The sequence below is a fragment of the Malacoplasma muris genome (assembly GCF_046774425.1).
Lineage (GTDB): Bacteria > Bacillota_I > Bacilli_A > Mycoplasmatales > Mycoplasmoidaceae > Malacoplasma > Malacoplasma muris.
The window spans coordinates 57,672-115,342 of record NZ_CP177248.1; the positions used below are offsets into that span (position 1 = coordinate 57,672).

The 57,671-nt window shown below is 24.7% G+C and carries 44 protein-coding genes and 1 pseudogene (2 of these 45 cut by a window edge); 42 read left to right on the forward strand and 3 right to left on the reverse strand.

Features of this window, described 5'->3' with window-relative positions:
- The 8 genes from cypl to ACLFO7_RS00285 form a co-directional block, all read left to right on the forward strand.
- Positions 1-849, forward strand: partial view of an ABC transporter thiamine pyrophosphate-binding lipoprotein p37/Cypl gene (gene cypl, locus ACLFO7_RS00250; RefSeq protein ID WP_412032346.1) — the 3' portion only. It extends 282 nt beyond the left edge of the window; 849 of the gene's 1,131 nt are visible here — the last part of the coding sequence; its start codon lies beyond the left edge, outside the window; its stop codon occupies positions 847-849.
- A 9-nt stretch (positions 850-858) separates the two neighbouring features.
- Positions 859-1,593, forward strand: coding sequence for an ATP-binding cassette domain-containing protein (locus ACLFO7_RS00255; protein ID WP_412032347.1), 735 nt, complete (start codon positions 859-861; stop codon positions 1,591-1,593).
- Positions 1,586-3,283 carry a hypothetical protein gene (locus ACLFO7_RS00260; RefSeq protein ID WP_412032348.1) on the forward strand — a complete coding sequence of 566 codons (1,698 nt, stop codon included), beginning with the start codon at positions 1,586-1,588 and terminating at the stop codon, positions 3,281-3,283. Before ACLFO7_RS00255 ends, ACLFO7_RS00260 begins: the two co-directional genes overlap by 8 nt.
- On the forward strand, positions 3,283-3,582 hold the full coding sequence (locus ACLFO7_RS00265; protein ID WP_412032349.1) for an MTH1187 family thiamine-binding protein: 300 nt from the start codon (positions 3,283-3,285) through the stop codon (positions 3,580-3,582). Before ACLFO7_RS00260 ends, ACLFO7_RS00265 begins: the two co-directional genes overlap by 1 nt.
- A 132-nt stretch (positions 3,583-3,714) precedes the next feature.
- On the forward strand, positions 3,715-6,036 hold the full coding sequence (locus ACLFO7_RS00270) for an ABC transporter permease subunit (protein ID WP_412032350.1): 2,322 nt from the start codon (positions 3,715-3,717) through the stop codon (positions 6,034-6,036).
- 34 nt (positions 6,037-6,070) lie between these two features.
- Positions 6,071-8,068 (forward strand): hypothetical protein, encoded by a 1,998-nt coding sequence (locus tag ACLFO7_RS00275; RefSeq protein ID WP_412032351.1) that lies wholly within the window; start codon positions 6,071-6,073, stop codon positions 8,066-8,068.
- Positions 8,069-8,181: 113 nt separating this feature from the next.
- Positions 8,182-10,368 carry an ABC transporter permease subunit gene (locus tag ACLFO7_RS00280; RefSeq protein ID WP_412032702.1) on the forward strand — a complete coding sequence of 729 codons (2,187 nt, stop codon included), beginning with the start codon at positions 8,182-8,184 and terminating at the stop codon, positions 10,366-10,368.
- 2 nt (positions 10,369-10,370) lie between these two features.
- Positions 10,371-11,816, forward strand: coding sequence for an ABC transporter ATP-binding protein (locus ACLFO7_RS00285; RefSeq protein ID WP_412032352.1), 1,446 nt, complete (start codon positions 10,371-10,373; stop codon positions 11,814-11,816).
- 352 nt (positions 11,817-12,168) lie between these two features.
- Here the strand turns inward: ACLFO7_RS00285 and ACLFO7_RS00290 are convergent, their stop codons facing one another.
- A complete protein-coding gene (locus ACLFO7_RS00290) occupies positions 12,169-12,729 on the reverse strand; it encodes a TIR domain-containing protein (RefSeq protein WP_412032353.1) in 561 nt (186 codons plus the stop codon).
- A 182-nt stretch (positions 12,730-12,911) separates the two neighbouring features.
- On the opposite strand from ACLFO7_RS00290, the gene ACLFO7_RS00295 reads away from it, so the two are divergent.
- Complete coding sequence (locus tag ACLFO7_RS00295; protein ID WP_412032354.1) at positions 12,912-16,352, forward strand: hypothetical protein; 3,441 nt, start codon at positions 12,912-12,914, stop codon at positions 16,350-16,352.
- A gap of 111 nt (positions 16,353-16,463) precedes the next feature.
- Here ACLFO7_RS00295 and ACLFO7_RS00300 read toward each other — a convergent pair whose 3' ends face one another.
- On the reverse strand, positions 16,464-17,441 hold the full coding sequence (locus ACLFO7_RS00300) for an IS30 family transposase (RefSeq protein WP_412032355.1): 978 nt from the start codon (positions 17,439-17,441) through the stop codon (positions 16,464-16,466).
- Between the two features lie 309 nt (positions 17,442-17,750).
- On the opposite strand from ACLFO7_RS00300, the gene rplK reads away from it, so the two are divergent.
- The 15 genes and pseudogenes from rplK to ACLFO7_RS00375 all read left to right on the forward strand — a co-directional run bounded on the left by rplK (position 17,751) and on the right by ACLFO7_RS00375 (position 34,779).
- Positions 17,751-18,215: a 50S ribosomal protein L11 gene (gene rplK / locus ACLFO7_RS00305; protein ID WP_412032356.1), complete on the forward strand. Its 465-nt coding sequence runs from the start codon at positions 17,751-17,753 to the stop codon at positions 18,213-18,215.
- Positions 18,216-18,217: 2 nt separating this feature from the next.
- Positions 18,218-18,895, forward strand: a pseudogene (gene rplA / locus ACLFO7_RS00310) (50S ribosomal protein L1); the annotation flags it as partial.
- 800 nt (positions 18,896-19,695) lie between these two features.
- Positions 19,696-20,577 carry an energy-coupling factor transporter ATPase gene (locus ACLFO7_RS00315; protein ID WP_412032357.1) on the forward strand — a complete coding sequence of 294 codons (882 nt, stop codon included), beginning with the start codon at positions 19,696-19,698 and terminating at the stop codon, positions 20,575-20,577.
- Entirely contained in the window at positions 20,565-21,713 is a 1,149-nt protein-coding gene (locus ACLFO7_RS00320) for an ATP-binding cassette domain-containing protein (RefSeq protein ID WP_412032358.1), read from the forward strand. The genes ACLFO7_RS00315 and ACLFO7_RS00320 overlap by 13 nt, the downstream gene beginning before the upstream one ends.
- A gap of 2 nt (positions 21,714-21,715) precedes the next feature.
- A complete protein-coding gene (locus ACLFO7_RS00325; RefSeq protein WP_412032359.1) occupies positions 21,716-22,918 on the forward strand; it encodes an energy-coupling factor transporter transmembrane component T family protein in 1,203 nt (400 codons plus the stop codon).
- Between the two features lie 2 nt (positions 22,919-22,920).
- Positions 22,921-23,649, forward strand: coding sequence for a tRNA pseudouridine(38-40) synthase TruA (gene truA / locus ACLFO7_RS00330; RefSeq protein ID WP_412032360.1), 729 nt, complete (start codon positions 22,921-22,923; stop codon positions 23,647-23,649).
- Between the two features lie 10 nt (positions 23,650-23,659).
- Positions 23,660-24,157: a YbaK/EbsC family protein gene (locus ACLFO7_RS00335; RefSeq protein ID WP_412032361.1), complete on the forward strand. Its 498-nt coding sequence runs from the start codon at positions 23,660-23,662 to the stop codon at positions 24,155-24,157.
- Between the two features lie 188 nt (positions 24,158-24,345).
- Entirely contained in the window at positions 24,346-24,984 is a 639-nt protein-coding gene (locus ACLFO7_RS00340) for a hypothetical protein (RefSeq protein WP_412032362.1), read from the forward strand.
- Positions 24,977-26,569 carry an Eco57I restriction-modification methylase domain-containing protein gene (locus ACLFO7_RS00345; RefSeq protein ID WP_412032363.1) on the forward strand — a complete coding sequence of 531 codons (1,593 nt, stop codon included), beginning with the start codon at positions 24,977-24,979 and terminating at the stop codon, positions 26,567-26,569. Before ACLFO7_RS00340 ends, ACLFO7_RS00345 begins: the two co-directional genes overlap by 8 nt.
- Before the next feature lie 3 nt (positions 26,570-26,572).
- Positions 26,573-29,128, forward strand: coding sequence for a DEAD/DEAH box helicase family protein (locus ACLFO7_RS00350; RefSeq protein WP_412032364.1), 2,556 nt, complete (start codon positions 26,573-26,575; stop codon positions 29,126-29,128).
- 184 nt (positions 29,129-29,312) lie between these two features.
- A complete protein-coding gene (gene rpsL, locus ACLFO7_RS00355; RefSeq protein ID WP_412032365.1) occupies positions 29,313-29,741 on the forward strand; it encodes a 30S ribosomal protein S12 in 429 nt (142 codons plus the stop codon).
- A gap of 14 nt (positions 29,742-29,755) precedes the next feature.
- Entirely contained in the window at positions 29,756-30,223 is a 468-nt protein-coding gene (gene rpsG / locus ACLFO7_RS00360; protein ID WP_412032366.1) for a 30S ribosomal protein S7, read from the forward strand.
- 20 nt (positions 30,224-30,243) lie between these two features.
- Positions 30,244-32,316: an elongation factor G gene (gene fusA, locus ACLFO7_RS00365; protein ID WP_412032367.1), complete on the forward strand. Its 2,073-nt coding sequence runs from the start codon at positions 30,244-30,246 to the stop codon at positions 32,314-32,316.
- A gap of 73 nt (positions 32,317-32,389) precedes the next feature.
- Positions 32,390-33,574 (forward strand): elongation factor Tu, encoded by a 1,185-nt coding sequence (gene tuf / locus ACLFO7_RS00370; protein ID WP_412032368.1) that lies wholly within the window; start codon positions 32,390-32,392, stop codon positions 33,572-33,574.
- Positions 33,575-33,744: 170 nt separating this feature from the next.
- Positions 33,745-34,779 (forward strand): hypothetical protein, encoded by a 1,035-nt coding sequence (locus ACLFO7_RS00375; RefSeq protein WP_412032369.1) that lies wholly within the window; start codon positions 33,745-33,747, stop codon positions 34,777-34,779.
- Positions 34,780-34,794: 15 nt separating this feature from the next.
- On the opposite strand, the gene rnhC is transcribed toward ACLFO7_RS00375, so the two are convergent.
- A complete protein-coding gene (gene rnhC / locus ACLFO7_RS00380; RefSeq protein ID WP_412032370.1) occupies positions 34,795-35,667 on the reverse strand; it encodes a ribonuclease HIII in 873 nt (290 codons plus the stop codon).
- Between the two features lie 63 nt (positions 35,668-35,730).
- On the opposite strand from rnhC, the gene ACLFO7_RS00385 reads away from it, so the two are divergent.
- From ACLFO7_RS00385 to uvrA, 18 genes are all read left to right on the forward strand, one after another.
- Complete coding sequence (locus tag ACLFO7_RS00385; protein ID WP_412032371.1) at positions 35,731-36,081, forward strand: DivIVA domain-containing protein; 351 nt, start codon at positions 35,731-35,733, stop codon at positions 36,079-36,081.
- 6 nt (positions 36,082-36,087) lie between these two features.
- The gene (locus ACLFO7_RS00390; RefSeq protein WP_412032372.1) at positions 36,088-36,441 is read left to right on the forward strand and encodes a holo-ACP synthase; all 354 of its coding nucleotides are present in this window, start codon (positions 36,088-36,090) and stop codon (positions 36,439-36,441) included.
- A 154-nt stretch (positions 36,442-36,595) separates the two neighbouring features.
- Positions 36,596-36,865, forward strand: a complete 270-nt coding sequence (locus tag ACLFO7_RS00395; RefSeq protein ID WP_412032373.1) for a hypothetical protein — start codon at positions 36,596-36,598, stop codon at positions 36,863-36,865.
- 172 nt (positions 36,866-37,037) lie between these two features.
- The gene (locus ACLFO7_RS00400; protein ID WP_412032374.1) at positions 37,038-38,015 is read left to right on the forward strand and encodes an IS30 family transposase; all 978 of its coding nucleotides are present in this window, start codon (positions 37,038-37,040) and stop codon (positions 38,013-38,015) included.
- 289 nt (positions 38,016-38,304) lie between these two features.
- Positions 38,305-40,719 (forward strand): MG321/MPN456 family lipoprotein, encoded by a 2,415-nt coding sequence (locus ACLFO7_RS00405; protein ID WP_412032375.1) that lies wholly within the window; start codon positions 38,305-38,307, stop codon positions 40,717-40,719.
- Between the two features lie 346 nt (positions 40,720-41,065).
- Positions 41,066-43,480: an MG321/MPN456 family lipoprotein gene (locus ACLFO7_RS00410; RefSeq protein ID WP_412032376.1), complete on the forward strand. Its 2,415-nt coding sequence runs from the start codon at positions 41,066-41,068 to the stop codon at positions 43,478-43,480.
- Between the two features lie 323 nt (positions 43,481-43,803).
- A complete protein-coding gene (locus ACLFO7_RS00415; RefSeq protein ID WP_412032377.1) occupies positions 43,804-45,054 on the forward strand; it encodes an ABC transporter permease in 1,251 nt (416 codons plus the stop codon).
- A gap of 7 nt (positions 45,055-45,061) precedes the next feature.
- Positions 45,062-46,210: an ABC transporter permease gene (locus tag ACLFO7_RS00420; RefSeq protein WP_412032378.1), complete on the forward strand. Its 1,149-nt coding sequence runs from the start codon at positions 45,062-45,064 to the stop codon at positions 46,208-46,210.
- Between the two features lie 119 nt (positions 46,211-46,329).
- Positions 46,330-47,532, forward strand: coding sequence for an ABC transporter ATP-binding protein (locus ACLFO7_RS00425; RefSeq protein ID WP_412032703.1), 1,203 nt, complete (start codon positions 46,330-46,332; stop codon positions 47,530-47,532).
- A gap of 9 nt (positions 47,533-47,541) precedes the next feature.
- Entirely contained in the window at positions 47,542-50,013 is a 2,472-nt protein-coding gene (locus ACLFO7_RS00430; RefSeq protein WP_412032379.1) for an ATP-binding cassette domain-containing protein, read from the forward strand.
- A gap of 10 nt (positions 50,014-50,023) precedes the next feature.
- On the forward strand, positions 50,024-50,518 hold the full coding sequence (locus tag ACLFO7_RS00435; RefSeq protein WP_412032380.1) for a hypothetical protein: 495 nt from the start codon (positions 50,024-50,026) through the stop codon (positions 50,516-50,518).
- Positions 50,519-50,706: 188 nt separating this feature from the next.
- Positions 50,707-51,159, forward strand: a complete 453-nt coding sequence (gene rplM / locus ACLFO7_RS00440) for a 50S ribosomal protein L13 (protein ID WP_412032381.1) — start codon at positions 50,707-50,709, stop codon at positions 51,157-51,159.
- Positions 51,160-51,161: 2 nt separating this feature from the next.
- Entirely contained in the window at positions 51,162-51,554 is a 393-nt protein-coding gene (rpsI, locus tag ACLFO7_RS00445; protein ID WP_412032382.1) for a 30S ribosomal protein S9, read from the forward strand.
- Between the two features lie 121 nt (positions 51,555-51,675).
- A complete protein-coding gene (gene hisS / locus ACLFO7_RS00450; RefSeq protein ID WP_412032383.1) occupies positions 51,676-52,935 on the forward strand; it encodes a histidine--tRNA ligase in 1,260 nt (419 codons plus the stop codon).
- Between the two features lie 13 nt (positions 52,936-52,948).
- A complete protein-coding gene (gene aspS, locus ACLFO7_RS00455; RefSeq protein WP_412032384.1) occupies positions 52,949-54,682 on the forward strand; it encodes an aspartate--tRNA ligase in 1,734 nt (577 codons plus the stop codon).
- A gap of 269 nt (positions 54,683-54,951) precedes the next feature.
- Entirely contained in the window at positions 54,952-55,308 is a 357-nt protein-coding gene (locus tag ACLFO7_RS00460; RefSeq protein ID WP_412032385.1) for a hypothetical protein, read from the forward strand.
- Between the two features lie 5 nt (positions 55,309-55,313).
- Positions 55,314-55,670: a hypothetical protein gene (locus ACLFO7_RS00465; RefSeq protein ID WP_412032386.1), complete on the forward strand. Its 357-nt coding sequence runs from the start codon at positions 55,314-55,316 to the stop codon at positions 55,668-55,670.
- Positions 55,660-57,671, forward strand: the 5' portion of a protein-coding gene (gene uvrA / locus ACLFO7_RS00470) for an excinuclease ABC subunit UvrA (protein WP_412032387.1). It continues 826 nt past the right edge of the window; the window shows 2,012 of its 2,838 coding nt (coding positions 1-2,012); it begins with the start codon at positions 55,660-55,662; the stop codon falls past the right edge of the window. Before ACLFO7_RS00465 ends, uvrA begins: the two co-directional genes overlap by 11 nt.

Here is a 57,671-nt window from a genome sequence, read left to right on the forward strand (position 1 = left end):
CAAACATTAATGAATAATAATTTTTATAGTGATTCCAATCCTTTAATACAAACACTAACAACCCCTTTTGTTTTTGATACTGATATGAATAAAAGGTATTTGGATGGTAGTTTAAATGATCCATTGAGAATTATTGCAAAGGATATGCAAGCAGTAAGTTTTGGAGCTAATTATGAACATCCACATAGTACTTGAACTGATTTGGATTATCAATGAAATGGTATTAGATATGATAAGTTCTATTCTAAAAATAGTGAATTGGTTAATGGTTATAGAGGAATGATTTTATTATCAGGTAAAAAAGAAATAATTGAAACTGCAAAGGATTATTGGGATAAAAAAGATTGAAATAATTTTAGAAATCTGGGCATAATTTTTGGAAATAAAGAATCAATTGGAAATTATAAACTTCAAGAACTTCTTATAAAGCAACATTTTTCTTTAGAAAATACTTGAACATTAGCATCTGATGAGTTAAAAAACCCTGATAAATATAATTATGATGAATATGGAACTGAATTAATTGGAAAAAATGAGAAATTTATAATAAGTTTTACAGATGAAGCATCATTTGCATGAACTCATAGAAATAAAAACACTACAGGATATACACCAATAGAAAATTCTGTAATAGAAATATTGACTGTTACCAATCCAAGCATATATGATATTGGCACTTTTTCAAAATATATTGATGATGAATTAATGAATTTAATGTCGCAAGCTATTATAAAAACTTATGAAAATAATGATAATTTATATGGTGAGGGTCTTGGATATAATGGATATAAATTAATTAATGATTTTAATTCTGAAGTTCTAGATTATTATAAAAATACATTTAACTAAGGGTACAAAATGATAGTATTAAAAGATATTTCTGTTAAAAACATTGGACAGAAAGAAAATATTTTAACAAACATAAATCTTAATTTTTATCCAAATCAATTTGTTGCAATTATTGGTAAATCAGGTGTAGGTAAAACAACACTTTTAAATACACTATGTTTAAATGTTGTTATAACACATGGTTGTATAGAATATAAGACATTTTTATTTGACAAAAATACTAGAAAAAAATTAAAAAACTATAGAAAAAAAATTGGTATTATAAGTCAAAATTCAACATTAATAAATGAAATAAGTGTATTTGATAATTTAAAGATATATTTAAGTAATGAAAATAATTTGTTTTATAAACTATTTAACATTATTACTAAAGAACAAAAATCTAAAATTTTTAATGTTTTAGAACAATTGAATATTTTAGATAAGGTATTTTATAAGCCACTTGATTTAAGTGGTGGTGAATCCCAAAGAGTTGAAATAGCTAAAATATTATTAAAAAAACCAGAAATTATTTTAGCTGATGAGCCGACATCAAATCTTGATATTAATAATTCATTACTCACTATAAAATTATTGAAAGAGGTTGCAACAAAAGAAAATTCAATTGTTTTAATTAATCTTCATGACACAAAATTATTAAATGATAATTTTGATAGAGTTATTGGTATAAAAAATAGATCAATTATGTTAAATAAAGAACCAAAAAAAATTACAAAAAAAGATTTAAGAGATTTATATGAATAATAATGTTAAATCTAATTTCTTCTTTTCATATCATATTAATGAAAAAAGATGAAAAAATACTCAATTGACATGAAAAACAAAATTATTAATTACCATATTATTTTTATCTATTATTTGTGTATCTATGGTAATGGTTGGATTTCAGTATTCTCCATATGGAACAGAAATTTTTATAAAAAACTTAAAAGAACTATTTTCTTTTAATAGCGCAATAGATTTATACCCAAACAATAATTTATGAAATTTGTCATTTGAATTTTTGTGAAAATCAATTCAAGGTGTAATTGTTGGTACAACTATTGGGTTTGTGTTGGCAATAATAAGTTCTTATTTTGTTAACTATCACTTTGTAAGGACAAAAATTGCAAATGAAATTATTAAAATAATTTTAGCAATATTAAGAGCTTTACCAACCATTGTTTTCATTTATTTCTTTAAATTAAATTTTGGTGGAAGGGGATCAAATGTTGCTTTGTACTTGTTGTATGCTTGATTTAGTTGATTGTGACTTCATAAATATATGATTGAAATTTATGATTCATTAAATTATTATCCATATTATGTTCTTAGAAATCAAGGTTGCAATAGAATTATTTCTTATTTAAAAACTATATTTTTTCAAATAAATAATAGATTTATATCTTTGTATTTATACTCTCTTGAATCAAATATGAGATGGGTTTCATTACTGGGAGTTTTAGGTTTTATTGGAATTGGGCAATTAATAAGTTATGCACAAAGTCAAAATTTTAGCAACATGGGAATACCTGTTTTTGTTATAACTATATTCATGTTATTTTTAGAGGCAACAATATTTTTAATAAATAGATTTTTATTAATTCACAAAAGTTTCACATTTAATAAAAATAAAAAAATAAAATTCTATTTTAACTATAAGGTATTTATAAAATGATTTTTACTTTTATTGATAATTATTTTGTTTCTTGTCTCTATTATAACAATGTCAATTAATCAATATGCTGATTTAAATAATTCATTTATTAGTGGATTATTTAGTCCAAATTGAAGTATATTATCTTCAAAAAATAATTTATTTCTTGACATATTAATGTTATTTTTTCAATCAATATCAATAATGTTTATTGCTATTTTTATCTCTTTAATATTGATTTTTATTAGTGCATTTAAATTATTTAAATATTATTCTATATTTGGAATTTCTATCACTACAATTATTAGATCATTTCCAATGGTAGCTTTGTTTTTTATATTAAATCCACTTTATTCAAGTCCTATTAGCAGTATATGTGTCATCTTGGCAATTGGTAGTGCAACAATTATTTCTAAAAATATAGGTGAATTAATAAATAAAATTGACAATAGAATTATTAATTATTATGTTATGCAAGGATATTCAAAAATATCTATATTTTTTAAATATGTTTTATTTTATATTCATTTAGAATTTTGATCTATAGTTTTATTTGAATTTGAATCTAAATTTAGAGATCTTATAACTTATGGTAGTTATGGAGCGTCATCTATTGGAGCAAGTATTGATAATTATCAATCAAAAGGTAATTATATAAATATGGCACCATTTATTTGAATTTCATTTTTTATAACATTATTTATGATCATTATTAATTATTTAATTAAATTTTTTTTAATAGAAAAAAGAACAATAAACATTAATTATTTTATAAAAATATTATTATGGAGAAAGTAATGAAAATTAATACAACAATTGGGCTACAAATTATCCCAATTAGCGAAATGAAAAGTGATTTAAAGTACTCAATTATAGATAAAATAATTAAGTATTTAAAAAGATCAAAAAACGTTAATGTTCATGTAGGACCATTAGAAACCACAATTGAAGGTGAGTATAATGTTTGTATGAATATCTTATATAATGCAATAAAAATTGCTGCAAGTAATGATTTTACAATATTTGCAAATTTAAAAATAATTTATAATCCTAAAAGCATATTGACTATTGATGAAAAAATAATTAATTATAAATAAAATTTTGAAATTAAGGAACTAGCAACTTGGTTCCTTTTTTTATTAATAAATATTTTTTTCATTTTTCAAATATAATATAGGTTAATATAATTTAATAATAATTTATTACTTACAAATTTAATGGGTAAAAATATGAAACAAAAAATTAAAAAAAATTCATTTTTTGATGCAGCATTTTTTAAATTTACTTTTTCTGCATTATTAAAAAAAGTGTCAATATATTTAGCTATTTCTGCATATTTTTTATTAATATTAATATTTACAACAATTACTCCATTATTATCTAATTCTAATCCTATTACCATTATTTCAAATCCAATAATGGCTTTATTTTTAGTTTTTTCTATGGCTATAATTGGTTGTTTTGTGTCTATTGAAATATTTAGAACTTCCATAGATGATGGAACCGAGCTTTTAGTTATAAGTAAACCACTATCCAGAACTGAGATAATTTCAGTTAAATGTATTATTTTTGTTATTTGTATTGTAATTATTTCATTGATAGGTGCTTTATTAAGTACAGCTTCTTTTTTTAGTACAAATTCATATTATGTAGATAATATTAATATTATTCTTGGTGTATTTGTTGGTTCTTTAGTTTGTGGATTATTATTTGGATCTCTTGCAACAATTTTATCTATTTATTTAAGAAAAGTTGTTTCAATGTTATTAACAATAGCAATAGCTTTTTTGCTAATGGTATATTCTTTACTATCAACATTTGTTGTTGATAATCCTGTAAAAATCATGGAGAATCAGCCAGATACAATTGTTCCATTATCTGTTATTAATTATGATAATAAAGATTTAAATGAAAATAATAATAAAAACAAGCTTTCAGTTGTTCAAGGTGTTGTTCCTATAATTGGAGGATTAGACACAACAAAAACAGCTGAGTCAATATGAAATTATTCTAAATCTAGATCGAATTATGCAATAGCTGGTACATTTGATTTTGGAGCTCAATTAGGGAGTATTTTTTCATTAACAACTCCTCCCAAAGATTCTTTGCAAGCACTTGCTAATTTATCTTCTTTTAATACTCCTATTGATATTACTTTTTCAGACTATAACTTACTTGATGACAATATTCAACAAGGATTATTTTTGAGATTTCCTATTGCAGATATAAATGTTGATAATATTACAACAATACCTAATCAAAATGATAAAGATATTTTAAAAAATGTTCTAGCTAATTATAATAATTCAAGTAGAAAAGTATCAAAATTCATTGGTATTAAAAATGAATCATCTTCATTAAGAGTGCCAAATAGTAGAGTGTGAGGCAGCAGTATTGATTATAGTTATGGGGATTTTATAAATGCTAATACTAATAGTGAACTATGAGAAAATGCATGAAATAAAACTGTTAGTAAAATTGAAAATAACCAAACAATAACTAAAACAATTGGTGAAATTGTTAATGAAAGAGTAAAAAAAGAAAAGCAATGATACAATGAAGCTAGAGAATGAAAGTCAAATCCAAATAATTCAAACATTTATCCATCTTGATTACCAACATATTTAACAAAGAACGAAGAAAAAGATGCATATCTGACATCTTTATCAAAAAGAGAATCAATAACTTCTCCTGCAAGAATTTTTTTAGAGGAATATGCTAATTCATTTAATTTAAAAAGTTATAATGTTAATAACTTTATTAGAGAGATTAATTCAATAATTTTGTCAGCATTTTATAAATATACAAAATTAAGTGTTTTTGATCCTACTGTTTCAAACTCTAGAAATGAAATGGATATTTTAAATATCATCGATTTAATGAGTGATATTGATAATGATGTTATAGTAGATAATTTGTATCCTGGTTTTGATTCTATTGATCCTAATGTAAATAGAGAATTGTATTTGGTTAAACAAGCTTTGAAGCAAATTTATAATGAAAATACTGGTAAAGAACTAACAGGTAAAACTAAATTTAGTGAAATACAAGCAATGATTTCAAATAACAATGAATTAAATCAATTTTTTGTTGAAAAGTCAAAAACTAGAAATGAATATAGAGCAATACTAGAGTTGCTTGGTATATATTTTCCAGAAATGTTAAATAAAAATGAAGTTAATTTAATTAATTATTTTACTTCAAGTGCAGATGATAGCAATAAACCAATTCTTAGAGTAAATATTGATGCATTTCAAAATCTTGTAAAAGCTACAGATAGAATTAGATTTCAATACTATGTTGGAAATAATCCAAATGGAGTAAATGATGTTAAAACATTAGAAGAGTTCGATGAATGAAATAAAGATAATTGAATATTTTCTTTTTATTCATCTACCTCTTTAACACCAGCATATTATGTGCAAGATTTTTCACAGATACATGCATATAATTTGATTAATAGAGATATATTAATTCCAGTTTGAATTTTTGTTTCTTTAATAATGTTTTCTATTGGAATGATGTTGTATTCTAAAAGAGATTTTGCTTAGTATTAATATTTAGATTTTATTTATAAGGAGTTTTATGAAGGTGGAATTAAATTCAAGAAGAAATAATTCATTTGTTGACTTATCCTTTTTTAAGTATACTTTTAAAACTTCTTTGAAAAGATTAAGTATATATATTGTCTCTATTGCATATTTGTTATTATTAACAATTGTTATAAATGTTGTTCCTCCTTTGGCAAAGCAACAACCAATATGAATTTTATGAAGTCCTATTGTTACATCTTTTTTTGTTTTTGGTAATTCAACAGTTGTTGCAATGATAATTATAGAAATATTTAGGACCCCAATTGAAGATGGAACTGAAATAATTACAATGAGTAAACCACTTTCAAGATGAGAAATAACAATTGTTAAAATGGTTATTTTTCTAATATATGTTGTTATAATTTCAATACTTGCTAGTGCACTTGCATCATTTGTATATCTTAATAAAGAATCTTCATTACATGATAGTACAATAATTGTTTTAGGTGTATTTGTTGGTAATATTATTACCTCTATAATATTTGGTGGAATTTCAATAATTTTATCAATATATTGTAGAAAAATTACTTCATTATTAATTATTATATCTTTATCGTTTACTATAACTTTATTAAATGTTTTTGCTACACTATCAACTATTAATCCAATAAAGATTTTAAGAAAACAAGATGTAAAAATTGAATTTGTAGATTTAATTAGTAATAGTGCAAGCAACAACAACAATGAGACTCTTAATATTAAAAATGGAGCAGTAGTTGTTGCAAATAATGGCAGTATACTAAACAACCAAAAATCTTCATTAGTCTATTCAGAAGTTCAACAAGTTTCAAATTGAGATATCTGAAGTTATTGTAATTTATCAGGACAGCTGTCATCTATGTATCTTTTAAACTCGTCAGCAAATTTTTCTCAAAAAATGTTTGATATGGCATCAAATATCTCAGATTGAAATACATTTACATTTGAGAAGTATAATATATCATCTGAAAAAAAACATGTTTTTTATTATGGTGTTCCAAATGAGTTTTCTCAAATATTAGATAATAAAAATTCACTAGTATTTCATGAATATCTTTTATATTTAAAACGAAACAATATTTTTAATTTTATATCAAAACCAAGACATACTTCATTAATACCTATAAATTATAATAGAAATCAAAACAAAAAAATATCTCCTGATTTGTTTAATAATTTATGAAATAAATATTATGATTCAATTAAAAAAGAATTATTTTTAAATTATGAAAAATATAATAATAGTCAACAAACAAATAAAGAATATAGTTTATCAGATATTCCAAATCCTTTATCAATACTAATAAGTAAACTGGCAATTGATTATAAATTGTCTGCAAATAATTATGATAATTTTCATAATTATGTATTAGAAGTTATGTGATCAGCAATAGCTGAGTTTATGAATTTAAAAAATATTGACATTTTTAGCATCATTGATTTTTTTAATGTTGATGATAACATTCCAAATGTTATATCAAATGATCAAGTAGTAAGAGTAAGAAATATTTATCCACAATATGATGAACTTGCTCCAAAAATAAAAGAATGAATTAACAATACTTTAAAAATTAATGTTGATTCATCAACAGATTTTAAAGAAATTCAAAATGCTGTTAAATCAAATACACAATTAAAACAATTCTTTTTGGAAAAGTTGAATAATAGAGAAAAATATATTGCTATTTTAAAATCTTTAAATTACAATGTTATTCAAGAAATTAATCCAATTAATTTTAATTTAATTAGTGAATCATATTCTGGTTTTGGATATATTCCAAATAATTTTTCTAACTATGATTCAAATAATATTGATTATGAAAATGATTATTACAGATTTGAATTTACTTCTCCTGTTGCACTTCGAGAAAAAAGTCTTTTTAATAACTTTGAATTAATGAAATTAAAATCTTTATATGATAGTAAGATATTGTTTCCAGTTTGAATTTCATTGGGAATTATTCTTTTTACAATAGGATTATGTTTATATAGTAGAAAAGATTATGTATAACAATTTAAATGATATAGCAAATTGCTTTATTGTGTTTCGCTATATCATTTTTATTAATTTAAATCTTATCTTGGTAAGATAAATATAATATTTAGTTTTATTATATTTTTGTATTAAAATACTATCTATACATATTCAGAGGAAATATTATGAGTACAAAACAAATAAATAATAATAAGTCCATTTTTGATATTGCATTTTTTAAATTTTCTTTTAGTATAGTTTCAAAAAAAATATCAATATATTTATCAACGCTTTTATATTTTTTGCTTGTTATTTCTTGTACAACAATAGTACCAGCAATTGCTCAAATAGATCCTATTCAATTATTTACTATGCAAACAACAGCAATGTTTTTAATGTTATGTGTTGCAATAGTTGCTAGCTTTATAGCAATAGAAATATTTAGGACATCCATAGATGATGGGACTGAATTATTAACTGTTAGTAAACCTATCTCTAGAAAAGAAATAGTTTTTGCGAAATTGGTAATTTTCTTAATATATATAATAATTATTTCAATTATATCAACAGGATTATCTAGTTTTATGTTTCTTGTTGGATATGGTAGTAAAGAAGATAATTTAAAAATTTTGCTTGGAATATTAGTTGCAACATTGATAAATGGAATTATTTTTGGTTCAATTGCTACAATACTTTCATTATTTTTTAAAAAAATTATTTCATTACTTATTACACTATCAATAGCTTTTATATTGATTGTGTACTCATTATTGGGTAGTTTTGTTGTTAAATCTCCTATAACATTAATGCAACAAAATGATGTTTCAATAACTCCATTTTCATTGGTGGAAGTTAATAAAAATAAAAAAGTTAATGTTCTTCAAGGGATGTCAATTCCTGTTACATCAGTTGGTAATAAAGAAATTATTTCAGATGGACAAGTTATAAAAAATAAGCCTTCAGATATTTGAAATAAATATAAAAATGAATCATCTTACAATAAATTTGCTATTTCTGATTTTGGTTATCAATTATCTAGTATATATACACTAGGAAGATATAATGCTAATGCTGTTGATGCATTAAAAAGAATGTCAATATTTAATTCTCCAGTTGATTTTCAGTTTACTGATTATGATATAAATAGTATTAAAGATACAAATGATTATTTTGCAAAAATAAATATTGGAATAAGTGATAAATTACCAACAACTTATTTTCCTGAATTAAAAACAGCAGGATTAGTTATGAACAAAAATGGTTCATCAAAAATTAATAATGAAACTCTTACTAAATATAATACTAAGGTGACAAATACTGATTATCAAATTAGTCAAATAAATGTAAACAAAAATGAAGAATTAAGTTGAGATTACATTTGATCTAAAAAACTTTATAATGTTTCAGTTGATTTTGATAATTCTAATCCTGTTGAAAACCAACAAATGACTATGAATAATTATATTGATAGCTATGTAAATTATGTTAGAAATAAGAAATCAACAACAGGTAAATTAAGTCCTGCAGATTTTAAAGATCTTGCTTCAATTTTTATGAAAGAATATTTTGAAGAAGAAGTTAAAATAAAATCATCAGATGACATTATTAGTGATCTTAATTCAATATTATATTCAGGGTTTTATAAATTAGCATTTAATCAATCTAATTCAGAAAAATCAAATATTAAGATAGTTAGTTTATCAAGTATTATTGATTTTTATAAAGATATTGATCCAGAATTAACTTTTGGAGAAATTTATAAAACATATGGAGATGATCCAAATGATCCAATTAATCAACCATTTTATACTCAAGGTGGAAAGTTATTTACAATAAAAGGATTAATTGATCTATTCTTATATGGAGAAAATTCTTCACAAAAATCTTCAGCAAATACTAAATGAAGTGAAGTTACAAATAGAATAGACACACATTATAAAGATACTTTAAAAGTTGAAATTGAAAATAATGCAAAAGAAAGAAATCAAAATAGAACAATACTTAGTTTATTAGGTGTTAAATTAGATGGATATATAGACAATACAAATTCAGATATTTCAAGATATTTGAATCCTAGTCAAGAGTATAAAAACAATTTTATTAATATTTCAAATAATGGTACATATTTTACTTTTATTGAAAATGGAAAAGTGTATGCAAATACTCAATATAGACCATCAGTAACATTAACACCAACTAATTTATTGTTGAATTTTCAAAAAGCAAAAGTTATTTATACATTAGACAGTAATATTGTTATTATTGTATGAACCATGATTTCTTTAATAATATTTGCTGCAACAATGATATTGTATTCTAGAAGGGATTTTGCATAGTTATGAAGAAAAAAAATGTTCCTAAGATAATAAATTTTGATGAAAATCCATTGTCTTTAAATTTTAAAGAAGATGATGTTAAAAAAAAGAAGTCTAAAAAAAGAAAGAAAACACCTTCTAAAAAAAGGGTTTTAAATTTGCAAAAAGAAAATGTTAAAAAAGAAAATAATAAGAAAAAAGTTGATAATTTAATTGAATATCATGATTTATCTAAAAGAGTAGAAGTAGATAAATTATCTTTTAACAAAGTTGATTATTGTACAATGTCTCCTATTCTTGTTGAGGAAAAACAAAAAGATCTACCTATTAAAAAAGATAAAAAAGTTAAACCTATACAAAAGTTAGAAGAAAAGAAAGAAGTTAATAAAAAGCAGCCTGTAATTGAAGAAGAAAGTTATATAGAACCTGAAGTTATTGAAGAAATAACTAGTGTTAAAGAACCATTAAATCAAAATACTTATGATGGTGATGAAAATAATATTTTATTAGAAGTTGTAAATTTAAGAAAACAATATAATAGAAAAGCAAAACCTGCTATTGATAAATTAAATTTTCAAGTTTTAAGAGGTCAATTTCATGCTTTTATAGGTGCTAATGGGGCAGGTAAAACAACTACAATTAAATCAATTGTTGGTGCATATGCAAATTTTGAAGGACAAGTTAAAATTTCTGGATTAGATAATAGAGAAAAAATGTCTAAAGCAAGACTTGGATATATTCCAGAAATTGCGAGATTCCCTTCTAGAATTTCAGCTTTTAATTATTTAAAAAGTATGGCAATGTTAAATAGATTAACATCAAAAGAAGCAGAAAATTTTGCAAAAGATATATTGATTGAATTTAAAATGTATGATTTAAAAGATGTATCACCAAATAAATTTTCTAGTGGTCAAAAAAAGAAAATATTATTAGGACAAGCATTATCAAATGATCCAGATATTTTAATAATGGATGAACCTGCAGCTAATCTTGATCCAAAAGCAAGAATTGATTTCTTTAATATATTAAAAGGTTTGCAAAGAAGAGGAAAATCAATTTTCATTTCAAGTCATATTTTAAGTGAGTTGGATTTATATGCAGATTCACTAACAATATTAGATGGTGGAAAAATAGCTTACACAGGAATAAGACATGATGAATCACATCATGGTAACAAATATGCTTATAGAATACATTTGCTTAAAGAAAATGACTTTGGTAAATATAATATGAGTAAAATTACTTTTGAGCAAAATGTAGATGAACCTAAACAATATATTGTTTCATCAAATGATAAAAATGCAATAGATGATCTTTTAGCATATTTATTTAAAAATAATAAAACTAATAAAGTTGAACTTTATAGACTATCAATTGAAGATATGTATAAAAAATATGTAATATTTGGCTCAGTTCATACAGGTTATAAACTTAATGTAAATTCAACATTAGAAGAAAACACTAAATAAAATGTATAACTTATAATTTTTTGCTTGAAATTGAATCATATCAACATAAGAGAATAATTTATATCCATAAATCATTTATTGATTGTGGATATTTTTTATTTTAATTTAAATGCATTTTTATAATTTATTGTTTAATAAAAACTTTTATTATAATGTTTTACTAAACTTTTATGTTTATAAATATAAAATATGCATATTTTATAATGTTTATTAAATGTTTGTAAAATAATAAGTTATTCTAATATTTATATTGATAGTTGTTAATTAAAGTGAAAATAAAATGAAGTGATACAAGTTAATTATGTGTTCACTTCATTTATAAAAGACAATATTGTAACTGTCTACAATGTATTTATTTTTTTAGAATTATATTTGCTTGATTTGATGTTGCTATAAATTCATCAATAATATATTTAGACATTTGGCCATATGCAAATCCAACATTTAGTATTTTTTCAATATTATTAATATCAATCTCTAATTTATTTCAAGTTGTTTCTAGTATGCTAGCATCTCTATTTATAATATTTTTTTGTATTATTTTTGGCAATATACTTCTTGGTATTTGTGTTCCATATTTTTCATAAACTTCAGGAAGATATATGACTACAATTCCACATTTTTTTAATAAAGTTGATTCATGCATTGCTGCTCTCAATTCTCAATCAACTGTTTTTCTTTTACCAGTATCAAGACCAACTAAACACACTACAACACTAGCATCTTTTAAAATATGCTTTTTAACAGAGTCAATAAAAAATTCATCTTGTGTTTGTTTAATTTTATAAAATTCATTTTCATTTGAATTAACACATTCAAATAATGTGTTATTTCTATTTGCGTTTCATCTAATCAATTGTTCTTTATATTTAATATCACTATTTTCATAGCAACTAATATATACTTTTTTCATATTGTATGTCCTCAAAGATAGTACCTATTAAATATTATTATATTTTGTTTGGGTTTGCAATTAGGATAAATAATGTTTATTTTGATAAAATCATTATTCAACATAAAAATACAATTAAAAATACTTTATGTTTTGTGGTTTAATTATTATATTGAATTATTGCAAATATTTGAGGACAATTTATGATTAATAGTAATATCTTTTGAATAAAGGTAAAAAACTCTTCAACTCTCAAAGCTATTTTTAATAGTTCTATTTTAGGACAATTAAGAAAAGAATCTATATATGAATATGGAAAAGCTAATTCATATGTATTTAATGACTACTTTGATGATAAAAAGAGTTTTTGAGTTCATGCTAAAACAGATGATGATGTAATAGAATTAGTAGAAATATTATCTGAAGAATTTTCTACTCCAATTTTAGCTTATTGAAACAATAAATATATTGCCTTCAATTCTATTGGTAAAAGAATATTAATAGAAGATGAATTTGCTAATGATTATTGTTTGGTAGCTTCAATTTTAGAAGAAGCTTCAGGTTATTCTTTTAATGCTGAAGAATATTTTGATCTTTATAATGATAACTGTGAAGAAGAAGAAGTTTCTAATTTGAGTCAAGAAGAACAATGTGAAAACAAAAGTCTAGATAATAAATCACATGATTTGAATCTTTCTAAAGATACACAGAATATAAGTAATCAAATAAAAAATGTTGATCACTGCTGTGATTTAGATTCAAAAGAACTTATTAAAGAGAACTACAATAAGAATAATAATGTTGCTAGTGAAGTAGAAAATTTATCTACATTTTTTGATGATATATCAAACAATGAATTAAATTCTTTTGATTTAGAAAAAAATATTTTAGATAATAAAGATGATTTAATTTTAGATGAGACTTTTTTAAATGATGATTTATTTAAAGGATGCAATTTAAATGGTTGTAATTCACAAAGTTGCTCATCATGTTTTTCGCAAATGGAAAAATCAATGAATGATAACAATGAGCTTTTAAATAATATTGAAGATATTAAAGTTGATAGTGTATTAATTGAAGATTTATTAAAAGAAAATCAAAAACTTGACAATGAAGATTCAAATTCAATAGAAGAAAAGTATGAATTTGAATATAACCTAAATAATAATATGCTAGATGAAACAAACCTTGATTTAGATTATTTAAATAATTTCAATTCATTAAATGAAATTAATGATGATTTTAATTATGATAAATTTTTTAATGAATTATTTAATAATTCAAATGAAACTAATAATTCTTTAAATGATAATTTTGAAAATAATGAAATTGATCAAAATTCTATAAATAGTTTGCAAGAATCATTTGAACAACTATTTAGTGAAGAGATAAATAATGAAAATGATAGTGATAATTCATTGGATGATGATTCTGAAATTGATGAAATTGATGAAATTGATGAAAATCCTATAAATAGTTTGCAAGAATCATTTGAACAACTATTTAGTGAAGAGATAAATAATGAAAATAATAGTGATAATTCATTGGGTGATGATTCTGAAAATGATGAAGTTTATTTAGAATCTATTAATTCTTTACAAGAAGCACTTGAAGAAATAATAAATAATGAAGTTATAGATAAGATAGATAGCGATGTAATAAAAGATGATTCTGATAAAGAAAACATTTCTATATCATCTGATTTAATTGGAGATTCTTTTGAAAAAAGAATAAATGATGAAATGGAAAATTGTTCTACTTATATTGATTTAGAAAATAACTTAAATCAATTTGACTTTAGTAGTGATTCAATTGATTCTGCAGATGATGTAGAATTTATTGAAAATATTGATAATTATTTAGAAGAAAATGAAAAGAAATTAAATGAAATAAATCTTGATTTTGACATTAATAGTGAATTAAAAAATGAAAAATTTGAAATTGATGAAGAAAAATCTAAAGAAGAAAAATGTTCTTTAGATAATTTAAATTTTGAATTTAATGAATCTCAAATAAATATTGATTCTAATTTAGCAATTGATTTAGAGGAATTGGAAGATGAATCTAATGAAAAATTACATGAAGAAGAGATTACACTAAGTAATAAGATCTTTGAATTTGATAAACAAGACAATGTTGATTATAGTAATGTAGTTGAAGATAAAATTAGTCATCTTGACAAAATTGATGTTAATTCTTTTAAAGAAAATGATATTAATATACCTTCAAATCAATTAGGAGAAGATAATTATGATAATGATGATTTTTCTCTTGAAGGTAATCAAAATAATTATTATGATGATTTATTTGAAAAAATAGATAAAGATGATGAAGAAAATAATGAAATGATTGATTATAATTTAAAAAAGATTCAAGAAATTCTAGATGATTATTCAAATTTAATAGAGGAAAAAGAAGAACAAAATATTGATGAATTAGATAATAGCAAAGATTTTATTGATGAGTACTTAAATAATTCTGGAATTGATGATAATGAGTTTAAAGAATCTTTTTTTGAATCAATAACTAAAGAAAACACTTTTAACGAATCTCCGATAGAAAAAGTTGATAATGATTCATTAAATGATTTTGCACCTTCAGTTAATATATTAGAAGCAAATTCTTTTTTTGAAGAAGCTAATGAGACAATAGATTTTGATAAATTAGTTAATAATTCAGAATCAGAGTTTAATAAAGAAGAAAATATTCTACCTATAGATTGAGTTTCTGATTCAGATAATGATTTTGCTGAAGAAAGTGTTACAACTGATGATGTAGATAACCAATACACAATAACTAATGAATTTAATGATGTTTCAAACTTATTTAATGAAATTGATGACTTGCATGATGATTCATTAGATAAGCATTTAAGTGATGACAGTGAATTCAATCACATAAATGATTATGACAAAATTAATAATTTATATTCTCACCATTTAGAAAATTACTCTGAATATAGACCAACATATGATTATTCTTCAAACAATAGAGCAACATCAAAAATTGTTAATGATAAATTAACTTTAGATGATGTTCAAGAAAATGATCATTTGGAAAATGTTTCAATAAACGAAATAAATGATTCAATAGAAGAAATATCAAATGAATTAGTTAATGAAATAAATAGTATTGATAATAATGTTAATGAAAATCTTGATAATGTATTCAATATTAATAGTGAAAATATTGATGAACAAAATAATGATGAATTAGAATTATCTGAATTTAGTAATTTTGAAAGTATACCAGTTATTGAAACAACAGATAGTGTTATATTAAATGAATCATATGATGAACATACCAACAATTATGATGATAATATAGCACCAAATATTTATGAAAATATTTATACAGACTTAATTCCAGATGAAAATTTAGAGTATGAAGAAACACCATCATCTCAAAGTCATGTTTCTATTGAGTTGCCATCAAGAGATTTTAAAGAATTACATGAAAAAAATAAAAAATTATCAGAGGATTTATCGGTATTTTTAGATGAACTTAAAAGAGAAAAAGAAATTATTTCTAATAGAGAAGAAATCATTATAAATAGAGAAAAAAAATTAAAACAAATTCTTAATGCTGACTATTCAGCTGAAGCTGACATTTCAATGTCTGATAGAAATTGAAAAAAAGCATAATATATAGATATCAATAGTTGTGCCAACTATTGATACCCTGAATGAAATATGAAGTGCAACATCATAATAGCACAACTTATAATTCATAGCCAATAAAATGGTTATGATTTTTTATTTCCTTTCTATACAATGTTTATTTATTTCATAACTTGATTTAAAACCAAACATTTTTCTTGGCATGAGGTTTATCCTATTTTGTAGTCTAACTACATCATCATTTGTTAATAAATCAAAGTCTGTTCCTTTTTTATAAAATCTTCTAATAATACCATTAGCATTTTCATTGCTTCCTCTTTGAAATGAAGCATATGGTTCGCAATAATAAATTTTGCAATTTAATCAATAGGCAAGGATTCCTATTTTATTAAACTCAATTCCATTATCTATTGTGATTGTTTTTACTTTTAAATTATTTTGTTCAACTAGTTTTTTAATTGTTGAATTTATTGTAAAAGAATTTTTATTTTTGACTTTAACAATATATGTCATTCTTGTAACTCTTTCTACTAAAGTTAACAAATTACTATATCCAGCTTTTCTTTTTCCAATAATTAAAATCTGCTTCAAAATGTCCATATTCTTCTCTTTTTCTATTTTGGAAGGTCTAGCTCAAAAAGGAAATACATATTTTTCATCAAATTTAGAAAACATACCTTTATGTCTTTTTCTACCTTTTACATATCCTTTTCTAAGTCTATCTGACCTTTTTAATTTTCATCTATTGGATTTTATTCAATTAAAAACCTGTCTAGAACTTGGTGTTTTGACACAAGGATAATTTTTTTTAATATAATGACAAGTGGCTTCAACTCCATGATCTATTTTTCTAAATTTATCTAAAAATAGATCTGTAAAGCTTTTGTATCTATCAAGATAAAAAGCATGAGAATTTCATTTTCTATTTAAATATTTTTTATGAGCATTATTAGAATTATATATTCCACAAAATTCATTTCTTTTTAATTCTCTTGATATTGTAGATCTATGTCTATTCAATTCTTTTGCAATTGAATTTAAAGATCTTCTTTCTTGGTAGAACATAAATTCAATTAATGCTCTTTCTTTTTCTGATAAATGGTTGTATAACATAGTGGGTGTCTCGCTGTTGTGAAAAACTAAGGGCACCTTTTTCTTTTGTCCTATTTTATGTAAACAAAAAAATGAAGTGCACATATATTTTACAATATGTGTTGCACTTCATATTTCAATCGAGCTATCAATAGTTGTGCTAACTATTGATATTTTTTTACATAATCATTTATATTAATAATTAATAAAATGCATAATATGATTTTTATTATATAATAGTATGGTATATGTTTGTATATATAAAAGCATGTGGGAAGAGATAAACTCTGTTAAACCACGTAGAGAACATATTAATTAATATGAAAGGAAGTGTTGCTTGTGGCTTTTAAAGATCCAAAAATAACAAGAATAGCTAAAATTGAATTAATTGGTGGTCAAGCTAAACCTGGTCCAGCATTAGCATCAATTGGTATCAATATGGCTGAATTTACAAAACAATTTAATGAAGCAACTAAGGAAAAAAATGGAGATATTATTCCTTGTGTTATTGTTGCTTATAAAGACAAATCATTTAAATTTGAAATTAAAACTACTCCAACAGCAGCTTTGTTAAAGAAAGCAGCAAATATTAAAAGTGGTGCTAAAAATCCTAAAACTGAATGTGTTGCTACTATCTCAAAAGATAAAGCTCTTGAGATTGCAAGATATAAATTAAAAGATTTGAATGCAAATGATGAAGAAGCAGCTTTAAGAATGGTTGCTGGTACTGCAAAACAAATGGGAATTAAAATCGAAGGTGTTGATTATTACAAACCAAAAAAGGAAGGTAATTAATTATGGCTAAGAACAATAATGTAAAAGCTATTAAAAAACCTAAATTTTCATTTGATAAAACAAAATTTTATTCTATTGAAGAAGCTGTAAAACTTGCTAAACAAAGTTCTCAAACTAAATTTGTTTCTTCTATTGATGTAGCAATAAAATTAAATTTAGATACATCGAAAGCTGATCAACAATTAAGAGGTACTCTTGCATTACCACACTTTTTTGGTAAGAAAAAAAGAATTTTAGTTTTAGATGTTGGTTTAACAGATAAAGATGCATCTAAATTAGGTGTTGATTTTGCTGGGGAAAAAGAAAAAATTGAAGAAATTTCTAAAGGATGATTAGATTTTGATTTAATTATTACTACTCCAAAAATTATGCCTCAATTAAGTAAGTTAGGTAAAATTTTAGGAACTAGAGGATTAATGCCTAATCCAAAAATAGGTAATGTTACTACTAATTTAGAAAAAACAATTGCTGAATTTAAAAAAGGTGTAAACCAATATAGAACAGATTCATATGGTAATGTTCATATGACTATTGGTAAGGCAAATGCTGATGATTCAAAAATTATTGAAAATATTAATTTTCTATTGGATTTTTTAAATTCAAAAAGACCTGCAAGTGTTAAAGGAATATATATTCAAAATGTTTCAATTTCTTCAACAATGGGTCCTGGAATTAAAATTTTAATTAATAAAGCATCATCTGATAAAAAAATAAAAACAGGTTCTAAGAAAGTTAAAGTTACTACTTCAACTGAAAAAGAAAGTAAACCAATTTACTATAAACCAGTATATGTTTACCAAAAGAAAAAAGTAGAAAGCAAAAATCCTTCTACACCACCAAAAGTAAATTATACTAATACAACTAAAAAAGAAAAACCAGTAGTTAAAAATAATAAAAAAACAACTACTGTTAAAAAACCAATTGTTAATAAACCAGTTTCAAATAACAAAGTAAATAGTAAAGTAGTTAAAAAACCTGTAAATAAAAAACCAGTTGTTACTAAAAATGATAACAAAATTAAACCAGTTTCTAAACCAACACCAAAACCTGTTGTAAATAAAAAACCAGTAGCTGTTAAATCAAATACTAGTAAACCAAAAGTAGTTTTTAAATCAACATCAAAACCAACTGCAAAAAAGGGAGTTGTAAATAAAAAACCAGTAGCTGTAAAATCAAATACTAGTAAACCAAAATCAGTTGTTAAACTAGTTCCAAAACAAGTTGTAAAAAAAGAAGCAAATAATAATAAAGTTGCTAGTTCAAAGTTTGGTTCTAACACAAATACAAAAAAAGTTGTGAATAAAACAAATGTAAAACCTACTTCTAAGTCAGTTAAACCTACACAAAAAAAAGGTAAGTAGTTTTATTAAAACTCAAGTTATTAATACTTGAGTTTTTATTATATTTGTTATCAATTCTAAAAAATATGTAAAATATATTAAAAATAGATTTATATAAAATACTTCTTAACGAGGTTATCATGGGTAGATCAAAAAAAACTGAAATAGTTAAAACAGAAAGTAGTAAAAATGTGTCTAAGTCAAAAACCATTGCTGTTGAGTTAAGAAACATTAATTTTAGTTATGATGATTGCACAAAAACTTTGAATGATGTGAGTTTTAAGATATATGAAAATGAATATGTTTGTGTAATAGGACACAATGGTAGTGGAAAATCTACAATATCAAAAATATTAGTTGGGCTTTTACAACCAATTAGTGGAGATATAGAAATTTTTGGTGTTCCAATAACTTATGAAACAGTAAAGTATTTAAGAAATAATGTAGGTATTATTTTTCAAAATCCTGATAGTCAATTTATTGGATTAACAACTGAAGATGATATAGCATTTGGATTAGAAAATAAAAAAATAGATCCTAATGCTATGAAAGAAATCATTGATAATGTTGCTTCAATTATTGAAATTCAAGATTTACTAAAAAAGGATTCACTTGCACTATCTGGTGGTCAAAAACAACGTGTTGCTATAGCATCTGTTTTAGCAACAAATCCAAAAATTATGATTTTTGATGAATCTACTTCAATGTTAGATCCTAGAGGAAAAAAAGAATTGAAAGATATGATTTTAAAATTAAGAAATGAAGCAAAAAAAACAATAATCTCTATTACTCATGATATGGATGAAGTTTTAAATGCTGATAAAGTAATAATTTTAGAAAAAGGTCAAGTGAAATTAATTGGAAAGCCAAGTGAAGTTTTTGTTGATGAAAAAAAATTACAAAATATGGCATTAGATTTTCCATTTGCTTTAAAATTATCTAAAATGCTAAAAGAAACAAATACAATAAAAAACTTAACAATTGATATTGATAATTTAGTGGAGCAAATATGCAAAAAGTAAATCCTATTAATAAAGATTTAGAATTAAAAAATAATGACATTGTTTTAATAAATAATTTGCATTGTGTTTTTAATGAAGGTCAAGAAAATCAAGTAAATGCATTAAATGGTGTTGATTTATCTTTTGAAAAAAATAAGATTCATTTTATTATTGGCAATTCAGGATCTGGTAAATCAACTTTAGTCTATCATTTTAATGGTTTAATAAAAAGTAAAAAGGGTGATTTAAACATTAATAATTTTTTAATTTTAGGAAATAAAAGAAAAATAAAAAATCCTAAAAAATTAAGAAGAATTGTTAGTATGGTTTTTCAATTCCCAGAATATCAATTATTTAAAGATACAATTTTAAAAGACATTTCTTTTGGTCCAAAAGTTTTAGGAATACCTAAAATTAAAGCTGAAAAATATAATTTAGAAATTATAAAAGAATATATTAAGAATGAACATGAATTTAAAAATAAAATAATTCATTATTTTAATATAAACGATTTTGATAAATTTCTTGATGATTTAAATTTAAAAATTAAATATAATAAAAAAACAAAATTAACAAAAATAAAGATTATTTATAATAAAAAAAGTTATTCAACAAATATAAGCATAAATTATAAAACAACTGATGATATATCATATGATGATTCATTAAAATATCTTGAAGAGATGGGATTAGATGAATCATATTTGGAAAGAAATCCATTTGGCTTATCTGGAGGGCAAAAAAGAAGAGTTGCTATTGCTGGAATTTTAGCTATAGAACCAAATATTCTTATATTTGATGAACCTACAGCTGGATTGGATCCTATGGGTGAGCAAGAAATGATGGAAACAATTTTAAGAGCTAAAAATAAGGGACAAACAATTGTTGTTATTACACATACAATGGATCATGTTTTGCAAATAGGAGATAATGTTATTGTTTTAAAAGATGGTAAGCCATTTTTAAGTGGCGATCCTTATGATGTTTTTTTGAATCCAAAATTATTAACTGAAACTAAAATGGAAGTGCCTAAAATTATTGATATAATAAATAGACTAGTAAGTAAAGATAAAAAATATAAAAAATTATATGAGTTAAAACCAAGAACTATTGAAGAACTATCAGCAGCAATTACAAAAATAAAAAAGGGGAAATAACTATGAATTATAATGGGTATGTTTATAGAAATTCAATTATTCATAGGATGAATCCTTCAATAAAATTTTTGACATCAATACTTTTTATAATTCTAATTTTTATTCCTTATGGTTTTTTTACACAATTAATAATATTAGCAATTCTTTTAATAATATATTTTCTAGCTAAGTTGCCAATTAAAAAATTTATTAATATTTTGATTTCAATCATTGTTATGATGGTTATATTATTTGCTGTCAATTGGCTAACTTATAAGGGTCCAGGTGTAGTATTTAATTTGCAAAATAAAATCAATTTTTTGATTCCTCAATCTACATTGACACTAGCAGGCCCAAAACACTTTATTCAAGATAGCAATGGAGCTATTTTTTTACAAGGTTATATGTGAGGTTCTCATGAGGTTGATTTATCATCTATTGGTCTTTCATATGAATATGAAGGTCAAACAAAATTATTATCGGAAGCAATGTTTAATATTAATGGAAGTGGTTTTCATAAATTGAATGCTGATGTAATATCATCTAACGATAAAGATAAAATATTACAAGCAATAACTACAGCAATTAAAAAGGCTGGCTATTCTTATATTAAGGATAATGTAAGTTATATTTATGTTTACAAATCAACTTGATATTCATTATCATCATTTTCAATAATGTTAATGCTTTCTGTATCATTAAAAATATTTTTAATGATACTAATTGTTACAATTTTAACTGCAACTACTTCTTCAGTTGAATTAACATATGCACTTGAAGATATTTTAAATCCATTAAGAATATTTAGATTGCCAGTAACTGTTTGATCTACAACAATCGCATTAGGAATTAGATTTATACCATCATTGTTAGATGAATCTGAAAGAATTATGAAAGCACAAGCTTCTAGAGGATTAGATTTTAAAAATGGTAATTTAAAAGATAAATTACTTTCTTTAACTTCATTTATTGTGCCTTTATTTTCAATTGCATTTAAAAAAGCAGATGAACTTGCAAATGCAATGGAAGCAAGAGGATATAATCCAAGATATACAAGAACAAGATATAGAGATTATAAAATAACCATGTTAGACTGATTTGTGTATTTGCTATTAGGTATTTTTCTTGGTGTTGTAATAGCATTAATAACAGTTATAGGGAGTGGTAAAATTGCATATATATCACCACTTGGACTTTTAGAAGCTACAACAATGTTTGGACGTTAATAATGCCAAATTATAAAGTAAAGGTTAGTTATAATGGCACAAACTATTCAGGTTGAGCAAAACAGAATGATAATGTAAAAACTATTCAAAATGAAATTGAATTAACTTTATCTAATATATTTCAAAAAGAAATAAATATTTTTGCATCAGGAAGAACAGATAAATATGTTCATGCAATTGATCAATGTTTTAATTTTAAAGTAGAGTCAAATATTCCAGTTGCTTCTATAAAAAAAATATGTAATTTAAAATTGGAAAAAGATATCAGAATTAATTCCATACAAATTGTTGGTGATAAGTTTCATTCACGATTTTCAATTATTTCTAAAGTGTATTTATACAAAATAAATGTTGGAAAATACAATCTTTTTGAAAGAAATCATGTATATCAATATAATAAAGATATAAATTTATCAAAAATTAAAAAAGCAATGAAATTATTTATTGGTGAAAATAATTTTCTATCTTTTAGTACAACAGAAGTTGAAAATACAATAAGAAAAATAGAATCTTTTACAGTGAGTAAAAAAAACAATTATGTTTTTTTTAAAATTAAAGGTAATGGATTTTTGCGAAATATGGTAAGAATGATAATTGCATGTATTTTGAATTATAATGAAGATAATATTTCACATCAAGAAATTATTAATTTATTGAAAAACCCTAAAAAAGGATCATCAATTGATAAGGCGCCAGGATGTGGATTATATTTGTATAAAACAATTTATTAGTAGGGAAAATATGACAAAGACTTTAGAAATATTAAATGACTTAAAAATTGAGTATAAACATGTAATTCATGAACCCATCATAAATTATGAAATAGCTAAAAAAATTGATCAAGAGAATAATTTAACTGGAATGGAAAGCAAAAATCTTTTTTTAGTTTCTAAATCTAATAAATACTATTTATTAGTTACAAAAGAAGGAACAAGATTTGATAGAATTTTTTTTAAAGAATTATTGGAAGAAAAAATTAGTATAACTTCACCTGATGAATTAAATGCTAAAACAGGATATGTAGTAGGAAGTGCTCCATCTTTTCCATATCCTGATGATGTTACATACATAATTGATATTTCAATTTTTGATCATGATAAATACATTTGTTCTGCTGGAATTCCAACAGAAAGTTATGAAATGATAACAAAAGACATTATTAAAGTATATGAAACTCAGAATAATCAAGTAAAGTTTTTAGATTTTGACAAAGGTTCATTTGTTGATAAACCAAATTAAATCAATTTCTTTTCATTAATAATTTTTATGGTTAATGAAAAGAATTTTTTATTGCTAAATTGAGATAAATAATTGAGAATTAGTCATGAAAATATAAAATTTGAACGCTAAAATTTAAAAATGAAGTTAATATTTAACATAGAAATAATAAATATTTAATATTAATTGCAATTTAAGGGTTTTGATTAATGAGAAATGTGCAGATTAAATCTAAGGAAAGAGTCTCAAATCATGGCGAAGTTTTTACAAATGAAAAGGAAGTAAAAGCAATGTGTGATTTAGTTAACAATGAAACTCAAAGAATTGATTCTAGATTCCTAGAACCAGCGTGTGGTGATGGTAATTTTTTAAATGAAATATTGATTAGAAAATTAATTATTGTAAAAAATAAGTATAAAAAATCTATATCTGATTATGAAAAAATGTCTCTTTTAGCTGTTTCTAGTTTATATGGTATTGATTTGCTAAGAGACAATATTATTAATTGCATAAATAGGCTATATAAAACATGAGAAAATGAATATTTAAAAATATCAAAATCTAATATATCAAATGAGATTAAAGATTCAATTAAATTTATATTAAGAAAAAATATAATATGTGGTAATGCATTGACTTTTAATACTATAGATGAAAATGGTAAGGAAACAAATGAACCAATTATATTTAGCGAATGAAGTTTTATAATAGGTTCTAATCTTCAAAGAAGTGATTATATATTTGAAAATTTACTAAATGCAAATAATAATCTATTTAATCAACATAACCAATCAACATTATTAAAAAAATATATAACTCATTATAGGAAAATAAAAGATTATGAATAATATCAATAAATATAATCCTGATGTATTAACGTGTTTAGCAAATTTATCAAATGATGAAGTTTTTACACCACCAAATGTAGTTAATAAGATGCTAGACTTATTACCGCAAGAATTATTTAAGGATCCTAGCACTACTTTTTTAGATCCTGCTACAAAAACTGGAGTTTTTTTAAGAGAAATTGCAAAACGTTTGATTGATGGTTTAAAAGATAAGATTCCTGATGAACAAAAAAGAATTGATCATATTTTTAAAAATCAAATTTTTGGAATTGCAATAACAGAACTCACAGGATTATTATCAAGAAGAAGTGTTTATTGCAGTAAAGAAGCTAATAGCAATTTTTCAATTACTAGATTTAATGATAAAAATGGGAATATTAGATATAAGAAAGTTTTGCATAGTTGAGTCAATAATAAATGTATTTGTTGTGGGGCAAGTTATGATGAATTAAACAGAGACGCTGACTTAGAAACACATGCTTATGAATTTATACACAGAAAAAATGAAGAGGATATTTTTAATATGAAATTTGATGTAATTATATCAAATCCTCCATATCAGCTAAATGATGGTGGTGGAATGGGATCATCTGCAAAACCTATTTATAATTTATTTATTAAAATTGCCAAGAAATTAAAACCTAGATACATTTCAATGATAATTCCATCTAGGTGAATGACAGGTGGTAAAGGATTAGATGATTTTAGAAAAGAAATGATAAATGATAAACATATAAGAGTACTGCACGATTTTTCAAATTCAGAAGAATGTTTTTCTGGTGTAACAATTAAAGGAGGTGTTTGTTATTTTTTGAGAGATGAACATAATCCTGGGAAATGTCATATATTTAGACACACAGTAGATGGACAACAAGAATCTATTCGTTATTTAAAAGATGGTGACGATGATATTTACATTAGGGATGAACAATTAATTTCTATTAAGAATAAAGTTTGAAAAAATAAAAATCAGGATTCATTGATGAATATAATTTTTTCAAGAAAATCTTATGGAGTATCTAGTAATTTTTTAAATGATAGTTCAAATATAAAAAAATATTCTATTAGTGATGTTCAAGAAGATAATAAAATTGCAATTTGGGGACTTCAGGATTTAAAAAGAGTAAAGAAATATGCAAATAAAAATGCCAATATCACTCAAAGTGATAATATTAATAAATATAAGGTATTAATTGCAAAGGCATATGGTTGTGGCGAAATTGGTGAAGCTGCTAGCACTCCAATTCTTAGCACTCCAATTCTTAGCACTCCAAATGAAATATGCACAGAAACATTTTTAGAAATAGGTTCTTTTGATAATTGAATAGAGGCACGCAATATATATATATATATATATATATATACAAAGTTTTTCCGTGCTTTAGTTGGAATTAAAAAACAAACACAAAATACATCCAAATCAACATATGAATATGTTCCAATACAAAATTTTAAAAATAATAGTGATATTGATTGATCAAAAAGTATTTCAGAAATAGACAAACAATTATATAAAAAGTATGGTTTAGATAAACAAGAAATTGAATTCATTGAGTCACATATTAGTGAAATGAGGGAGGAATAAAATATGAGTAAATATTTTATTGAAAAACCTAACTGCAATCCACAAATATATGCATATTCTTTGCCAACAGTTCAAGATAGAAAAGGATACTTAAAAGTTGGTTACACTACAAGAAAAAATGTTGATGAGAGAATAAAAGAACAAATAAATCAATTACATGTGGAATATATAACTGAATTAGTGGTGTCTGCCATTAAAAATGATGGAACTTCTTTTAGTGATCATGATGTACATTCTATTTTAGAAAAGAAATATGAGAGAATCAATAAAACTGAATGATTTAAATGTGATGTGAATGCAGTTAAAAATGCAATTAATGAAATAAAACTTGGCATTAAAGTAGATGATGTTGATAGAATAAATTATTTTAAAATGAGACCAGAACAAGAAAAAGCTGTTGAAAAAACAGTAAACTATTTTAATAAAATAGCAAAAACAGAAAATCAGCCTGGAAAGTTTTTGTGAAACTGCAAAATGAGATTTGGAAAAACTTTTACTTCATATCAATTAGCAAAAAGACTAGAATGCAAAAAAATATTAATATTAACTTTTAAACCTGTAGTTGAATCATCTTGAAAAGATGATCTTATGTCACATATCGATTTTGATGGATGACAATTTGTCTCTGATTTTAGTGCTAGAAAAAATAAACATACTATTGATTATGAATTTTATGAATGTGATAGAGATAAACCAATTGTTGTTTTTGGCTCTTTTCAAAACATATTAGGTAAAAATGAAAATGGCGGAATAAAAGCTAAGAATGAGTTCATTCATAAAGAGGAATGAGATTTAGTTATTTTTGATGAATATCATTATGGAGCATGGAGAGATAATGCAAAAAAATTATTTTCTAGTTATGATGATGAAGATGATTTTGATTTTGATATTGAAAGATATAAGGCAAATGAAGCAAATAATGCATATAATGAAAGTTATTTACCAATAGTTACAAAAAGATATTTATATTTATCTGGAACTCCATTTAGAGCAATTAATAGTGGTGAATTTATTGAAGAACAAATTTATGCTTGGACATATTCAGATGAGCAAAAAGCAAAGAAGGAATTTATTGGGAAAGATAATCCATATCTCTCATTACCTAAAATGATTTTAATGACATATCAATTGCCAGATTCTATAAAAAATATTGCCATTAATACAGAATTTAATGAATTTGATTTAAATATTTTTTTTAAAGCAACAGGAAATGGAGAATCAGCAAGATTTATTTATGAAAATGAAGTTCAAAAATGACTTGATTTAATTAGAGGTGCACATTTACCATCAAATATTGATGATCTAAAATTGGGCAAAGATAAAAAGCCACCAATGCCATATAGTGACACTAGACTATTGAATATTTTAACACATACATTATGATATCTTCCTGATATTGCTTCATGTGAAGCTATGTATAATTTATTAATGGAACGACATAATTCTTTTTATCATCAATATCATATAAATTTGTGTGCTGGTAAAAAAGCAGGTGTTGGATTAGATGCATTAAAACCTGTTAAAGAATCAATGGTAAAAGATAACAAATCATGATTGGACACTAAAACAATAACATTAACTTGTGGGAAATTAACAACAGGTGTAACAATAAAACCATGAACTGGTGTATTTATGTTAAGAAACTTAAAATCTCCAGAAACATATTTTCAGGCAGCTTTTAGAGCACAATCACCTTGAATAATAAAATCAGATACAAAAGAATATGAAATTATTAAACATGAATGTTTTATATTTGATTTTGCATTAGATAGAGCATTAAAACAAATATCTGATTATGCATGTAGTTTAACAACTGATGGAAGCAATCCTGAAAAAAAAGTAAATGAGTTTATTCAGTTTTTGCCAGTACTAGCATATGATGGATCTTCAATGACTGAAATAAATGCACAAGAAGTATTGGATATGACTACATCAGGAACATCTGCAACACTTTTAGCAAGAAGATGAGAATCTGCATTACTAGTTAATGTTGATAATGGTACTTTATCAAAGATATTAGGGAATAAAGATGCATTAAATGCATTAATGAGTATTGAAGGTTTTAGAGCTTTAAATCAAGATATAGAAACAATAATTAATAAGTCTGAGCAAATAAAAAAGATAAAAAAAGAAAATCAACAATTGTCAGATAAACAAAAAAAAGAATTAACTACAGAGGAAAAAGAATATAAATCTAAAAGAAAACAAATTCAAGAAAAATTAATTAAGTTTGCAACAAGAATTCCTGTCTTTATGTATTTAACAGATTATAGAGAAAGATGCTTAAAAGATGTAATTACACAATTAGAACCAGATTTATTTAAGAGTGTGACAGGTTTAAATATAAAAGATTTTGAATTATTGTGTTCTTTAGGAGTTTTTAATTCGAACCTTATGAATGATGCAATATATAAATTTAAAAGATATGAAGATTCATCTTTATCATATACTGGAATAGAAAAAAATAACTCTGAATTTGTTGGTGGATGAGATACAATCATTCATAAAAAAGAACATAAAAAACTTTTCTTCTTTAATGAGAATGTAAAAAAAACATAATTTTTTATTATATAAATAGCAAATACAATATTATTCTTATTTTTTACACTTTTATATTAGTATATAAAAAATAAGAATATTTTTTATAAATTAACTTTATATAGTATAATACTTTTTGAGTTTATTTTTTTTATCCATTTGTTTGATACACTTGGATAAGTTGTTAAAACACTAAGGAGAAATTATGCCTACAATAGCGCAATTAATTAGACATGATAGAGAAAACAAAGTTAAGAAATCTAAATCTCCTGCATTGTTATATTCATATAACTCATTAAAGAAGAGAAGAAATCATAATCCTGCTCCATTTAAAAGAGGGGTTTGTGCACGGGTAGGTACCATGACACCTAAGAAACCTAACTCAGCTTTAAGAAAATATGCAAAGGTTAGATTAACTAATGGGTATGAAGTATTAGCTTATATTCCAGGTGAAGGCCACAATTTACAAGAACATAGTGTTGTTCTAATCAAAGGTGGTAGAGTTAGAGACTTACCAGGGGTTAGATATCACATTATTAGAGGAACTTTAGACACATCAGGTGTTGATAAGAGAAGACAAGAAAGATCAGGTTATGGTGCTAAGAAACCAAAAGCTGGTGCTGATAAAAAATAAGGAGACTGTAAAATATGAGAAAGAATCAAGCTGAAAAAAGAAATGTTTTACCAGATCCTGTTTATAACTCAAAACTTGTAACAAAAGCAATTAATGCAGTAATGTTAGATGGTAAAAAAGGTTTAGCACAAAATATTGTTTATGATGCTTTTAAGCTAATAGAAGAAAAAACAAAGGAAGAAGGTATTGAAGTTTTTAAAAGAGCTTTAAACAATATTATGCCTTCTCTTGAGTTGAGAGTTAGAAGAGTTGCTGGTGCTAACTTCCAAGTTCCAACTCCTGTTAGCAAGGAAAGAAGACAAACACTTGGATTAAGATGATTGATTTTGTCAACTAGAAATAGAAATGAGAAATCAATGGTTGAAAAATTAGCTAATGAAATAATTGATGCATCAAAAGGAACTGGTGCAGCATTCAAGAAAAAAGAAGATACTCATAAAATGGCAGAAGCAAATAAAGCCTTTGCTCACTTGAGATTTTAATATTATAGGAGTTTATTAGTATGGCGAGAAAGAAAGAATTGTCACAATTTAGAAATTTTGGTATTATGGCACATATTGATGCTGGTAAAACTACTACTTCTGAAAGAATTTTGTTCCATGCAGGTAGAACTCACAAAATTGGTGAAGTTCATGATGGTGGTGCTACTATGGACTGAATGGAGCAAGAAAAAGAACGTGGTATTACTATTACATCAGCTGCTACATATGTTACATGAAAAGGTTATGAACTTAATTTAATTGACACACCAGGTCACGTTGATTTTACAGTTGAAGTTGAAAGATCTTTAAGAGTATTAGATGGTGCTGTTGCAGTTTTAGACGCACAAAATGGTGTTGAACCTCAAACTGAAACTGTTTGAAGACAAGCTACAAAATATAGTGTGCCAAGAATTGTTTATGTAAATAAAATGGATAAAACTGGTGCTGATTTTGAAATGTGTGTAGACTCATTAAAAACAAGACTTGGAGCTAATGCTACTGCAATTCAATTTCCAATTGGATCTGAAAGCAATTTCAATGGAGTTATTGATTTAGTTACTTTAAAGGCTTACCAATATGATGGAAAACCTGAAGAAAATTATAAAGAGATTGATATTCCTGCAGATTTAGTTAATAAAGCAAAAGAATATAGAACAACTATGATAGAAGATATTGTTAATTTTGATGATTCTATTATGGAAAAATATTTAAATGGTAATGAACTAACTGTTGAAGAAATTAAATCATGTATAAGAAAAGGTGTTATGTCTGCAAATTTTTTCCCAATTATTTGTGGTACTTCTTTTAAAAATAAAGGTGTTAAATTTTTATTAGATGCAATTGTAGATTATTTACCTTCACCGATTGATGTTCCTCCAATTAAAGGTATGTTACCAAATGGTGAAGAGGTTGAAAGACACAATAAAGATGATGAACCATTTTCAGCTCTTGCATTTAAAGTTGCAACTGATCCATTTGTGGGTAGATTAACTTTTATTAGAGTTTATTCTGGTGTATTAACAAAAGGTTCATATGTAATAAATGCAACAAAAGATGTTAAAGAAAGAGTTTCACGTTTAGTTAAAATGCATTCAAATAATAGAGATGAAATTGATGAAATAAGAGCTGGTGATATCTGTGCAGTGGTTGGATTAAAAGATACAACTACAGGTAATACATTATGTGCTGAAAATTCACCAATTATACTAGAATCAATGAACTTTGCAGAACCTGTAATTTCATTAGCTGTTGAACCAAAAACTAAAGCTGATCAAGAAAAGATGGGAATTGCTTTGAGTAAGTTAGCAGAAGAAGACCCAACATTTAGAACATATACTGATGAAGAAACAAATCAAACAATTATTTCAGGTATGGGAGAATTACACCTTGAAATTATTGTTGATAGATTAAAACGTGAATTTAAAGTTGATGTAAATGTTGGTGCTCCACAAGTTTCTTATAGAGAAACATTTACTAAAGAAGCAGATGCTGAAGGTAAATATATTAAACAATCTGGTGGTCGTGGACAATATGGACATGCTCTTATTAAATTTGAACCAAATCCTGAAAAAGGTTTTGAATTTGTTGACAAGATTGTTGGTGGAAAAATTCCTAAAGAATATATCAAACCAATAAAAGCTGGTCTTGAAGAAGCTATGAAGTCAGGACCTTTAAGTGGGTTCCCTATGATAGATATTAAAGCTACAGTATATGATGGGTCATATCATGATGTTGACTCATCAGAAATGGCTTATAAAATTGCAGCATCAATGGCTTTAAAAGATGCTGCAAAAAAAGCAGGGTTAGTTCTGTTAGAACCAATTATGGCTGTAGAAATTACAGTTCCTGAACAATATTTTGGAGATACAATGGGTGATGTATCATCTAGACGTGGAAGCATTGAAGGTACAGAACAAAGAGGTAATACTCAAGTGATTAAAGCTAAAGTACCATTGAAAGAAATGTTTGGATATGCAACTGATTTAAGATCATTCACTCAAGGTCGTGGTAACTATGTAATGCAATTTAGTCACTATGATAAAGCTCCAAAATCAATTACTGAAGAAGTTGTTGCTTCTAGAGCAAAAAAATAATATTTAAATTTAACAAATAATATATAATTAATTATGCTAAAAATTTTATTGCTAATATATAAGGAGAAAAATTATGGCAAAAGCAAAATTTGATAGATCAAAAGAACACGTTAACATTGGTACAATTGGACATATTGACCATGGTAAAACAACATTAACAGCAGCATTGTGTACTTACCTTGCAAAAAAAGGTGGTGCTAAAGCAATGAAATATGATGAAATTGATAAAGCGCCTGAAGAAAAAGCAAGAGGTATTACTATAAATACTGCTCACGTTGAATATGAAACTGCTAAAAGACACTATGCACACGTAGATTGTCCTGGACATGCTGACTATGTTAAAAACATGATTACAGGTGCTGCTCAAATGGATGGTGCTATTCTAGTTGTTGCTGCAACTGATGGACCAATGCCTCAAACAAGAGAACACATTTTACTTGCTAGACAAGTTGGTGTTCCTAAAATTGTAGTTTTCTTAAACAAATGTGATATGATGGCTGATAAAGATATGCAAGACCTTGTTGAAATGGAAGTTAGAGAATTACTTTCTTCTTATGGATTTGATGGTGATAACACACCAGTTATTAGAGGTAGTGCTTTACAAGCTCTTGAAGGAAAAGCTGATTGAGAAGCAAAAATTGATGAGTTAATGAATGCAGTTGATACTTACATTCCAGCTCCTGCTAGAGAAACTGACAAACCTTTCTTATTAGCTGTAGAAGATGTTATGACAATTACAGGTCGTGGTACAGTTGTTACTGGTAGAGTTGAAAGAGGTACTTTAAAATTAAACGATGAAGTTGAAATTGTTGGTATTAAAGATACTAAAAAAGCAGTTGTTACTGGTATGGAAATGTTCAGAAAATCTCTTGATGAAGTAAGAGCTGGTGATAATGCTGGTTTATTACTAAGAGGTATTGATAGAGATGGTGTAGTTAGAGGACAAGTTTTAGCTAAACCTGGTTCAATTAAACCTCATAAGAAATTTACTGCTCAAATATATGCTCTTAAGAAAGAAGAAGGTGGAAGACATACTCCTATTTTAAATGGATATAGACCACAATTCTATTTCAGAACTACAGATGTTACAGGTGCTATTGAACTTGAAAAAGGTGTTGAAATGATTATGCCTGGTGATAACACAACAATTACAGTTGAATTAATTTCACCAATTGCTATTGAAGATGGATCAAAGTTCTCAATTCGTGAAGGTGGAAGAACTGTAGGTGCTGGTACTGTAACTAAAATTCTTGCTTAATAATAAGCTAGAAAGTTAATTTAATTTAAAATCTATATTGTTAAAATGCAGTATAGATTTTTTTTATTTTTTATACATTTATAGACATTATTTTTTGTGCTACACTTTATTTTGATATTTATTTATCTTATAATTTATAAAGATTATTTATATAAAAGGTGGCCAAATTTATGTATAAATCTAGACAGAAAATTATTGGGGTTTCTTTAGCATCATTTGTTGTTTTAGCAGGTTTTGCTATAGGATCATGAGCAATTATTGATGCATCAAATAGAATGCCTAGAGGAGATGCAAATGTTTCGCGTTATCAAGGTCTTACAAAATATTTGGGAGATGGATCATTAAATATAAATAAAATGTCAATTTCTGACTGAGTTAATCTTAATTATCCAACAAAAATTTTAGTTGAGGGTCTTGATAGTGCTAACTACTCTTTATATTATTTTACAACACCTGATCAAACAGCACTTGGAATTAATGAAACAACTTGAACACAATTAAAAGATCCAGTTAAATTATTAGAACTTACTAAAACACCAAGCTCTCCTTTAATTTGTAAAATTGAAGTAAAAGAAGAAAATAATTCTTACACATATAGTGTAAAAATGAATGAGTATTATACAAATGGTGTAGATCCATTATTGGCTACTTTGACTTATTCTTTTTCTGATGAAAACAAAACAAATATTACAAGTTTTTCTACAAGTGGAATAAATATTAATAAGCAACCTTTATCAATTGTAAATGATGTTGTTACATATGATAACTATTCTATGAAATATACTCGTTCAGCTTCAAATAATGACAGAATTGATTACAAAATGGATGTAAGCTCATTATCAGGAAGTAAAGACATAGTTTATTCATGAGAATTAAGAACAACTCCATCTAATAATTTTAATAATTTTCAAGTTATTAATACTGGTACTAAAACTGATTCTGTAAATGCAACTGGTATTTACTCAACTTATACTAATCAACAAATTGATAGTACTGATACAAATGCAGCAAACAATTATAAAATTTATAATATAGCACATCAAACAATTGCTGGTAATACTCCAGGTGCATCAATAAATAAACAAACATATCAAACATGATGAATAACTGAAAATGATAATACAATACCAAAACTTCATCTTCCTAATTCAATAGGTTTAATAAGTTTTTTACCACCTATTAATAAAAAAACAACTACTCAATAATAAAAAACAACATTTTTAAGTGTTGTTTTTTATTTCTTTAAAGTGAGTTTTTGCAAACTCATATATGCTCAATTTATTTTCATTTATTTTTTTTATAGTAGTTCTTATTAAATTAGTTGATGATCCAAAAGGAATATTAAATTTTGCTTTTTGTGATAAAGCATTTAATTGCTTTATAAAAAAATATCTAGCAACAATTGAAGCAGTTGCAACTTGTATGTATTTTGATTCAGCTTTAACTTCAGTTATTTCTTTTCCATTTGGTGATTCATTAATTTGTTTTAAGTAATCTTTATATTTATTAATAGGTGTAAATTGATCTATGATGCATGTAAAATCATTAAATTTTAATCTATTAATTAAATTTTTAGTCGCATAATAATGGCCAAAAGTTTTTATTATGTTCAAATTTTTATACTTTTGATATAAATCATTATATTCTTGAGGTGAAAGATTAATAACTTCATATTCTATGATATTTTGAATCTTATTAAATAATTCTATTATGCTTTTATTATCTAATTTTTTGGAGTCAGTTATTCCAAAAGTTTTAATTAAGTTTAAATCCTTTTCATTAATATAACAAGCACAAACAATTATACCTCCAAATGTGTCTCCAGTGCCAACCTCATCCGAGCCTATTATATTTTTAGATATTTTTATATTGTTGTTAACACTAACATGTTCATCTTGACTATCAATCATTTTTAAAATGTTTTCATACATTTTTCCTTGTATTAAAAGTGTTTTATTTTTATAGATAGTAATTGTATAGTTTTTAGTTTTAAAAATATAATCAATTGAATTATTATTGACCTCTTTTTTAAATTTATTTAAGTATTTGTTTAGTAAATAAATATCTTTAGATGTATACTTTTTTGTAAACATATTGTTAGTTCCAACCACTATCAAAATTAATATATAATATTATAAAGTGAGAAGTTATTTGTTATGAAAAATAATTACAAAAAAACATTAGATGAAATTTTAAATAAGAAATTTTCTAAAAATTATAGTATTGGTTATGACCCTCTTGAAGTAGATATGTTTTTTGATAAAATCAGAACATTTATTTCTAAACAATATCAAAAAGAATTAGAATATCAAAAGATTATTCAAGAAAAAGATAAAAAAATAGAAAATTTAGAGTCAAAAATAGATAAATCAAAACAATCTATAGCTGTTTTAAATTCTGAAATTAAAAAATATGTGGATGATGGTTATCAGAGTCAAAGAATGATTAATCAAATTAGTGATCTTAGAAGAGAAATTGCTGATTTAAAAAATGATAAAAAGGAATAAAAATATATGAATTATCAAATAGGTATTGATGTTGTTGATAATTATAAATTTTTATCTTTAAGTTCACTTGCAGTTAAACGAATGTTAACTGAAAATGAGTATAAAGAATATTTATTAATTGATGATTCTTATAAACCAAAATATTTAGCTGGAAGATGAGCTGCTAAAGAGGCTGTTTATAAATCATTACATAATATAGTAAGAATAAATGTGGTTAATATTGAGATATTATATAATGAAAATAGAATTCCATATTGTTCTAATGTTAATGATATTTCAATTTCCATATCTCATACAGATAACCACACAGTAGCAATATCTATTTTTAAATTAATTAATAAAAATTGCATTAAAAATTAAATTTATTTTTCAAATATTTTATATAGATATTTAAAAAATAAATTTTTTATTATTAATTAAAATAAATTTTTGCATTTTTTTTAAAATAAAAATAGAAATAAAGTTTAGAGATAGATTTTTAAAATATTGTTGCTATTATTTTAGGAGGTAATTTATGAACTTAATAGCAATGATAGGCATTGTAGATAATATTGATAAAATTGATAATATTAATTCAAATCTTTATTTAAAAGTAGATAAACCTTTTATGTATGGAGAGTTAAATGAAGAATGCTATGAATTAATTCCAATTGAAATAAATAACAAGATTTTTAAAAGTGAATTAAATTCACTTAATAAAGGAAATTTAATTGGTTTTAAAGGAAGAATTAAAAATGATAATATGATTATAAAAATTGTTGCTGAAAAAATACAAATGTTTTAGATTATAAATATTTTTTAAAATAGATATTAGTTTTACTAATGTCTATTGCTCGATTGAAATATGAAGTGCAACACATATTGTAAAATATATGTGCACTTCATTTTTTTGTTTACATAAAATAGGACAAAAGAAAAAAGGTGCCTTAGTTTTCCACAACAGAGACACACCCACTATGTTATACAACCATTTATCAGAAAAAGAAAGAGCAATAATTGAATTTATGTTCTATCAAGAAAAAAGATCTTTAAACTCAATTGCAAAAGAATTGAATAGACATAGATCTACAATATCAAGAGAATTAAAAAGAAATGAATCTTGTGGAATATATAATTCTAATAATGCTCATAAAAAATATTTAAATAGAAAATGAAATTCTCATGCTTTTTATCTTGATAGATACAAAAGTTTTACAGATCTATTTTTAGATAAATTTAGAAAAATAGATCATGGAGTTGAAGCAACTTGTCATTATATTAAAAAAAAAATTATCCTTGTGTCAAAACACCAAGTTCTAGACAGGTTTTTTAATTGAATAAAATCCAATAGATGAAAATTAAAAAGGTCAGATAGACTTAGAAAAGGATATGTAAAAGGTAGAAAAAGACATAAAGGTATGTTTTCTAAATTTGATGAAAAATATGTATTTCCTTTTTGAGCTAGACCTTCCAAAATAGAAAAAAGAGAAGAATATGGACATTTTGAAGCAGATTTAATCATTGGAAAAAGAAAAGCTGGATATAGCAATTTGCTAACTCTAGTAGAAAGAGTTACAAGAATGACATATATTATTAAAGTCAAAAATAAAAATTCTTTTACAATAAATTCAACAATTAAAAAATTGGTTGAAGAAAATAATTTAGAAGTAAAAACAATCACAATAGATAATGGAATTGAGTTTAATAAAATAGGAATCCTTGCCTATTGATTAAATTGCAAAATTTATTATTGTGAACCATATGCTTCATTTCAAAGAGGAAGCAATGAAAATGCTAATGGTATTATTAGAAGATTTTATAAAAAAGGAACAGACTTTGATTTATTAACAGATGATGATGTAGTTAGACTACAAAATAGGATAAACCTCATGCCAAGAAAAATGTTTGGTTTTAAATCAAGTTATGAAATAAATAAACATTATATAGAAAGGTAATAAAAACTCATAACCATTTTATTGGCTATGAGTTATAAGTTGTGCTATTATGATGTTGCACTTCATATTTCATTCAGGGAATAGATATTAGTTTTACTAATGTCTATTTTTCTTTTTATTTAAGTATTATAAATTTAAAAAAATTAATATTGTTGTATAATTATTTTCCAAGAGATTAATTCAAATTGGTAGTCTTAAGTAATAGAATGTTTTATTTTTGTAAAATTATATGCAATTAATTAAATTTAACATTTCACTATTTCTTATATTTTTGTGTGGGGAAATTAATATGAAACGAAATAATAAAATATTAAAATATTTCACATTATTTGGTGTAGCAACTAGTTTTATTGTGCCATCAATTATTGTATTAACAAGTTGTGGAAACACTAGTAGTAATTTTACAATAGCAACATCTAATGATGTTTTTACAAATAGTGTAGTTCAACTTGGAGCTTCATTTGTTGATTCGCCATCCACTACAGAATTTAGAAGTGTATATGGTGCATTAGTAACATATGTTAATGAAGGTGATTATGAATATAATGATAAAGGCGAATTATCAAATCAACCTATTGCAAGACTAGTAATGGAAGCTGCAAGTAAAATTATTGTATATGGTCAAGAAAATGGAACTGGTGCAGAAAAAGTTCTTTTAACAATTGATTCAAGTGATTTAACAAATAAAGATGCATTTATAGTAGAAAATGGTGCTTATAGTATAAATTTAGATAAATTTGGTGAAGCAATGATAAATGCAACAAAAGTAGAATTCACACTTAATAAGGATTTTAAGTGAGTAGATACTAATGGTCAACCAAAACAATCATTAGTTCCATTAGACTTTTGATATTCTTTAAAAGGTTATAAAACATCTTCAGATTATGGTTTAAATTCAAATGGTTATTTTTTAGGTCTTGCAGGAATTGATTATGATAAAACTATTGCTCATAAAGAAAATGAATCTGTAGAACCTGGAAGTACTTTTACATATTTTATTGGAAAGACAAAAGCTCCATATCTTTTAGACATATTAACAAAACAATATTTCTTTCCAATACCACATTCGCATCCTAAAGCAACAGCTACTATTGAAACTCCAGATAATTCAAATGTAATTAAATTTATTACTACAAGTGATAGCAAACAAATAATTGATAAAAATAATACTGATTGAACAAAAGTATATGGTGGTGGTCAAGAGAAAGATGTTGATGTTTGATCAATAGGACCTTATTATATTTCTGCAAGTTCTGAGCAAGATGTTATATTTGATATTAACATTAATTATTTTAATGCAATGAGATTAATGTATGACATGAATAAATTAGATGTAACTAAAAAAATACCTAAGGTAATTAAAAGATACAAAGCAGGAAATGCTATTTCAATATATGATAAGTTTGGATCAAGAGAAGTTTCATATGCCCCTGTTCCTCAAGAACGTGATTCTCAAGCTGTATCAAGATATATTAATACTAATTCATTGATAGCAATACCAGCTCCTAAAACTTCTCAAGGAAGATTTATTGGATACAATCTTGGTATATATGATGCAAATGGGCAAATAAAAGATACTAATTTAATAGGGACTCAATATGAAAAATTTGTTAAGAATTTTCATACAGAAAATAGTAGAAAAATAAGAAAAGGAATTAATGAATATATTAATTGAGCATTTTTAGCTGAAATAAAATATGGAACTGGAACCAAAGATTTTTCATTATCATCTATCCCTTATGGAGTTTTTCCAGTAAAAACAAATGATAATTCTGCTGCTCCAGTTGATTATTATCAAGCAATTGGTAAATCATTAGCACTAACAATAGACAATAATTCAGCATCACCAAATAGTGGTACTGAATTGATTCCACAGGGAATAATTGGAAATAAATATTTACCAATGATGAATCAATCAAGAAAAATTATTGCTGACAATCAATCAGTTATTGATTTTCAAAACCTTTTAACAACAGAAGGATATACAAAAGATAATCCATTAAAACTGCCATATTGAACTCTTGTTCAAGCAAATAATGCAAGTGATACATCTTATTTTAAAGAAGTAAATAGTGTTATTAGTGAATTGAGTGATGGAGCAATTCAATTTACTTATAAAAGTTATGATGCTAGTAGTACTGTAAATAATGTTTATTATAACAAGAGTGTTCCAATGGCTGATATGTTATGAGGGCCTGATTATAATGGGATAGGCACATGAATTGGAATATATTTTGCTTATGCTTATAATGAGGATGGAACTCCAAAAGATTTAGCTAATAAATTAAGTAATGTAGAAGTTTCACAAGATACATTAGTTCCAGCATATCATATTACAAATTTATGAAAACCACTTTATGAAACTATAAAGAATAATGGAATAAAGCAAAATCAACAAAATTCCAACAGTTGATTAATTAGTTTGAAAAATCATTTAACTAATACTGGTGCAGCATTATTTGAAGCAAATAACACTTACAAGGATATTAAATCAAATTTAGATACAGAAATATCTATTTGAGCTAGTATTAATCAATCAAATGGTATTAATTTAATTGATTGAATTGATAGTCAATCACCAATTATTCCTATGTATCAACCAAGTTTAACATATGTTGGTTATAAATTAGTTGATCCAAAATATCAAGTAATTTTAAATTTAAATGGTGATATAAATTATAGAGATTTTGTTTTAAAATATTAATTTATATTTATGTAATAGAGAGATTAATTAATAAAAATTGTGCATATTTTAATTATTATGGTTTAATTAATATTAAGGAAGATAAATATGAATAAGAAAATTTATACATCAATTAAATACATTTCTATGCAAATCTTTAATAATAAAAGAATTGGATAGGTGTTTTTACTTGATATATAAAGATAATTATTATTAGTAAAAACAAATAAAAAAATTGCTAGTAATAATTAAAAATGTTAATTTTATAAATAAAATGATTTCTTAAAAATTATTACTAGGTATATAGTAATAATTTTTTATTTTATGTATTACTTAATTTACTTCCTGTTTTATGAAAGGACTAAAAATGAAATTCAATAAAAAGAAAACTTTAAAATATTTAACTCTAGCTGGTGCTGCTTTAGCAGTTACTGTCCCAACAGCTGCTATATTAGCAAGTTGTTCTACTGCTAATAAAGGATTTGTTATTGCATCATGAAATAATGTTTTTGCTAATAGTTCTACACAACTTGGCTCTTCTTATACTGATGCTCCTAGTACAACTGAATTTCAAAGTGTATTTGGTGCTCTTGTTACTTATGTTACTGAAGGAGATTATGTATATGATGATGCAACTAATGATTGGGCATCAAAACCTGAATCAAGACTTGTATTAGAAGCTGCAAGTAAAATTGTAATTTATGGTAAAGACAGTAATGGTCAAGATACAGTATTGCATACTATTGACCCTTCTAATTTATCAGATACAACTGCATTTGTAAATCGTAATGGTACTTATAGTATAAATACAGAAGAGTTTGGTAAAAAAATGGCAAATGCTACTAAAGTTGAATTTACTTTAAATAAAGACTTCAAGTGAGTTGATACTAGTGGACAACCTAAACAATCATTAGTTCCAAGAGATTTCTTATACTCTATAAAAGGTTATAAGAATTCATCTGATTATAAATTGAATTCGAATGGGTATTTTATGGATCTTGCTGGAATTAATTATGAAGAAACTATTAAATTGAAAACTAACAATTCAACTGAAACAGGCGGTAAATTCACATATGTAATTAGTGATACTACAAAAACTCCTTATTTTTTAGATATATTAACTAAACAATATTTCTATCCTATTCCATATTCACATCCAGATGCTGCAGCAACACAAGAAACACCTGATACATCTAATGTTGTGAAATTCACAACAAGTGGAACTGATAAAATTATTGATAAAAAGGGTACTGATTGAACAAAAGTATATGGTGGCGGTCAAGAAAAAGGTGTTGATGTTTGATCAATAGGACCTTATTATATTTCTGCAAGTTCTGAGCAAGATGTTACATTTAGTATTAATCAATCATATTTTGATTCTATGAAATCAACATATGATATGAATAAATTAGATGTAACTAAAAAAATACATAAGATAATTAAAAGATATAAACAAGGAACCACTCCAGAAACAATATATAATCTATTTGGCTCTGGTGAAGTTTCATATGCTCCTGTGCCTCAAGCACAAGCTAGTGATGCTGGCAAAAAATATAAAGGAAGCGCATCATTAATTAGCATTCCTGCTCCAAAAACTTCACAAGGAAGATTTATTGGATATAATCTTGGAATTTTTAATGAAAAAGGGCAACTTAAAGATTCAAAACTAGTAGATTCAAGTTATGAAAAATTTGTTAAAAATTTTCATGATGATAATGCTCTTAAAATAAGAAAGGGTCTTAATGAATACATAAATTGAGCAAAATTAGCTGAAGTAAAATACGATGTTGGTACTAAAGATTTTTCTTTATCATCAATCCCATATGGTGTATATTCAGTGCAAAAAGATGCAAGCACTAATATTGACTACTATAAAGCAATTGGTGATGGCGCAACACTAAGTGTAGATGCTGAATCAACAGATTCTACTGATACTAGTGTGTCTACAATACAACCTAAAGGTATAATTGGTGGAAAATATAATCAAATGAAAGATTCTGATGCTTATATTCTAGCAAATGATACTGAAAAACAAGAGTTAACAACAGCTTTAACTGCAATGGGTTACAAAAAAGAAACTCCATTAAAATTAACATATTGAACATTATCTCAATCAAAAGATCCAAAAGATACTGCATATTTTACAGAAGTTGGCAAACAAATTGAAGTTCTTACAAATCAAGCTGTAACATTTACTTATATGGATTTTAATGCAGCTTCAACTGTTGATAATGTTTATTATAACAAATCTGTTCCAATGGGAGATATGTTATGAGGGCCTGATTATAATGGTCTTGGAACATGAATTGGATTATACTTTGAATATGAATTTAAGAATAATTCTCCAGTTGACACTCTTCAACCTAATGTTGGTCAAGAAAAAGGATATGATAGTTTATCTCAAGCTTATCATACAACTAATTTATGAAAACCATTACATGCTGTATTAGATGCTGCTTTAGAACATCAACCTATTAACAATTCAAATTGAGCAGTTAGTCTTGCAAATTATTTGCAAAGTAAAGGTGTAGCAGCTTTTGAAGAAAAGGATACTTATAAAACTATTAAACCAAGTCTTTCAAATGAAATATCAATTTGAGCTGGTCAATCTACTTCAAATGGAATTAATTTATTAAATTGAATAGATAGTCAATATCCAATTTTGCCAATGTATCAAACTTCACTAAATTATCACGGTTTTAAATTAGTTGATCCAAAATATCAAGTAATTTTAAATCAAAATGGTGATATTAATTATAGAGATTTTGTTCAAAATAATTAGTAAACTATAACAAAAAAATACCAATTATTCTTTCTAAAGAAATTGGTATTTTTTTATTTAATTTAGATTTAAAAAAATTTTTATATATAACAAAAATATTTTATAATATTCCTAGGGGATAAATTATGATTAAATGCTGATGTACTAAAAACATGATTATCAAACAATCTTATATGTTTAATAATGTAAACATATATAATTTTTAGTAGCAGACTTCATATTATAATTATTAATTCATTAAACTATTGATTTGATTTAAAGGGGGGTTTGCATACTCCTCTTTTTTATTTCCTAAAATTATATTTGATAAAGAAAGGTTTAATATGTTTAACTATGTTTTAAAAAGAATAGGGTTTTCTATCTTAGCACTTTTTATATTGATTACACTTATTTTCTTTTTAGCACAATTGTTACCAACATGACCAATTATTAAGGGAAACCAAGAATCCATGGAGGATTTTTATAAAAGACTTGAAGGGTATGGTTTGCTAGATAATGTTTTTGTTCAGTATGGTAGATTCTGAAGACAATGGCTTGGAGAAGGTAAATTTGGGCAATACTTTAGTATGCCAAGTACAACAATACCAGAAGCATATGCAAAAGTTATGCCATATACAATTATTATTGCTGGTATATCGTTTGTTATTGGTGTAGTTGTTGGTGTTACATTGGGAATAATTGCAGCAATATATAGAGGTAAATGACAAGACACATTTATCAATATTATTTCTGTGTTGTTTATATCAATACCATCATTTGTTTTAGCATCATTTTTTTCAAGATGAGCTACTGAATCTGGTTGAAAAATATCTTTTCCAGCTATTGATTCAGCAAGTTTTGATGTGGCAACTATGTTTCAAACTTCAATATTGCCAATTAGTTCTTTAGCTATTTCAATTGCTCCACCATTAGTTTATTATACAAGAAATGAAATGGTTGATGTTTTAAGTCAAGATTATATAAAAACTGCTCTTGCAAAAGGAGTTTCATATAATACTGTTATTTTTAAACATGGACTTAGAAATTGTTTAGTTCCAATAGTTTCAATTTGTACACCAACATTTTTAATTGTTATTGGTGGTTCAATTATTATTGAAAATTTCTTTCAAGTTCCTGGGATTGCACAAAAACTTGTAGAAGCTGTTCAAAAGAAAGAAATATATTTATTAATGTATAACGCTTTGGTAATATCAGGTATTTATTTCCTTTTAGAAATATTAGCTGATATATCATATACATTTATTGATCCACGTATTAAATTAGCAAGTTCAAACTCAATAAGTATATTTGTAATTATAAATAATTACATTTATAGAAAAAATGAAATTAATAATTTAAATAAGTGAATCAAAAATAATGTATTTGAAGTTGAATATAATTCACAACTACATAAAGAAATAACTTCTAAAGATTTAATAAATTATAGAAAAAAAACAATAACCCTAAATGATCAGATAGTTCAAGCATTATCTTTAGATAAAAATAATAAATATTTTATTTATATGGGTTCTAAATATAAAGTTCAATATATTAAATCTTCTAATATAAATTTAGATAGTAAAGGAAAGGAGTAATTATAGTATGACATCTTCAAAAAAATCTATTGATGTAAATCATGGATTAGAACATATAGATACTTCAAAGTTTAAATTTGCTAAATCTTTTGGCGACACAAGATTAGATCAAATAGTTGGTAAACCATCTACTTATTTAAAAGATGTAGTAAAAAGATTTATTAAAAATCCTTGAGCTATGATTTTCCTTGCTTTGTTTATTATTATTGTTTTATTTATAATAATTGTTCCATTAACATCAAAATATAAAGTAGATACTGCTGTTTCTTCAATTAGTTGAGCTTTTAATTTAAGGCCAAGATGACCAGGTGGAGTTATAAATGGATACTATGAAAAATTATTAAATAATACTGAATATGAGAAAATAAAAGATACACCTGGTTTTATAATTGAATACCTTGGAAGATTTGGTCCACAACATAGATTAATTATTAATCCTTATGCATTAAATGAGTTAAAAGATGTATATCCTTTATTTGGTACAGATGCTAGAGGAATTGATATATGAACAAAAACATGAGTTGCTGCTGGAAATTCATTATTGGTAGCAGTTGGTGTTGCCTTGGTTTCAATTATAATTGGAGCAGTATATGGTTCAATATCTGGTGCATTTGCTGGTAGATGACCTGATACTATTTTAATGAGAATAATTGAAATACTTTCTGGAATACCAACTATATTATGATTGTTATTGCTAGGTATAATATTTTCAACAGATGGTTCATCACTTAATTTACAAGCACTGTTTACTGCTTTAATATCAATTATGTGAATGGGACCAGCATCACTTACTAGAATGTATATAATGAAATCAAAAGATGCTGAATATGTTCAAGCTGTTAGAACACTAGGTGGCTCACAAGCAAGAATTATATTTGTTCATATGTTACCTAACATATCAGGAAGATTATTAGTAAGATTTGTTCATATCATTCCATCAGTTATTTTCTTTGAATCAACACTTGTTTATCTTGGTTTAAAAGATTCAACAGAATTAGGATTAGGAACTGCAATTAATGATGGTAATAGTATCACAGAGTATATTGCACCTTTACTTTTACCTGCACTTATTTTAGTAGGTCTAACTTTATCTGCTCAAATTGTAGCAAATGCACTTAATGATGCAGTTGATCCAAGAGTAGATGCAAGAAAGTAGGTTTTATGATGAATAGAACTGATAAAAAAAATAATAAATTTTTAAATTTTTTAGGTGATAAATATTTTTACAATATTAATAATTATAAGGTTGAAGAACATCCAGAATTTATTGTTGATATGGAAAATGTAAATGTATCATTTAAAAATAAAGCAGGTATTATACATGCAGTTAGAGATGTATCTATAAAAGTTAAGCGTGGTGAAATTATTGGTATAGTAGGTGAATCTGGTAGTGGTAAATCAGTTACTGTAAAATCATTAATTGGTTTTAATGGAAAATGTATTACTACTGCAGATGCATTACAATTTAAGGATTTTAACTTATCTCAAGTTAGGTATGAAAGATTATGAAAACATGTAAGAGGTAGTAAGATTGCTTATATTCCTCAAGATCCTTTGCTTTCTTTAAATCCAACAAAAAGAATTGGCGAACAAGTTATAGAGTCAATACTTATTACTAAAAAAAGAAAATTACAACAAAAACTTTTAGACTTAAAACAAAAATTACACAGTGAATTAAAAAATGTAACAAATGATAAAAAAAGTGTTTTAAAACAAGAATATAACAAAGAAAAACAAACTTTAATTCATCAATATAAAGAATCTATTAAAAAACATAATGTTAATTCTGAACTTTTTAGAGTGTTAGATTTTATTGGTATAAAAAATATTTCTGAACGTATAAAAGATTATCCTCATGAATTTTCAGGAGGAATGAGACAAAGAATTGTTATAGCAATGGCAATAGTAAGTGAACCTGATTTGATAATTGCAGATGAACCTACTACTGCTCTTGATGTTACTATTCAAGCAAAAGTTTTGGATTTAATTAAAAAATTAAGAGATGAGCTTAATATTACAGTTATTTTAATTTCACATAATATAGGTTTAGTAGCTAACTTTTGTGACTTCATTTATGTAATGTATGCTGGTAAAATTGTTGAGCAAGGACTAATAAAAGAAATTTTTACAAATCCTAGACATCCATATACATGAGCTTTAATTTGTTCTATACCAGATAGTAATAGTGATCAAGAATTAGCATCTATTCCTGGTACACCTCCAAATTTAATTATTCCACCAATTGGCGATGCATTTGCCCCTAGAAATAAATATGCATTAGAAATTGATTTTGAAAAACAACCACCAATGTTTAATGTAGGAAATTCATTGACACACAAAGCAGCAACATGATTGCTTGATAAAAATTCTCCAATGAAAAACATTCCAGATGAAGTTATGAAAAAATTATCTCTTGCTAAAAAATCTTTAGAAATTAAAGAAAAAAATAAAAAGGAAAATAGTATTAAGAAAGGATAGTGAAATAAAATGAATAAAAATTCTTTGATTGCTGAAAAGCAAATAAAAGCAGTTTCTAAACCTCTTCAAAATACTAAAGAAAAGCCTCTATTAAGTGTTAAAGATCTGAACATGATTTTTAGAGTCAGAGGTGCTTATAAAAAAGTTCTTGATAATATTTCTTTTGATGTAAATAAGGGAGATTTTTTTGGGATTATTGGTGAATCTGGAAGTGGTAAAACAACTACAGGTAAAGTAATAATTAAGTTACATCAAGCTTCTGGTGGTGTTATTGAATTTGATAATGAATTAATTTCTCAACAAAGACTTTCTATTAGTAAGAAAAGATGAATGCATAAAAACATTCAAATGATTTTTCAAGATCCAATGTCATCAATGGATCCAATCAAAAATGTTTTAAAAACTGTGTCTGAACCACTTGTTATAAATGGGATTGTTCAAAAAGAATCTATAGAATTCATTAAAAAGATTAATATTATTAAAAAATATTTTAAATATACATTTCATAAAGCTAATAAGGAAAATCTATTAAGTTTTAAAAAAGATTATTTTGAATCATTAATTAATATTTATAAAAAATGGACAAATAATTTAGTTAATTATAATTTGAATGAAGTTGAAAATTTATTTAGTGCTTCTGAAGTAGTAGATTCTATTTTGAGTGATTTATTAGATGACTTACAATTGAATATGGAAAAAACTTATGTTTTCACAAAAAAGCAAATGGATTTAATAGACTCAAACATTAATAAATATAATGAAGGTAAGTTAGATCAAATTGATATTGAATTATATAAGGCTTCAACACAATTAAGACAAGTGAAAAACTTAAAGAATAAATCAGCTTACTACATTCAATTGAATAATGACAAAAATAAATTATCTAATTTTATAAATGAATTTGAAAATGATTTTTATTCAAAATATTTAGTTGATAATAAAAATTATTTTAAAGTTTTAAGAGCCAAAATTATTTCTAATATAAAATCTTTTAAGCAAGAAAAATTATTATCTAAAGATAATTTTTTATATCTGTATTATTTACTTCAAGAATATTCATATCGTGAATCAAAGAATATTTTAAATTCATTAACAAATGAATTTAAATATTTAAGTGCTAAAGAAATTGATTCTTTAGTAGCAGATGTTGAAGAATATAGAGTAAATAAATATAATTCTATTTTGACAGATTTATTAAATAAGAAAAATGAATTTGATAAATCAAATATGAACAAAAAAATTGAATTAATCAAGTCATTAGATAGCATTAATGAGTTTGTAGACCAAGTAAAAGTTGAATCAAAGCAAAAATTTATTATTGATTCATCAGAAATATATATGTTATTAAAATCTGAATATAGTAAATTATCAAATAAAACATTAGATACTTTTTTAGTAGAACTTGCAACACATAAAAGTAAATTAGAAGATTTTAATATTAAAATTAATGATGAAAAAATAAAAATTAGATCAAATAAAAGTGCTAGTTTAGAAAAGTGAAAAAAAGATTATTTTAATGCAAAAGAAAATTATAAAAGTGTTGCAGAAAAAAGAAATAAAATTATTTTAGACTGAAAAAAAACAGAATCAGATAATAAAGTTAATTACCAAAACAGAACAAAAGAAATTAAAGAAATTATAAAAAATTCTAAAGAAGCAAAAAAGGCATTTAAAGCTGCTATTGTGAAATTCTTAGATAAGTTTTCTGAAAAAGAAATGTTAAATACTAAATCATTTTTTGAAAAAATAAAGAAATGAAATTACATAAGAGTAATTAGAAAATCACTTAATCCAAAGTGAAAAACTCAAAAAATAATTAATTATCAATATAGAAATGCTTTTAGTAGTTTTAGAGTTGTTACTTTACTACATGATTCTCACTCTATATTTTCATGAATTTGATATTTCTGAATTTTGAAAATAATAACTGTTAATAAAGTTTATAACGCATTAACAAGTGTTGGTTTAAAACATGAACATGCTTATAGATATCCTCATGAATTTTCTGGTGGTCAAAGACAAAGAATTGTTATTGCTAGAGCATTAATAACTAAACCAAAACTTATAATTGCTGATGAACCAATTTCTGCTCTTGATGTTTCTATTCAATCGCAAGTTATTAATATTATGAAAAAATTAGCTAAAGATCATGGTGTGACTTTCTTATTTATAGCACATGATTTATCAATGGTGTCTTATGCATGTAATAAAGTAATTATTATGCATAATGGTAAAATTGTTGAAAAAGGTGATGCTTCAAGTATTTTTAAAAATCCTATCCATCCTTATACTAAAACATTATTTAATGCAGCACCAGAATTATCTAAAATACATGTAGATTTAGCTTCTTTTGATGAAGAAATGACATATGATAAAAGTTATGGACCACTTAATCAACCTAAATTTGAGCTAGTGAACGGAAAACAAAATCATCAAGTTCTTGCAACTCCTGATCAAATTAAAGAGTGATTAAAAAAGTAGTTTTTTATTTATGAAGACAGGTCTCAAACAATATACTAACAGTGAAAATAAAAATAATAAAAATGTAAAGAAAGCAGAAAATAAGTTTAAACAGTATAAATACACTTCTGGTTGAGTTGCACTAGCAATAATATCTATTGTGTATGTAGTGATAAGTTTAATTGGAATATATGTTACTAAATTAGTTTGATACAATTCACTTTCAATAGCATCAGGTGTTTGTTTTTGTTTAAATGTTTTTTGATTAATATCTAGACAAAAATTTAATTTAAAAATTAGATGGACTATTTTGAAATATTATAGAAAACTAAAACTTGATAATATTGTTTTTTTTGGATCACAAAATAAAGAAGATTTTGCTTATAATCATGTTGAAAACGAAGAAGAATTTTCTGAATTTTTAGATGAAAAAATTCAAAGAAGTAAAATTGCCTTTTGACTTTCTTTTACATTTTATGGTCTTTTGTTAGTTGCTTTTATATTTGTTGCAATATTTGTAAAATAGTAGAAATTTATAAAGATTATTCTTGTTAATTTAGAATAATCTTTTTATTTTTATGAATATTAAAAGATATAATATAAAATATTATTAGTACACAGTATTTGTTTATTAACTATCTATAATATGTAATAATATTATAAATTTTTTATTTTTTTATATATAATAATATGGTATGTGTTTTGGGAGATGTTATGCAAAAAACTACTTTTGTTAAAAAAGAACAAGCATTATCAAATAAGAAGTGATATATAATTGATGCAACTGACAAAATTTTAGGTAGATTAGCAGTTGAGGTTGCTAATTTGTTACGTGGTAAAAATAAACCTGATTTTACACCAAATGTTGATTGTGGGGATAATGTAATTATTATTAATTCAAATAAAATAAGAGTTAGTAGTGATAAAGATCAAAAAGAATTTAGATACAATCATTCAGGTTATATTGGTGGATTAAGAAAAAGAAGTGTTGGTGAAATGATAGAAAAATATTCTGATGAATTAATCTATGAAGCAGTTGAAGGAATGTTGCCAAAAAATAGATTATCTAGACAGTTAATCAAAAAATTACACATTTATAAAAATGCAGTTCACAAACATGAAGCACAAAAACCTCAAGAATATGAATTAGGAAAATTAGGTAAATAGTTATGAGTAAAGTTGAATATAAAGGCTTAGGAAGAAGAAAATCATCAGTAGCTAAAGTAAAATTAGTCCCAGGATCTGGAAAAATATCAATTAATGGTAGAAAACCAGAAGAATACTTTCCAAATGCTTTAGTAATTCAAGATATGGAACAACCACTTGTTTTAACTGAAACTAAAAGCAGTTATGATGTTATGGTAAATGTTGAAGGTGGCGGATTTACAGGTCAAGCAGGTGCAATTAGATTAGCTATTGCTCGTGCCTTGATAGTTGCAAATGAAGAATTCAAAAAAACTTTAAAATCTCAAAAATTATTAACTAGAGATTCTAGAGTTAAAGAAAGAAAAAAATATGGTCTTTATGGTGCAAGAAGAAGTCCTCAATTTACAAAACGTTAATTTATTATTTATTTATACACTTTTTAGTTTTTCTAAAAAGTGTATTTTATTTAATAATTTAATTACTAAAATATAATTTTAAATTTTATATACAATATATGTATTGTATGTTGGAGAGAATATGAACATTACAAAACCTAGAGGAACAAATGATATTTTTGGATTAGACTTAGATAATTTTAATCATGTTGTAAACATTTTAAAGATTATTGCAAAATTTTATAATTATAGTGAAATTATTACACCAATGTTTGAACATAAAGAATTATTTATTAGAAATATAGGTGAAACATCAGATATTGTTACTAAAGAATTTTATGATTTCAAAGATAAGGGAAATAGAGAAATTGTATTAAGACCAGAAGGAACAGTTTCTGTAATAAGAAGTGTAATTGAAAACAAAATGTTATCTAAAATGCCTTTGCCATTAAAATTGTATTACATTGGTCCAATGTTTAGATATGAAAGGCCACAAAATGGAAGAAGCAGACAATTTCATCAATTTGGGATTGAAAATATTGGAATAAAAAATGTCTATAATCAAATAGAAATACTGTTAATGAGTAAAATGGTATTAGACTTATTAAAAATTAAGAATTATAAATTAAAAATTAATTATATTGGTACATTTGATACTAGAAAAAAATGAATGGATGATTTGAAAAATTATTTTACTAAGCATATTGATGAATTATCTGACGATTCAAAAAATAGAGTAATTAAAAATCCATTAAGAATTTTTGATGATAAAGTTGATTCTAAAAAAAATGTTGTAAAAAATGCACCAAAAATTGACAAATATTTAACAGATGAAGAAAAAAATGAAATTGATTTTATTAAACACTCATTGGATGTACTTCACATTGAATATGAATTTGACTCAACTATGGTTAGAGGTTTAGATTATTATTTTGGTTTGGTATTTGAATATATTAGCACTTCCAAAGAATTAAGCGAAAATACAATAATTGGTGGAGGAAGATATAGTAAGTTAGTTGGTGAGCTTGGTGGACAAGATACTGATTGTATGGGATTTGCTTTAGGTATTGAAAGATTAGTTGCAGCATATGTTGCTGAAAATCAAAATGTTTCTTCAAAACAATTAGATATTTATATAGCCTCATTTGGAAATACAAAATTAAATACACTTAACCTTTCTGATGCTTTAAGAAAAAGTGGTTTTAGTGTAGATAGCAATTTATCTTTAGACAAATTAGATAAACATTTCAAATATGCATCAAAATTAAATCCTAAAAAAATATTAATTTTTGGAGATAAGGAAAAAGATGCTGGAATAATTTTAATAAAAGATCAGGACACAAAAAAAGAAATTAGCATAAAAATTACAGAATTAATTAATTATTTAAAAGATAATTTATAAGGGAGATAATATCATGAAAAATTATTTATATTGCAATGGTATTTCTGAAAAGTATTTAGGCAAAGAAGTAGTATTGAATGGATGAGTTAAAAAAAATAGAAAACTTGGTTCAATTATTTTTATGGATATTTATGATAGGACAGGAATTGTACAAGTTGTAATTAATGAAAAAAATAAATTTTTTCAACAAGCGCTTTCTATTACAAAGGAATCAGTTGTTTCTATTAAAGGTAAAGTAGTTCTTAGAACTAATCCAAATAAAGAGCTAAGTACTGGATTATATGAAATAGAATTAGACAGTATTATTTTGCATTCAAAGTCACTTACTCCTCCTTTTTTAATTCAAGAAAATACAGATGGTCTTGAGGATATAAGATTAAAATATAGATATTTAGATTTAAGAAGACCAAATATTCAAAAAAATATTATTTTTAGATCTAAGGTAATTCACGCATTAAGAACATTTTTAATTGATAATGATTTTATTGAAATTGAAACACCTATTTTGTCAAAACAAACACCAGAAGGTGCAAGAGATTATATTGTACCCACTAGATCTAAAAAATTTTATGCTCTGCCTCAGTCACCACAAATATACAAACAGTTGTTAATGGTAAGTGGATTTTTAAGATATTTTCAAGTTGCTAAATGTTTTAGAGATGAAGACTTAAGAGCAGATAGACAACCTGAATTTACTCAATTAGATATTGAGACATCTTTCTTTAAACAAGAAGATATAATGGATTTAATAGAAAATTTAATGGTACATGTTTTTAAAACTGTTATGAATGTTAATTTGACTATTCCATTTCAAAGAATAGATTATGCATATGCTATGGAAAATTATGGATCTGATAAACCAGATTTGAGATATGGAATGAAAATTTTAGATGTATCAAAATATTTTATTTCTACTAAATTTAAAGTTTTTTCTAATTCATTAAATGAATCTAAAACAATTAGAGCTATTATTGTAGATGAAATTGAATTATCAAAAAATCAAGTTAGTCAGCTTGAAAAATTTGCAATTGATAATAATGCAAAAGGTTTGGCATGATTATATTTTGATGGAAATAAAAATAAATCAGGATCAATTGCAAATATAGTAGAAGAAGAAATCATTAAATCAATTTTTGATGACAATAAAATTAAAACAGGAACTATATTGTTTGTTACAGATAAGAAAGATATTGCTTTGAGTGCTTTAGGCGCAATAAGAGTTGAAACAGCAAAAATGATAAATATTAAATATGAAAAAGATTTTGCTTTTTGTTGAGTTGTAAACTGACCTTTATTTGAATATAGCGAGGAAGAAAAAAAGTATGTTTCTGCACATCATCCTTTCACAAGTCCTACATTAGATACAATTGATACTTTTGATAAAGACCCTAAAAATGCAAAGGCGCAATCATATGATATAGTTTTAAATGGGTTTGAAATTGGTGGTGGTTCTATTAGAATTCATGACCATCAAGTTCAATCCAGAGTATTTAGATATCTTGGTTTATCAAATGATCAAATTAAAGAAAAGTTTGGATTTTTATTAAATGCGTTTAATTATGGTGTACCTCCACATGGTGGAATAGCTTTAGGACTTGATAGATTTATAATGATATTATCTAATTCAAGTAATATTAGAGAAATTATAGCATTTCCAAAAAATTCATCAGGATATGATTTAATGATGGATACACCATCTAATGTAGATGAAGAATCTTTAAAAGAATTATTCATAAAAAGAGTTTAGCAATTAAATATAAGATTAATTATGTTAATTTTATAAATGAGTTGATATTCATAATTTATAAATGATTATGAATATTTTTTATAAACACAAAAATTGTTAACACAAATAAATATTTTTATAACAATCTTTATTATTATAAAATTTTTATAAATATTAATTAAAATTTAGATGTTAGATTTATTCTGATTTAACTAAAATAATTAAGTTGTTTTTATTATATAAAACATTCAATTAATATATAATTCTTATATTGGTTAGGGGTATAAATTATGATAATGAATCAGAATGTTGTTACTATACAATTAGATTCAATTTTGTGATTATTAATTTTAGTTGGAATTTTAGTTTCAATAGGAATAATTGTTTCAATTTATAAATTTATTGCATATAGAAGAATTAGTATTGTGTCAAAAAAAATAGATTATTTAGTAGAAGATTTAATTTACAAAACAGAATATTTAACACCAGCAGTAGAATCTATAGTTAAATTATCAAATTATATTGACATTATTGAAGGTGTAGTAAAACAAAATGCTGAATCAGTATTAAAATATGTTACTGAAAATAAAGAATCTGCAGTTAAAATTTCAAAACAATTAAAAGAAGTTATTAGAGAAAAGAAATAATAAATATGGGTTATATTAAAAATGCCTTATTGTTAATTGTTTTGAGTTACTCACATTCAATTTTGAATACTAAATCTAAAGATATTTTAAAAAATATTGTAAATTTCAAACTAAAAAAATATAAAAATGAATTTGAAGATATTTCTAATTTTATAGATTATTGTCTTGATGATCCAAAACCGATTCAAAATAATGATATTGATTTTCAATATATAGAAAAATTTGATTTAAATAATAAATCAAAGAAAATGTTTGATTCAATTAGTAATATAAAAGAATTTGAATTAGAAAATGATATTGAAGAAATAGTTGATAGTCATAAAAAAATAAGTAAGAAAGGCAAAGATAAACATGTCAAATAAAGATTCTAAAGAGTATATTACTGTTAAGGGTGCTAGAGAAAATAATCTTAAAAATATTGATATTAAAATTCCAAAGAATAAATTGGTTGTAATCACAGGTTTATCTGGTAGTGGCAAATCTTCTTTGGCTTTTGACACAATTTATGCAGAAGGTCAAAGAAGATATTTAGAATCCCTTTCTTCATATGCTCGTCAATTTTTGGGAGGCAATGAAAAACCAGATGTTGATTCAATTGAAGGTCTTTCTCCAGCAATTTCAATCGACCAAAAAACTACATCGCATAATCCAAGATCAACTGTTGGCACAGTAACAGAAATTTACGATTATTTTAGACTACTTTATGCAAGAATTGGGAAGCCTTTTTGTATAAACGGTCATGGATTAATATCAACAATTACTATAAAACAAATTGTTGATAATATTTTTAGTTTTAATGAGGGTGATAAAATACAAATATTATCTCCAATCATTAAACAAGAAAAAGGTACTTTTAAAAATAAAATTGAAGAGTTAAAAAGGCGAGGCTATTTAAGGGTTAGAATTGATTCAAATATATTATCACTTGATGATGAAATAGATTTAGATAAAAATAAAAAACATACTATAGATTTGATCATAGATAGAATAATTTTAAATAAAGATAATCCTACTAGAAGTAGAATTTATGATGCTGTTGAAAAAGCTTCAAAAGAATCTGATGGTAAAATTTTAGTAATTATAAATAATGAAGAATTATATTTTAGCCAAAACCATTCCTGTGATGTTTGTGGATTTTCTATTCCAAATCTTGAACCTAGATTATTTTCTTTTAATTCACCAATTGGTGCTTGTAAATATTGTAACGGATTAGGTTTTACTTATGAACCTGATGTAAATAAAATAGTACCAGATCAAAATCTTTCAATTAATCAAGGGGCTATTGCTTATTATAAAAATGTTATGGAAGATCCAACATATGATTTAAAGAAAACACTATCATTATTAAATCATTTTAATATTAATCTAGATAAACCTTTTAAAGATTTAACTAAAGAAGAAAAGCAAGTAGTTTTTCATGGTAGTGATGAAGCTATTGAATATATAATTGAAGCAAAAGATGGAAGAAAAAGAGAGGCATATGGAACAATTGAAGGAATAGCTGATTTAATTAAAAGAAGGTATCATGAAACTTCAAGTGAATATGCAAGAGAATTTTATAATAAATTTATGTCAAATATTGATTGTCATGTTTGTAATGGAAAGAAATTATCACCAGAAGCTTTGGCTGTAAAAATTAATGATACAAACATCATTGATTTAACAGAATTTAATATTTCAAAAGCAATTAATTTTTTCTTAAATTTAAAATTAGATGAATCAGATGCAAAAATTGCCAATCTTGCATTAAAAGAAATTGTTAATAGATTATCTTTTCTTGAAAATGTTGGATTAAATTATTTAACATTATCAAGAAGTGCATCTACATTAAGTGGTGGAGAATCACAAAGAATTCGTTTAGCAACACAGATTGGCTCGTCTTTAACAGGAGTATTATATGTTTTAGATGAACCTTCAATTGGTTTGCATCAAAAAGATAATGAAAAATTAATTGACACTCTTAAGAAAATGAGAGATCTTGGAAATACACTACTTGTTGTTGAACATGATGAAGAAACAATGAGAGAATCAGATTTTTTAATTGATATAGGGCCAGGAGCTGGAAGTTATGGAGGAGAACTTGTAGCATGTGGGACCATTGAAGATGTTGTAAAAATTGAAAAATCTATTACAGGTCAATATCTAAGTGGAAAGAAAAGAATAAATGTTCCTAAAAAAAGACGTGGAGGAAATGGTAAAGTATTAGAAATAGTTGGTGCAAAAGGAAATAATTTAAAAAATATTGATGTTAAATTTCCATTAGGAAAATTCATTGCAGTAACTGGAGTTAGTGGAAGTGGTAAATCAACCCTTGTGAACGAGACTCTTGTAAAAGGTATTGAAAAGAAACTTTTGAATCCTTT